General features: G+C 65.0%; 56 protein-coding genes and 2 tRNA genes (2 of these 58 cut by a window edge). 27 read left to right on the top strand and 31 right to left on the bottom strand.

All coding sequences use genetic code 11. From position 1 onward, the window contains the following. The 10 genes from M1E17_RS17315 to asd all read left to right on the top strand — a co-directional run. A protein-coding gene (locus tag M1E17_RS17315) for a hypothetical protein (protein ID WP_457963172.1) crosses the window boundary here: on the top strand, window positions 1-1,547 show its 3' portion. The gene continues 112 nt to the left of window position 1, outside the view; 1,547 of the gene's 1,659 nt are visible here — the last part of the coding sequence; its start codon lies off the left edge, out of view; it ends in the stop codon at window positions 1,545-1,547. Next, window positions 1,544-1,930: a GntR family transcriptional regulator gene (locus M1E17_RS17320; RefSeq protein WP_457963173.1), complete on the top strand. Its 387-nt coding sequence runs from the start codon at window positions 1,544-1,546 to the stop codon at window positions 1,928-1,930. Before M1E17_RS17315 ends, M1E17_RS17320 begins: the two co-directional genes overlap by 4 nt. Window positions 1,931-1,971: 41 nt before the next feature. After that, window positions 1,972-2,775 (top strand): thymidylate synthase, encoded by an 804-nt coding sequence (locus M1E17_RS17325; RefSeq protein WP_323809200.1) that lies wholly within the window; start codon window positions 1,972-1,974, stop codon window positions 2,773-2,775. Next, window positions 2,772-3,356, top strand: a complete 585-nt coding sequence (locus tag M1E17_RS17330) for a dihydrofolate reductase (protein ID WP_457963174.1) — start codon at window positions 2,772-2,774, stop codon at window positions 3,354-3,356. Before M1E17_RS17325 ends, M1E17_RS17330 begins: the two co-directional genes overlap by 4 nt. 1 nt (window position 3,357) lies before the next feature. Further along, the gene (locus M1E17_RS17335; RefSeq protein WP_457963175.1) at window positions 3,358-3,576 is read left to right on the top strand and encodes an NF038396 family protein; all 219 of its coding nucleotides are present in this window, start codon (window positions 3,358-3,360) and stop codon (window positions 3,574-3,576) included. Window positions 3,577-3,732: 156 nt separating this feature from the next. Beyond that, the gene (locus M1E17_RS17340; RefSeq protein ID WP_457963176.1) at window positions 3,733-4,740 is read left to right on the top strand and encodes a WXG100 family type VII secretion target; all 1,008 of its coding nucleotides are present in this window, start codon (window positions 3,733-3,735) and stop codon (window positions 4,738-4,740) included. A gap of 29 nt (window positions 4,741-4,769) precedes the next feature. After that, on the top strand, window positions 4,770-5,420 hold the full coding sequence (locus tag M1E17_RS17345) for a hypothetical protein (RefSeq protein ID WP_457963177.1): 651 nt from the start codon (window positions 4,770-4,772) through the stop codon (window positions 5,418-5,420). After that, a complete protein-coding gene (locus M1E17_RS17350) occupies window positions 5,410-5,901 on the top strand; it encodes a hypothetical protein (protein WP_457963178.1) in 492 nt (163 codons plus the stop codon). The genes M1E17_RS17345 and M1E17_RS17350 overlap by 11 nt, the downstream gene beginning before the upstream one ends. 69 nt (window positions 5,902-5,970) lie before the next feature. Then, window positions 5,971-6,375 (top strand): hypothetical protein, encoded by a 405-nt coding sequence (locus tag M1E17_RS17355; RefSeq protein ID WP_457963179.1) that lies wholly within the window; start codon window positions 5,971-5,973, stop codon window positions 6,373-6,375. Window positions 6,376-6,465: 90 nt separating this feature from the next. Beyond that, window positions 6,466-7,596, top strand: coding sequence for an aspartate-semialdehyde dehydrogenase (asd, locus tag M1E17_RS17360; RefSeq protein ID WP_457963180.1), 1,131 nt, complete (start codon window positions 6,466-6,468; stop codon window positions 7,594-7,596). A gap of 105 nt (window positions 7,597-7,701) precedes the next feature. On the opposite strand, the gene M1E17_RS17365 is transcribed toward asd, so the two are convergent. Beyond that, window positions 7,702-8,664: a type IV toxin-antitoxin system AbiEi family antitoxin domain-containing protein gene (locus M1E17_RS17365; protein WP_457963181.1), complete on the bottom strand. Its 963-nt coding sequence runs from the start codon at window positions 8,662-8,664 to the stop codon at window positions 7,702-7,704. A 273-nt stretch (window positions 8,665-8,937) separates the two neighbouring features. Further along, window positions 8,938-10,038 carry a winged helix DNA-binding domain-containing protein gene (locus tag M1E17_RS17370; protein ID WP_457967815.1) on the bottom strand — a complete coding sequence of 367 codons (1,101 nt, stop codon included), beginning with the start codon at window positions 10,036-10,038 and terminating at the stop codon, window positions 8,938-8,940. A gap of 146 nt (window positions 10,039-10,184) precedes the next feature. Between M1E17_RS17370 and M1E17_RS17375 the strand changes: the two genes are divergently transcribed. Next, window positions 10,185-10,685, top strand: a complete 501-nt coding sequence (locus tag M1E17_RS17375; protein ID WP_457963182.1) for a hypothetical protein — start codon at window positions 10,185-10,187, stop codon at window positions 10,683-10,685. Here the strand turns inward: M1E17_RS17375 and M1E17_RS17380 are convergent. The 8 genes from M1E17_RS17380 to M1E17_RS17415 all read right to left on the bottom strand — a co-directional run bounded on the left by M1E17_RS17380 (window position 10,666) and on the right by M1E17_RS17415 (window position 17,805). Then, window positions 10,666-11,733 (bottom strand): UDP-N-acetylmuramate dehydrogenase, encoded by a 1,068-nt coding sequence (locus tag M1E17_RS17380; protein ID WP_457963183.1) that lies wholly within the window; start codon window positions 11,731-11,733, stop codon window positions 10,666-10,668. The genes M1E17_RS17375 and M1E17_RS17380 overlap by 20 nt on opposite strands. A 44-nt stretch (window positions 11,734-11,777) precedes the next feature. Continuing rightward, window positions 11,778-12,215: a MaoC family dehydratase gene (locus M1E17_RS17385; RefSeq protein WP_457963184.1), complete on the bottom strand. Its 438-nt coding sequence runs from the start codon at window positions 12,213-12,215 to the stop codon at window positions 11,778-11,780. Window positions 12,216-12,217: 2 nt separating this feature from the next. Next, window positions 12,218-12,685, bottom strand: a complete 468-nt coding sequence (locus tag M1E17_RS17390) for an FAS1-like dehydratase domain-containing protein (RefSeq protein ID WP_457963185.1) — start codon at window positions 12,683-12,685, stop codon at window positions 12,218-12,220. A 42-nt stretch (window positions 12,686-12,727) separates the two neighbouring features. Beyond that, window positions 12,728-12,955 carry a DUF3188 domain-containing protein gene (locus M1E17_RS17395; RefSeq protein WP_457963186.1) on the bottom strand — a complete coding sequence of 76 codons (228 nt, stop codon included), beginning with the start codon at window positions 12,953-12,955 and terminating at the stop codon, window positions 12,728-12,730. A gap of 38 nt (window positions 12,956-12,993) precedes the next feature. Beyond that, window positions 12,994-13,935, bottom strand: coding sequence for a DUF2797 domain-containing protein (locus tag M1E17_RS17400; RefSeq protein ID WP_457963187.1), 942 nt, complete (start codon window positions 13,933-13,935; stop codon window positions 12,994-12,996). Between the two features lie 47 nt (window positions 13,936-13,982). Then, window positions 13,983-14,846: an HpcH/HpaI aldolase/citrate lyase family protein gene (locus M1E17_RS17405; RefSeq protein ID WP_267275927.1), complete on the bottom strand. Its 864-nt coding sequence runs from the start codon at window positions 14,844-14,846 to the stop codon at window positions 13,983-13,985. 240 nt (window positions 14,847-15,086) lie between these two features. After that, complete coding sequence (locus M1E17_RS17410; protein WP_457963188.1) at window positions 15,087-16,028, bottom strand: aldo/keto reductase; 942 nt, start codon at window positions 16,026-16,028, stop codon at window positions 15,087-15,089. A gap of 52 nt (window positions 16,029-16,080) precedes the next feature. After that, the gene (locus tag M1E17_RS17415) at window positions 16,081-17,805 is read right to left on the bottom strand and encodes a glycoside hydrolase family 13 protein (protein WP_457963189.1); all 1,725 of its coding nucleotides are present in this window, start codon (window positions 17,803-17,805) and stop codon (window positions 16,081-16,083) included. A gap of 183 nt (window positions 17,806-17,988) precedes the next feature. Between M1E17_RS17415 and M1E17_RS17420 the strand changes: the two genes are divergently transcribed. Next, window positions 17,989-19,155: an ROK family protein gene (locus M1E17_RS17420; RefSeq protein ID WP_457963190.1), complete on the top strand. Its 1,167-nt coding sequence runs from the start codon at window positions 17,989-17,991 to the stop codon at window positions 19,153-19,155. 107 nt (window positions 19,156-19,262) lie between these two features. On the opposite strand, the gene M1E17_RS17425 is transcribed toward M1E17_RS17420, so the two are convergent. From M1E17_RS17425 to M1E17_RS17435, 3 genes are all read right to left on the bottom strand, one after another. Continuing rightward, window positions 19,263-19,916 carry an SDR family oxidoreductase gene (locus tag M1E17_RS17425; RefSeq protein WP_457963191.1) on the bottom strand — a complete coding sequence of 218 codons (654 nt, stop codon included), beginning with the start codon at window positions 19,914-19,916 and terminating at the stop codon, window positions 19,263-19,265. Window positions 19,917-19,991: 75 nt separating this feature from the next. After that, entirely contained in the window at window positions 19,992-20,552 is a 561-nt protein-coding gene (locus tag M1E17_RS17430) for a dihydrofolate reductase family protein (protein WP_457963192.1), read from the bottom strand. Between the two features lie 130 nt (window positions 20,553-20,682). After that, window positions 20,683-22,005 (bottom strand): YjiH family protein, encoded by a 1,323-nt coding sequence (locus M1E17_RS17435; RefSeq protein ID WP_457963193.1) that lies wholly within the window; start codon window positions 22,003-22,005, stop codon window positions 20,683-20,685. A 122-nt stretch (window positions 22,006-22,127) separates the two neighbouring features. On the opposite strand from M1E17_RS17435, the gene M1E17_RS17440 reads away from it, so the two are divergent. Next, window positions 22,128-22,967: an IclR family transcriptional regulator gene (locus M1E17_RS17440; protein WP_457963194.1), complete on the top strand. Its 840-nt coding sequence runs from the start codon at window positions 22,128-22,130 to the stop codon at window positions 22,965-22,967. 39 nt (window positions 22,968-23,006) lie between these two features. On the opposite strand, the gene yidC is transcribed toward M1E17_RS17440, so the two are convergent. Next, window positions 23,007-23,849, bottom strand: a complete 843-nt coding sequence (yidC, locus tag M1E17_RS17445) for a membrane protein insertase YidC (RefSeq protein ID WP_457963195.1) — start codon at window positions 23,847-23,849, stop codon at window positions 23,007-23,009. A gap of 190 nt (window positions 23,850-24,039) precedes the next feature. Between yidC and M1E17_RS17450 the strand changes: the two genes are divergently transcribed. The 4 genes from M1E17_RS17450 (at window position 24,040) to M1E17_RS17465 (ending at window position 26,696) form a co-directional block, all read left to right on the top strand. Beyond that, complete coding sequence (locus M1E17_RS17450; RefSeq protein WP_457963196.1) at window positions 24,040-24,249, top strand: DUF4177 domain-containing protein; 210 nt, start codon at window positions 24,040-24,042, stop codon at window positions 24,247-24,249. A 161-nt stretch (window positions 24,250-24,410) separates the two neighbouring features. After that, entirely contained in the window at window positions 24,411-24,749 is a 339-nt protein-coding gene (locus M1E17_RS17455; RefSeq protein WP_457963197.1) for a DUF1801 domain-containing protein, read from the top strand. Window positions 24,750-24,793: 44 nt separating this feature from the next. Next, a complete protein-coding gene (locus M1E17_RS17460; RefSeq protein ID WP_457963198.1) occupies window positions 24,794-25,306 on the top strand; it encodes an N-acetyltransferase family protein in 513 nt (170 codons plus the stop codon). 160 nt (window positions 25,307-25,466) lie between these two features. Further along, window positions 25,467-26,696 (top strand): acyltransferase family protein, encoded by a 1,230-nt coding sequence (locus tag M1E17_RS17465; protein WP_457963199.1) that lies wholly within the window; start codon window positions 25,467-25,469, stop codon window positions 26,694-26,696. A 204-nt stretch (window positions 26,697-26,900) separates the two neighbouring features. Here M1E17_RS17465 and M1E17_RS17470 read toward each other — a convergent pair whose 3' ends face one another. From M1E17_RS17470 to M1E17_RS17495, 6 genes are all read right to left on the bottom strand, one after another. Further along, window positions 26,901-27,302 carry a hypothetical protein gene (locus tag M1E17_RS17470; protein WP_457963200.1) on the bottom strand — a complete coding sequence of 134 codons (402 nt, stop codon included), beginning with the start codon at window positions 27,300-27,302 and terminating at the stop codon, window positions 26,901-26,903. A gap of 591 nt (window positions 27,303-27,893) precedes the next feature. Beyond that, window positions 27,894-27,967, bottom strand: a tRNA-Met gene (locus M1E17_RS17475). 62 nt (window positions 27,968-28,029) lie between these two features. Beyond that, window positions 28,030-28,101: transfer RNA gene (locus M1E17_RS17480), tRNA-Thr, on the bottom strand. A 119-nt stretch (window positions 28,102-28,220) separates the two neighbouring features. Continuing rightward, window positions 28,221-28,811 (bottom strand): LysM peptidoglycan-binding domain-containing protein, encoded by a 591-nt coding sequence (locus tag M1E17_RS17485; protein WP_457963201.1) that lies wholly within the window; start codon window positions 28,809-28,811, stop codon window positions 28,221-28,223. A gap of 309 nt (window positions 28,812-29,120) precedes the next feature. Next, the gene (locus M1E17_RS17490; protein ID WP_457963202.1) at window positions 29,121-31,301 is read right to left on the bottom strand and encodes a DEAD/DEAH box helicase; all 2,181 of its coding nucleotides are present in this window, start codon (window positions 31,299-31,301) and stop codon (window positions 29,121-29,123) included. Between the two features lie 405 nt (window positions 31,302-31,706). Continuing rightward, window positions 31,707-32,363 (bottom strand): MOSC domain-containing protein, encoded by a 657-nt coding sequence (locus tag M1E17_RS17495; protein ID WP_457963203.1) that lies wholly within the window; start codon window positions 32,361-32,363, stop codon window positions 31,707-31,709. Window positions 32,364-32,590: 227 nt separating this feature from the next. Between M1E17_RS17495 and M1E17_RS17500 the strand changes: the two genes are divergently transcribed. From M1E17_RS17500 to M1E17_RS17515, 4 genes are read left to right on the top strand one after another with little or no spacing between them, the layout of a single operon-like run. Beyond that, entirely contained in the window at window positions 32,591-33,235 is a 645-nt protein-coding gene (locus M1E17_RS17500; protein ID WP_457963204.1) for a Tat pathway signal protein, read from the top strand. Window positions 33,236-33,237: 2 nt separating this feature from the next. Continuing rightward, entirely contained in the window at window positions 33,238-34,473 is a 1,236-nt protein-coding gene (locus tag M1E17_RS17505) for a glutathionylspermidine synthase family protein (protein WP_457963205.1), read from the top strand. 31 nt (window positions 34,474-34,504) lie between these two features. After that, window positions 34,505-36,040 carry an APC family permease gene (locus M1E17_RS17510; protein ID WP_457963206.1) on the top strand — a complete coding sequence of 512 codons (1,536 nt, stop codon included), beginning with the start codon at window positions 34,505-34,507 and terminating at the stop codon, window positions 36,038-36,040. Then, window positions 36,037-37,260 carry an acyl-CoA dehydrogenase family protein gene (locus M1E17_RS17515; RefSeq protein ID WP_457963207.1) on the top strand — a complete coding sequence of 408 codons (1,224 nt, stop codon included), beginning with the start codon at window positions 36,037-36,039 and terminating at the stop codon, window positions 37,258-37,260. Before M1E17_RS17510 ends, M1E17_RS17515 begins: the two co-directional genes overlap by 4 nt. Before the next feature lie 70 nt (window positions 37,261-37,330). On the opposite strand, the gene galE is transcribed toward M1E17_RS17515, so the two are convergent. The 7 genes from galE to M1E17_RS17550 form a co-directional block, all read right to left on the bottom strand. Further along, the gene (gene galE, locus M1E17_RS17520; RefSeq protein WP_457963208.1) at window positions 37,331-38,347 is read right to left on the bottom strand and encodes a UDP-glucose 4-epimerase GalE; all 1,017 of its coding nucleotides are present in this window, start codon (window positions 38,345-38,347) and stop codon (window positions 37,331-37,333) included. 40 nt (window positions 38,348-38,387) lie between these two features. After that, the gene (locus tag M1E17_RS17525; protein WP_457963209.1) at window positions 38,388-39,161 is read right to left on the bottom strand and encodes an SDR family oxidoreductase; all 774 of its coding nucleotides are present in this window, start codon (window positions 39,159-39,161) and stop codon (window positions 38,388-38,390) included. Window positions 39,162-39,165: 4 nt separating this feature from the next. Beyond that, window positions 39,166-40,545, bottom strand: a complete 1,380-nt coding sequence (locus M1E17_RS17530) for a glycosyltransferase 87 family protein (RefSeq protein ID WP_457963210.1) — start codon at window positions 40,543-40,545, stop codon at window positions 39,166-39,168. A gap of 174 nt (window positions 40,546-40,719) precedes the next feature. After that, window positions 40,720-42,012 (bottom strand): glycosyltransferase 87 family protein, encoded by a 1,293-nt coding sequence (locus M1E17_RS17535; RefSeq protein WP_457963211.1) that lies wholly within the window; start codon window positions 42,010-42,012, stop codon window positions 40,720-40,722. Next, the gene (locus M1E17_RS17540) at window positions 42,009-43,172 is read right to left on the bottom strand and encodes a cystathionine gamma-synthase (RefSeq protein WP_457963212.1); all 1,164 of its coding nucleotides are present in this window, start codon (window positions 43,170-43,172) and stop codon (window positions 42,009-42,011) included. The genes M1E17_RS17535 and M1E17_RS17540 overlap by 4 nt, the downstream gene beginning before the upstream one ends. An 11-nt stretch (window positions 43,173-43,183) precedes the next feature. Next, the gene (locus M1E17_RS17545; RefSeq protein ID WP_457963213.1) at window positions 43,184-44,569 is read right to left on the bottom strand and encodes a cystathionine beta-synthase; all 1,386 of its coding nucleotides are present in this window, start codon (window positions 44,567-44,569) and stop codon (window positions 43,184-43,186) included. Window positions 44,570-44,590: 21 nt separating this feature from the next. Then, complete coding sequence (locus M1E17_RS17550) at window positions 44,591-45,025, bottom strand: VOC family protein (protein WP_457963214.1); 435 nt, start codon at window positions 45,023-45,025, stop codon at window positions 44,591-44,593. Window positions 45,026-45,189: 164 nt separating this feature from the next. On the opposite strand from M1E17_RS17550, the gene M1E17_RS17555 reads away from it, so the two are divergent. The 3 genes from M1E17_RS17555 (at window position 45,190) to M1E17_RS17565 (ending at window position 48,087) form a co-directional block, all read left to right on the top strand. After that, the gene (locus M1E17_RS17555; RefSeq protein WP_457963215.1) at window positions 45,190-46,194 is read left to right on the top strand and encodes a DNA-3-methyladenine glycosylase family protein; all 1,005 of its coding nucleotides are present in this window, start codon (window positions 45,190-45,192) and stop codon (window positions 46,192-46,194) included. A gap of 118 nt (window positions 46,195-46,312) precedes the next feature. After that, on the top strand, window positions 46,313-47,281 hold the full coding sequence (locus M1E17_RS17560; RefSeq protein WP_457963216.1) for an ATP-binding cassette domain-containing protein: 969 nt from the start codon (window positions 46,313-46,315) through the stop codon (window positions 47,279-47,281). After that, entirely contained in the window at window positions 47,281-48,087 is an 807-nt protein-coding gene (locus M1E17_RS17565) for an ABC transporter permease (protein WP_457963217.1), read from the top strand. Before M1E17_RS17560 ends, M1E17_RS17565 begins: the two co-directional genes overlap by 1 nt. Window positions 48,088-48,172: 85 nt before the next feature. Here the strand turns inward: M1E17_RS17565 and M1E17_RS17570 are convergent, their stop codons facing one another. Both M1E17_RS17570 and M1E17_RS17575 read right to left on the bottom strand, forming a co-directional pair. After that, entirely contained in the window at window positions 48,173-48,874 is a 702-nt protein-coding gene (locus M1E17_RS17570; RefSeq protein ID WP_457963218.1) for a response regulator transcription factor, read from the bottom strand. Beyond that, window positions 48,867-50,912 (bottom strand): histidine kinase, encoded by a 2,046-nt coding sequence (locus tag M1E17_RS17575; protein ID WP_457963219.1) that lies wholly within the window; start codon window positions 50,910-50,912, stop codon window positions 48,867-48,869. Before M1E17_RS17575 ends, M1E17_RS17570 begins: the two co-directional genes overlap by 8 nt. Before the next feature lie 172 nt (window positions 50,913-51,084). Here M1E17_RS17575 and M1E17_RS17580 point away from each other — a divergent pair, with 172 nt between their 5' ends. Then, complete coding sequence (locus M1E17_RS17580; protein WP_457963220.1) at window positions 51,085-51,552, top strand: hypothetical protein; 468 nt, start codon at window positions 51,085-51,087, stop codon at window positions 51,550-51,552. Further along, window positions 51,536-53,083, top strand: a complete 1,548-nt coding sequence (locus M1E17_RS17585) for a multicopper oxidase family protein (protein WP_457963221.1) — start codon at window positions 51,536-51,538, stop codon at window positions 53,081-53,083. Before M1E17_RS17580 ends, M1E17_RS17585 begins: the two co-directional genes overlap by 17 nt. A gap of 90 nt (window positions 53,084-53,173) precedes the next feature. Here M1E17_RS17585 and M1E17_RS17590 read toward each other — a convergent pair whose 3' ends face one another. Further along, window positions 53,174-54,850 (bottom strand): AMP-binding protein, encoded by a 1,677-nt coding sequence (locus M1E17_RS17590; RefSeq protein WP_457963222.1) that lies wholly within the window; start codon window positions 54,848-54,850, stop codon window positions 53,174-53,176. A gap of 101 nt (window positions 54,851-54,951) precedes the next feature. Here M1E17_RS17590 and M1E17_RS17595 point away from each other — a divergent pair, with 101 nt between their 5' ends. Then, on the top strand, window positions 54,952-55,230 hold the full coding sequence (locus tag M1E17_RS17595) for a putative quinol monooxygenase (protein ID WP_457963223.1): 279 nt from the start codon (window positions 54,952-54,954) through the stop codon (window positions 55,228-55,230). Window positions 55,231-55,295: 65 nt separating this feature from the next. On the opposite strand, the gene M1E17_RS17600 is transcribed toward M1E17_RS17595, so the two are convergent. Beyond that, window positions 55,296-55,641: the 3' portion of a thioredoxin family protein gene (locus M1E17_RS17600; protein WP_457963224.1), read on the bottom strand. The gene runs 104 nt beyond the window's last position; 346 of the gene's 450 nt are visible here — the last part of the coding sequence; its start codon lies beyond the right edge, outside the window; its stop codon occupies window positions 55,296-55,298.

A 55,641-nucleotide genomic window follows, 5' to 3' on the forward strand; every position in this document is an offset into this window, starting at 1 on the left:
CGGCACCGGATGGTGGAACATCCAGGGTCACGGTGGCCCAGCATGCCCTCTGGGTGGGTGTCATCGGCTGGCTGGGCAGCTCCCTTCAGCCGGCCTCGAATGCCGGGATCCTGCCCGAGAACCCGGGTACGGCAGCACTGGCCTCCCCCGGGGCCATCCTCACCGCCCTCGCCTGGCCCATCCTGGGATGCCTCGGGGTCCATGCAATCGGACAGCTGAGCTATCCCGGGCCCCGGCGCCCCCGCAGGCTGGCTACCCTTGGCGTCCGGCGGGTCCGGGATTTCCTCCCGCGCCCCCTCGCGTGGACTGTTGCCGCCATTTTCGTGGCAGCGGCTGTGCAGATCGCCTGGACGGCCACCCTTCCGGGATTCACTCGGGTCCCCTACAACACGTTGAACGTGAACCCCCAGGATGCTGTCCAGGCAGGCGGCGACGGGCGCATTCCGGGTGTTGAACTGGCTGCGTACCTCGGTGCCGGGCTGATGGTGCTGGCCATCGGTACGGGCCTTGTCCTGATGCTCATTGCCAAGCGACGGCAGCTGGAGGCGCTGGACGCGGACGAGAATGACCTGCTGCGGACCATCGCGATGAACAGGCTGCTCCGCACGGTGGCCACGATTGCCGCGGGATTGGCCGCCATCGCCGGGAACTTCGCGGCACGGCCGGACGCTTTGGTCCCCTCAAACGGCTGGTTCAATCCCATGGGCCTGGTTTCGCTCGCAGTGCTGCTGGCCATGTGGTGGTGGGCCCCGCCCAAGCTCGCCAGTGCCCAGGTTGGCCGCAAGGGTTCCGCGCACCCCACATCGGCTGCCGGCACACAGCCAGCCACCCGGCTATCCGTCTCGCTGGGCGCCGCTCTCGGGCTCGCCCCGCTGATACCCGCCGTTGCTGGCCTCTTCTTTCCCGGAACGCTGATCTGGGGACAACCGACTGTGTTCACCGCCCTGGCGGCGGCAGCAGCACTGGCCGTCATCGCCGCCGGGGAGCTCCTGATGCACCGCAACCACGGAGCCCTATCCGCACCGAGGACGTGGCCGCGGCAGCCGGTGAGCCCGGCGCTGCTGTCCACCGCCATCGTGACCCTCACCCTTCTCACCGCCGTGGCCGCGGTTACGGCCGCCGGTGAGGCGATGCTGGCCGCACCGCCAAGCTGGACCACAACGGCACTGGCCACGGCCGCCGTCGTGATCCTTTCGGCACTCCCCCTTGCCGCCGCCCGGAAACGGCGCGGCATCGCGGCGGTTGTCCCCGGCCTGGACGCGGCGCTGCGCGCGATCACGGTGCACAGGGTGGTCCGCACCCTGGCAGCCTGCTTCGCGGTCCAGGCCGGCGTGCTGCTCATCACGGCCAGCCGGGCGTGGCCTCCGGTCCTTGGACTGCCGGAGGCTGCGTGGCCGTCCTTCTGGCAGCCCCCTGTCACCGTGGGTTCGCTGGTGGTGGCAGCAGGAGTGGTCATCGCGGTGATTCCGGTCAGAGGCTTTGCGCGCACTGCCTCCCCGCGACAGCCCCAAGCGGATCCGGCAAACCAAGCCGAAGCGCTGAAATGAACGCCGGGATCTCCATCGATTTAAGGTCAGCGACGCCGCCGTACGAGCAAATCCGTTCACAGATTGCCTCTTTGATAGCCATCGGCTCCCTCAGCCCCGGCAGCCGCCTGCCCACCGTCCGCAGCCTCGCGGCCGATCTGGGCATCGCCGCCGGCACGGTGGCCCGGGCCTATAAGGAGCTGGAGGCGTCAGGCCTTATTGAATCCCGACGCCGGTTGGGTACCGTGGTTGCGCCTGGCATCCGGGGAGGGGCCGGCGGCGCGGAAGCCGTTCCCGAATCGGTGACTGCCGCCGTCGGCCTCCTGGTCAACACCGGCCGCGATGCAGGGTTGAGTGATGAACTCCTGCTTGACCTGGTGCGTGGGAAACTCAGAAATGGCTGACCCTCCACGGAACCAGCGCCGGGGCAAAGTAGACTTTAGCCGTGAGCATCCCAACGCCTTATGAAGACCTCCTGCGAGATGTCATGGCCCATGGCACGCACAAATCCGACCGCACCGGGACCGGCACTACCAGTGTGTTTGGCCGGCAGATCCGGTTTGACCTGTCCAAAAGCTTCCCGCTGATCACTACCAAGCGCGTTCATTTCAAGTCCGTGGCGGTGGAGCTGCTGTGGTTCCTGCGCGGCGAATCGAACGTGAAATGGATGCAGGACCAGGGCGTTACCATCTGGAATGAATGGGCAGATGCCGACGGCGAGCTGGGTCCGGTTTACGGTGTGCAGTGGCGGAGCTGGCCCACCCCGGACGGTGGCCACATCGACCAAATCGCCGAGCTGGTGGAGAACCTCAGATCCAACCCGGACTCGCGGCGGCATATTGTCTCGGCCTGGAATGTCTCCGAACTCAAGGACATGGCGCTGCCGCCGTGCCACGCGTTCTTCCAGTTCTATGTGGCCAACGGCAAACTCTCCTGCCAGCTTTACCAGCGGTCCGCGGACATGTTCCTGGGCGTACCGTTCAATATCGCCTCGTACGCCCTGCTCACGTGCATGATCGCCCAGCAGGTGGGGCTGGAGCCCGGAGAGTTTGTCTGGACCGGCGGCGATGTACACATCTACGAGAACCACATGGACCAGGTCCTCAAGCAGCTGGACCGGGAGCCGTACGAGTACCCGCAGCTGGTGATCACCCGGAAGCCGGCCTCCATCTTCGACTACACCCTCGAGGACTTCGACGTGGTGGGCTACCAGCACCACCCCACTATTAAGGCTCCGATCGCCGTATGAGCACCGAAAATTCCGCAGACCCCCAAGACTTCACCCAGGAGATCGCTGACTCCGTCACCGGAGTGGGCCTGGTGTGGGCGCAAACTGCCGACGGCGTCATTGGCAAGGGCGGCGACATGCCGTGGCACCTGCCCGAGGACCTCAAACACTTCAACCGGCTGACCATGGGCCATCCCGTGATCATGGGCCGCAAGACCTGGCTGTCCTTTCAGGACAAGTACCGTCCCCTCCCCGGCCGGACCAACATCGTCATCACCCGGCAGAAAAGCTGGGCGGACTCGCCCGAGGCGGAGGGCGCCGTCGTGGTTCCGTCCTTGGATGACGCGCTGCTGGAATCCCAGTTCGTCGACGGCGGCGAGACGGTATGGATCCTGGGCGGCGGTGAGGTCTTCCGGCAGTCCACGGACCTCGCCAACGTTGCGGTGGTCACCACCATCGATGTGGAAGCCGACGGCGACACCTTCGCTCCCGAGCTGGGCGCCACCTGGGAGGCGGCCGCGGCTGTTCCGCCCGATGGCTGGCTGACGGCGGCCAACGGGACACGCTACCGATTCACCAAATGGGTACGGACAGAGGGCTGACGTGCTGAAAAAACCCGAAACCCTGTTTGTACTGGGCTACATGCTGCTGCCGCTCCTGGCCCTGCTGTCCGCCATCGTTGGCCTGACCATGATCCTGGGCGGCAACAAGATCCCCGGGATCATCGTGCTGGTGGTGGTCACCCAGGTCTTTGCCTTCGGCGCTTTCTTTGCCCTCCGGGCCCGCAAGAATGCGGTGCCGGAGGAAACCGGCCGGCGCTAGCCGCCTGCCGGATCGATTGCTGCCGGATCGCTTGCTCCCGGTCCTTGGCCGGGATGGGGAGCACACCCCATCGCAGCGGCCCGCGTGGCGTGGCTAGACTTCAGGGAGCGGCCTGACGGAGAACCAGCTGCTCAGACATGTGGGGGATGATGCCTTGTGGCAGGTAATTTGTGGGGCGCGGACGTCGCCCAGCTGCGCACGCTGGCACAGCAGTTCGGAACGGCATCCGAAAGCCTGATGCAGCAGTCGTCGTCGCTCACCGGTGTGATCAACAATGGCAGCGGGTCCTGGAAGGGTGCCGACAGTGAACGCTTCAGGTCCGAGTGGAATGGAAGCCACCGGGCACTGATCCAGCAGACGGCCCATGCGCTGAAGCAGGAATCCAAGAGACTGCTGGCGAACGCCGACGAACAGGAGAAGGCCAGCAATGCTGCGCCCGGCTCAGGCGGCGGAGGGCCTTTTGGCGGCCGCGGCCATGCAGGCCGTCCGGCCAACCCGTTCAGTCCTTGGGGCCCAGATTGGATCTCGGACGGAGATTCTCCTTTCCGCACGGGCTGGGACGCCTATAACGGCGTCCTCGGCCTGAAAACAGTTCCCTTGGGGATCCGGGATTTCCAGCAGTTCCTCGCGCGGCACGGCAGGGAAGTCGATGCTTTGCTCGCAGCCGGGCACGACTGGGCCGCAGTGAAGCGGACCTTCAATAAGGACCTCTGGGAAGCAGCGGCACGTTCAGACAGTTTGCGCGGTGCATTCTCCGGGACGGCGGACCTGCTGAGCGGCAAATTCGGTGACTTCGCCGAGATGGCCCGTGGTGCCGGGGCAGCTGACCTTGGTCCCTGGGCAAAGTTTGGCCTGAACTCGGCCGGGCATGCCATTGGCGGAATAAGTGTTGGCCTGGATGGCCTGGACACGGTCAACGCAATCCGAGACGGCGAAACCGGGGATGCCCTGAAGTCGGGCCTCAAAACTGCACTCGGTGTTGGGTCCTTCTTCCCGCCGCCCGTTGGTGTCACCTGCATGGTGATTGGCGGCGCATGGGCGGCCGTCGAACTGATCCCGGGAGCTAAGGATTCCATTGATAATGCCTTTGACGCCATCGGTGACTTCACCGAAGATGCCACAGAAAATATCGGCGAGGGCGTCAAGGACTTCTTCGGTTTCTAGCCTGTTTCCCTACTCATAGGATGATGAACATGACTGCGACAAAGACCCCGGCAGACACGTCTGTAGGATTTGGCCTGGCCGAAATGGCCTACCTAGTGCATCTGCAGGCGACGCCGGGATCCCAGGCCAGCGCTTCGTGGCTACGGCTCACCGAGGAATCTGAAAACCAGGAACTGATCGGCGCCGGCCTTTCCTCGCTCATCGCCCGAGGCCTGGCCACCGTCAATGGTTCAGATGTGGACTTCGATATGCGTGTCGATGTTGTCGCCTACACACTTGCCAACGCCCTCAGATGGACACAATTGGATCTGCTTCTGAATGCCGAACAAGGCGATTCGGTCCTGCATGCCGAGTCGGACCGGACAACGCTGATATTCCAGCCGAGAACCATGATGAGTTGGTTCGCCCTTCCCCAGGACCCAAACATCTCAGCAGCAGCCGCTGAGGCCTTCATCGTCCGGGAACATTTGGGCCAGAACACGGAAGGTGGCGTCAGGATAAGGTCCGGATTGCGCCCCGGTGCCCGGCAGTTACTCATCCGCAAAGACAATGAAGGGTGGGTCCACGCCGTAGCCGTGAATGACGTGGTGGGAGCTGAAACGTTGGCGGAGACCAACGACGACCTGGTTGCCGCGCTGAGTACGTTCAGGTCCGAAGGTGGATCTGCTGATGGCATCTGAGCCATCGGTGGAAAGCCTCATTGCCGACCGCCCCTACTACTACGCCACCGGGATGGACAGAACCGTCTACGCCTATACCCGGGACGAATGGGGCATTGGTGGATCGCAGCCGTCCGGCAATTACTCGGTCCACAGCGCAACAGGCCTGTACATCGTCACGATCCTGATGACCATCCCCGCCATATTTGCGCCCCTGCTTTTGATCGTCGCCGTAGCCAGCCTCAACCTCATTGTTGGCCTGCTCGCGCTGGTTTGCACCGCGCTCTTTACAGGGGGCTGGCTGTTCGGCATCCATAACCTCCGGAGGGAGCGGCAAGCGTCGAAGCTGCGCCGCCTCAGAGGGTTGCCGAAGCCCCGCTTCGCTCTCGACGACGACAAGGCCCGCAGCTGGTTCGAGGCCAACCCGTCCGGGATTCCGATCACCCGCGAAAACTTCCCGGACAGCACGCGGCCATTCCCCGGCGAATCCCACCCAGGCTGACCAATCACACCGCTACCCGGGGACAGGGAAGCTTCACGAGATTCCCCACCACCGCCGTAAGGAAGACAAATGGTTTACGACGCTGCCCGCTTCCAGCGGGATGATGAGACGACGGCGTGGCACCAGGCCACCGTCGCGGCCGGTGACAAGCGCAACCTGATGCGCACCAAGAAGGGTGAGCTTTACAGCTACGCCGCCGACGAAATCGGATTTGCAAGGGGATCCGGCGTGCAATTCACCACGTGGTGGGGCATGCTGATCGGCGCCTCGATGATGCTGGGCATTGGTTTGATCGTCACCTGGGGTGTGCTGATCCTGCCCGCCGTTCGGGGAGGCGAGCCCTATTGGGGTGGACTGTTCCTTGTTCTTTTTTCTGCCGGCGGGTGTTGGCTTTTTCTCCACTATGCGGTGGCCGAGTACAAGGCCCGTCAGCTGCGCCGGGCCAGAGGCGTTCCCGAGCCAGGTTCCAGATGACGGATCCGGCGGCGGTGCCGTACGGCGTCGTGCTTTTGCAGGTGACGTAACCAACTGCGGGCTGCCGGTCCGGGAGTCTAAACTGGACGAATGACTACAGCAGCTACTCCGTCCGTTGGACTGGTCGGTTGGCGTGGCATGGTCGGTTCCGTCCTGATGCAGCGTATGCAGGACGAAGGCGACTTCGCCAACATCAACCCGGTATTTTTCTCCACCTCAAACGCGGGAGGTGCCGCCCCCGTTTTTGCTGACGGGGCAGGCAAGCTCGAGGACGCGTTCGACGTCGAGACGCTGGCGAAGCTGCCGATTATTGTTACCGCCCAGGGCGGGGATTACACCAAGCGTGTCCACACCGAACTGCGCAGCCGGGGCTGGGATGGCCTCTGGATCGACGCCGCCTCCACCCTGCGCATGACCGATGACTCCATCATTGTGCTGGACCCGATCAACCGGGATGTCATCGACAAGGGCCTGGTCAACGGCACCAAGGACTTCATCGGCGGGAACTGCACCGTGTCCTGCATGCTGATGGGCCTGGGCGGGCTCTTCAAGAACAACCTTGTCGAGTGGGGCACGTCCATGACCTACCAGGCTGCCTCCGGCGGCGGCGCGCGGCACATGCGCGAGCTGCTCAGCCAGTTCGGGACTCTGAACGCAGAGGTCAGCAGTGAACTGGACGATCCGGCGTCGGCCATCCTGGACATCGACCGCAAGGTCCTGGCCCACCAGCGCACGGGCATCGACGCCAGCCAGTTCGGTGTGCCACTGGCCGGATCCCTGATCCCCTGGATCGACGCGGACCTCGGCAACGGGCAGTCCAAGGAAGAGTGGAAGGCCGGGGTGGAGACCAACAAGATCCTGGGCACCACGGATGAAAACCGGGTCATCATGGACGGACTCTGCATCCGGATCGGTGCCATGCGCTCCCACTCCCAAGCTCTTACCCTCAAGCTCCGCGAGGACCTTTCCGTGGCCGAGATCGAGAAGATCGTGGCCGAGGACAACGAGTGGGCCAAGGTCATTCCGAACTCCAAGGAAGCCTCGATGACGGGCCTGACTCCGGTTGCCGCCTCCGGCACGCTGGACATCCCGGTGGGCCGCATCCGCAAGCTTGAAATGGGCCCGGAGTACATCAGCGCCTTCACCGTAGGCGACCAGCTGCTGTGGGGCGCCGCCGAGCCGCTGCGCCGCATGCTCAACATCGCCACGGGTACGCTCTAGCTACACTGCGGGCCGCGGCTTTTGGTTTCGGCCGGCAAGAACGGCCCTGCCCCGCAGGAACGGTGCTCTCCAGCACCGCTCAAGCGGGGCAGGGCCGTTTTTGCGTCAGGCGGACAGTCTTCGTGAGCGCTGAGCCATGGCGAGCAGCCGCCGCCTCAGCTCAGCCGGACGGTCCAGGTCCTGCCATTTAAGCCGGAGGACCAGCCAGCCCTCCTCCACCAGCGCAATCTCGCGCTGGCGTTCGGCCAGAATCACTTCGTCGGTGGGTTTGTAGTCGAAGTACTTGGACCTGCCATCAAACTCGATCACAATTCTGGTCAGTGCGTCCGCAAAATCGGCGCGGAAGAGTCCGCTCCCTGTGGCAATCTCCACCTGCGGGACGAAGCTGTGCATCCCCAGGGAGTGAAGCAGCAGCCGGGTCCTGGTTTCCCCCGCTGATTCAGACCGCCCGTCCAAGGCGTCAAGCAGGTTGAGCGCACGCCGTCCGCCCCGCTTCACTGGGCTTTGGGCCAGGAGTTCGCGCATGCTGTCGAGGCCGGCGCCTTTTCTCAGCGCATGGTCTCCGATCACTGCTGCCTGTTCCAGCGTGAGGATCCGGGCGCAGTCCACGACAGTCCTCTCAAGACTGGTCACCTTGAACAAACGGCCGTCCCCGGTCCGCAACGAGGCGAGGTCCCCGACGTCGAATTCCATCCTGTGCGTCCTGACGTCGCTCCCGGCGCTTTTGGACGAGTTCGCGTGCCCAGTGGTGACGTGAACCTGGGGACCCACGCCCCATACCTGACACCCGTACAGTCTTGCGGCACTCACATGACTGTAGCGCGAGAGGCCGCCGGTTGATTCGTAGTGCGCCTGGATGCGCAGCACATCCCGTGTCCACGGCTTGCTTTCAGCCCAATGCCCGGCCCTCACGTAGGCGCCGCGCCTGAGCCTCAGAAGCACCCCACTCCGGACTGCCGCCGTCAACACCCGTTCCTCTAAACCTGCCGTGGCCAACTGCCGTGTCGAGGCAACGCGAAAAGCGGGCCAGCGGGCATCCACCAGGTCAAGTATCTTGTCAGAGTTCATTATCAGAGCCTGAGTGCGGGGCGGCGGCCCTGGCTACAGGCCGCTGAGCTATGTGGACAAGCCTTCTCCCTGGTGGCTCAGCGTTGGAGCGGTCCGGCCCCGCTCAAACGGCGTGGGCCCGCAGCGCTTTTGCGGGGCAGAGCCGCTCGTGGGAGCAAGGCGGCTCGTGGCGTGCGGCTCTGGGCAGGAGCGGTCCGGCCCCGCTCAAGCGGCGTTGGCCCGCAGCGCTTTTGCGGGGCAGGGCCGCTCGTGCTGGGCGTTGGGAACCAGGGCTCAGCTCGCTAGGAACGACAGGTACCTCTCCGATGCCTCGGCTAAGGCGGCCTGCGCCCCGGAGCCGAGTGGTTTGGTCTCGTCGAACAGTTCGGGCACGACGGCGCCGGTCGCCCCTTTGCCCTCACGCGCCCACGTGCCAACCACCTCTCCCCCTGCGACGACGGTCTTTTTGAAGACACCGTTGCCTCCCGGGACGATCTTGCCGGCGTGCTCAGGAGCCAGGACCAGGCTCCGGTCCTGGTAGCCAAGCAGGAACTCATCAAAGCCCGGAAGGAGCAGCACCGAGCGCTGGCCGGGAACACCGGCGTCGAGCAACGACGCGGTCTCCGGCGAGAGCCAACAGCTGGTGCCGCCGTATTCCAGCTCCAGCAGGCTCCCACGGACTGCCTCAAACACGGCCCGGACCTCCGTCAGGGGAATCTGTGTCCACCAGGAGAAATCGCGCAACGTGGCCGGGCCGTGGCTGGTGAAGTATCTCAGCATGAACTCAGCGATGGCCTCCTGCCGCTCCAGGCTCCGCGAAACCGGGATCCAGTCGTCGAAGGCCACCAGCAACTGCTGATTGCCTGCAAGCGGCCCCTGCACCAGCCATGCGTGGCGGCAAAGGGTTCCCAAAATATGGACTCCCCGCTGCCCCTTAGTGGGCTGCCCGGCTGCATCAAACACCGCGAACAGCTCGTTCCGGCTGACGGGTCCGCCGCCGGCAATACGCTCCAAGGCTATGTCGCGGCATTTCTCGATGTCCGCGCGAGTGATGTCCAGTTCCCGATGCCGTGCTGAGATGCTCTTGTTGAGACGGTCGGCAGTGACTTCCAGCATCCACCGCAGATCCTCGGGAGCCACAAAATGCAGGGTTCCGCGCATGGGCCAGGACCGGACCACGCTGCCGCCATCAATCGCCGCCCTTACATCCGTCAGCCCGGCGCCGGGGACCCTCACTCCCACGGCCCACATGGCCGCCTGCAGGTCCTGTGCCTGGCTTGCCGTCATCCAGCGAACGGCCTCAGCAACCGAGCCGAATCCTTCGCCCTGCAATCCCTGCGAGGCCAGCCGCAGCCTTCCCATGATCTTGGGCGTAATCCTGTTTCCTGCCGTCATCCCCATGCCCTCATCCTAGGGCTGCCAAAGCAGGCACCGCATCCGGTGGCTGCCAAAGCAGGCACCGCATCCGGCAATGAGGCTGCACGATGCTGGGTGCGCCGACACTGGTCTGGCACTCCCACGGCTGCCTATAGGCTAAGACCATGACTTTGGGGAGTTTGTGGCACTTGTTCGCGCGCGAAACAAAACTGTGGATGACGGGCGGATCGGTGTCGGTCCTGGCGGGTGTAGTGCTGGGACTGCTCGCCATACCTGCCTTCCAGGCATCGCGAACACCCGAACTCGGTCTGCAGCTCCCGTCCCTGGTGCTGAGCCTCGGCGGAGGGTACGCCGTGGTGTTTCCCGGCCTCAGGGTGGCCCGCACCAAGGTCAGCATCTACCGCGGCTGGCGGCAGCACCCAGCCAGCGCCAAAGCCCTCTGGATTCTTTCCTACGCCGTGGGCATCATCGGCCTGGTGACCTGCATCCTGGCAGGCGGGATCAGTCCGTCCCTGCCCGGGCTCCTGGTATGGGTCTTTATGGGTCCGTACCTCGCGCTCTCCGGCTGGGCCTCGGCTTTGCTCGGAATGGCGGCGAACGTCCGGCTCATGACTGGCACCGTGGACGCAGGGGATCCAGCTCCCGCTAGAGGTCCAGCCCAATAAGCAGCGGTTCCGGATGCAGTTCGATGCCAAAACGTTCTACGACGCCGGCACGCACCTCGCGCGCGATGGCCACCATATCTTTGGCTTGCGCCGAGCCACGGTTGGTGATGGCCAGTGTGTGCTTGGTGGAGAGCGACGCCCGGCCGCCGGAGACGCTTCCTTCCTCCAAGCCATACCCCTTGCCGAAGCCTGCCTGATCAATCAGCCAGGCCGCGGACAGCTTCACCAGGCCGTCACGGCCCGCGGGGTACTGCGGGGCAGAATCCGGGAGGACGGCAGTCTCGGCCGCAGGAACGACGGGGTTGGTGAAAAACGAACCGGTGGAGTAGGTGTCCCGGTCCGCGGGGTCCAGCACCATTCCCTTGGACGCCCGCAGCCGCAGCACCTCGCGGCGGACGTCGTTGGAATAGGCCCGTTTTCCGGGCTCCACACCCAGGGAGCGGGCCAGCTCGGCATAGCGGATGGGGGCGCTCATCCGTCCGAGGGGTAGTTGGAACTCCACAGTAAGCACCACGTAACGGGGCGAACCGTTCACGGTAGTCTGCTTCAGGATGGAATCCCGGTAGCCGAACTTCAGTTCCGAGTTGGTGAACGTCCGGACGGCATTCTTGGTCCGGTCCCAGGTCCGCACCGCGGCGATGGTCTGGGAAACATCAGAGCCATAGGCGCCCACGTTCTGGACGGGCGTGGCGCCACTGGCACCAGGAATCCCCGAAAGTGCCTCAATGCCTGACCAGGCGTGAAGCACCGCATGCTCCACCAGGGCGTCCCAGTTGTGTCCTGCCTGGACCACCACGGAGACCCCGCCGCAGGAGTCCTCGGCATTGACGGTGAACCCCTCGGAAGCGATCCTAAGGACCGTCCCGGGGAATCCGTCGTCGGAAATCAGGAGGTTGGAGCCGCCGCCGATGAGCAGCAGCTGCTCGCCCTGTTCATCAGCCGAGCTGACAGCTTCGATGATCTCAGCCTCGGTCCTGGCCTCGATGAACTTGCCTGCCGGGCCTCCGACGGCAGCGGTGGTCAATTCTGAAAGCAGTGTCTGGGTCACCTGTCCACCCTAGCTCAGCGGAACGTCGCCGAACTTTGCCCGGTTCAGCTCAGCCTCACGATGGCCTGGGCCTTCATCAGCACTTTCTGGCCGGCAGAGACCACGGTGAGGTCCACGCGGGCGGTGCCGGCATCGGCGTCGAGCTTTCCAATGGCGCCGCTGACCTCAATAGTGGCCCCCGGCTCCGCCGCGCCGGTTGTGTCCGCTACCGGGACCGGTTTGGTGAAACGCGTCTGGAAATCGACGACGGCGGCAGGGTCCCCTGCCCAGTCGGTCACCAACTGCACGGCCGCCCCCATGGTGAACATGCCATGGGCGATGACGCCGGGGAGTCCCACGCTGGTGGCGAAGGCCTCGTTCCAGTGGATGGGGTTGAAGTCGCCGGAGGCACCAGCGTACTTGACCAGGTCAGTGCGGGTGACTTCGATGGTGCGGTTGCCGATCTCCTGGCCGGCACTGAGTTCGTGGAAACTGGGGCTCATGGTTACTGTCCCTCTCCGCGGACCAGAATGGACGATGTGGCAGTAGCAACGCTCTCGCGGGCGTCACCGTTTGAGGCTGTGAGGGCGAAAATCTCCGAGCGGGTGGTAATCATGGCCCCGCCTCCCATAGCGCGGACGCCGTCAACGTGCAGCTCGGCCACCAGCCGGTCGCCGGCGAGGATAGGGCGGTGATGTGTGAAGCGCTGGTCCGCATGGACCACACGGGAAAAGTCGATGCCGGACTCCGGATCCTCGATCAGCTGTGCGTCGGCGCGCTGGGCGACGATGATCGCGAACGTCGGCGGAGCCACCAGGTCGCTGTGCCCCAGGGCTTTGGCGGCTTCGACATCAAAGTGGGCTGGGTGGGTGGCCTTAACCGCGCGTGCGAACTCGCGGATTTTCTCGCGGCCGACGTCGTATACCTCTGCGGCAGGGTAGCTGCGGCCCTGCAGGTCCGGATTGATAGTCATGGATTCAAGCCTATCGTTCCGCCGCCCGGCGGCCGGCAAAAGCTACTTGCGGCGAAGGGTCTTGCGGATTTCACGCGAGCGGTATCCGACGCCCACCAGGTGCAGGACCAGGCCCAGCCCTATCACCGGAAGCGATGCCGTCACCAGCCCAGGGTTTTCGGAGCTGTTGCCCGCGATGTTGAGGATAAGTCCGACGGCGAGGAGGCCAATGGCCGTTATCACCAGGGCTTTGTAGGACGTGGGCGACGTGGCCCAGAATTCTTTCAGCACCGTGCCAGTCTACCGACCGGCGGGGAACCAGGAATGCTTTAGAACAGGGCTTCCTGCACGGCAGGCACTTCGGAGGCAAAGTCACCCAGGACAATCGTCCGTGCGCTGAGCTGGGCAAGGTTGACCACAAACTGGGCGTCCGTGCCCTGGAGCGAGGCCAGCGCTTGGGGACCGCAGAGCGCCGCCACGCGGAACCCGTGCTGCCCGGAGTCCAGGGGGTGGGGGTACGCGTGCCGGGCTGCCGGGCCGCACAGCACTGCGGCCTGGGCAGGCCGGACCCACAGCTCGTCCACCACCTCAAAACCGTCGACGGCGGCCTGCGACAGCGCCGCCCGTACACCTGCCGCGGCGCCCTGGTTGATCGAGTCCACTCTGGCTGCCGGAAGCGGCTCCGCCAGGGCTTCGGCCTTGGCGGCCGACCGGACCTGCTGGGCCAGCCCGGTTTCCCTGGTGACCATGTCCTCCAGGATCCGCACCACACTGCCGTCCTGTGCCCTGGCCACATACCTGGCCACCACGGCTCCCTGTTCGGCCAGCCGGTTCCACTTCCGGAGGTTGGACGCAGTGCCCACCTTGCTCGCGCCGCCGGCGAACGTGGCCACATACAGCCAGTGTTGCTGCATCAGGTAGGTTCGCAGCCCCTCGGGGACGCGCCCGCCGCGGTGGAAATCGTGGATAAGCCGGGAATCATCCAGCACAAAACAGCGCTCACATTGCTTTCCCCTGGTTGCCGGAGCCTGGGCCGGGCAGAGGACGTGCCGGCGGTCCGATGCCGAAAAAACCTTGTGGTGCCCGAGGCAGAACCTGCTGCCGGACGCCAGCCGGAACCCGAGCGGCGTACCAGGCTGGAGGCTGACCGCCTGCATGGTCCCGGAGGGTGACTGCAAGCGCAAAACCGGGCTGCCGCCGTCGTGCCCGGGGGCAGCAGCGGGGGGCCCATCCCAAAAGACCCCGTGGACCAGATAGCGGGGATCTGTCACGGGGTCCTCTGTACGTCTCGTCGAAAAGTGCGTCCGGCCGGCAGTTGCTACAGGGCGGGCTGCACGCCGAACGCCACGGCGAGCTTCATGATCTTCTCCGCGCGGCCCAGGCGGGGAAGGTCGGAGCCGTCGCGGATGACGCGGCCGTTGGCTTCGAAGTCGGCCATGAAGTCCGTGGCCCAGGCAACGTCGGACGGCGTTGGGCTGATGACCTCGTTGATGATTGCCGTCTGGTCGATCGCCAGGCAGAGCTTGCCGGTCATGCCCATCATGACTGTGATGGCGGTCTGCTCGCGCAGGATGGGGTGGTTGGTGCCGACGGTGGGGCCGTCGATGGGTCCCGGCAGGTTGCCGACCCGGCTGGCTACCACCAGCTTGGCCCGCGGGTATGCCATGGCTTCGGCGGTTGCGGCCATGCCGGTGTCGCGGCGGAAGTCACCGGAGCCGAAGGCGAGACGGAATGCACCCTGGGCCTTGGCGATGTTGTTGGCTTCCTCGATGCCCACGGCTGATTCCACCAGGGCAATCACGGGGGTCTTGCCGTCCATGCGGTGGTAGCTCTCGGTCACCTGATCAGCGGACTCGGTCTTGGCGAGCATCACGCCGAGAAGACCGGGAGTTCCCCGCAGTCCGGCGAGGTCATCGGCCCAGAACCGGCTGGTGGCGTCGTTGATCCGGACCCAGGCCTTGCCGCCGGCAGAAAGCCAATCCACAACATTGCCGCGGGCGTGGTCCTTCTGCGACGGGTCCACGGCGTCTTCGATGTCGAGGATGATCGAGTCTGCCCGGGAAACGGCGGACTGGTCAAAAAGCTCTGTTTTCATCGCGTTAACCAGAAGCCATGAGCGGGCTATCTCTGCGGGGATGTGGCGCTCAGGCCGTAAGATCTCGGTGGCGGTGGTAGACGTCATGTATCTACCGTATCTGCCCGGAGCCTACCAGCGCGAAGCAATATGGGCTTGCGGAAAGACCAATACGAACAAAACCGGCTCAAGCGTGTCCGGCGGCCCGCCCAGCACCGTAGGATTCCGGGTCCTGCCTGGCTCCCCTGCCTGGCTCCCTGAAAGTACGTAGCAGCAAGTGCCGTTCTGAGTTCTGAAAACGACACTTGCTGCTACGCAGTTGGGAGTGGGCGGTGGGAGTGGGCGGGGTCAGGGGAGCTTGCTGCCCCGCGCTGCGATCCACAGCCCGTACCACTCCGCGCGGGTCATGGCCGAAGCCACCCGGCCGGCATCGGCACAGGCCCTGATCCTGGCGGGGTTGACCGATCCGATGACCGGCGCGATCCCGGCAGGATGCTTCATCAGCCAGCCCAGCAGGACCGCCTCCCCCGACGTGCTGTACCGCCCGGCCAGCTCCGCCACCAGCCCAGCGGCGGCAGTCTCAGCCGCCGTCGGGCTTTCCGGTCCGCCGCCGGTGTAGAGCCCGCGGGCCAGCGCGCCATACGCCTGCAGGGTCACACCGTTCCGGCTGCAGTACTCCACCGTTCCCTCGGGAAAGCCGTGATCCAGCGACTCCTGATGGTTCGCCAGCACCTGGCTCTCCAGCCAGGCCCGCTTCAGCAGGCTCATTTCGAGCTGGTTGGCCACCACGGGCACCTCGAGCCGGTCCTGCAGCGCCTCGATCTGGGATCCGGACATGTTGGACACGCCGAGCGCACGCACCTTGCCGTCGGCCAGCAACTGCCCGACGGCGGACGCCACCTCCGCCGGGTCCGTCAGCGGGTCCGGGCGGTGCAGCAGGAGCACATCAACATAGTCGGTGCGCAACCGCTTCAGGCTGCCGTCCACCCGCTCGATGATGGACTCCCGGCTGAGGTCATAGTGGGTGTCGAGCCCACGCTCATTGAGCCGGATCCCGCATTTGGTCTGCAGCCGGATGCGTTCGCGCAGGCCCGGCGTTGCCGCCAGCACCTCACCGAACACAGCCTCCGACTTCCCGCTGCGGTAGATGTCGGCGTGATCGAACAGCGTGATCCCTGCATCCAGCGCGGCTTCGACGGCGGCATCCGCCTCCTCCACGTGGCCGGTACCGTGCGGCTCGTCGGTCCAGCTGCCGCCCAGGCCCATGCAGCCGTAAATGAGTTCCTGCATCAGGCCGGACCCTCCGTTCCGGGACGCTCCGGCCTGAGCCCTGACTCGGGCATCAGCGAAGCCATGCGGTGCTGTTCGCCCCCAGCTTGCCCGCTTCCAGCGGCGCGCTGGTCACCAGCACGGTACCGGCAGGAAGATCGACGGCGGTGTCCCCGAAGTTGGTGACGGACTGCCAGCCGCCAGGGCGGCTGAAGTGCAAGACCTCCGGATTGCCCGTCTCGATCCATTCCAGCTGCTCCTCCGCCTGGAGTTCGCGGCGCAGCTTCAGCGCGGAACGGTACAGCTCAAGGGTGGAGCCTGGGGTGCCTTCCTGCGCCTCGACAGCGTACTTGCTGAACCACGCCGGCTGCGGCAGGTGGGCCACGCCGTCGCCAAAGCCGAAGGAGCTTCCTTCAGCCTTCCACGGCAGCGGAACACGGCAGCCGTCCCGTCCGATGTCCACGCCCTTGTTGCGGAAGAAGGTAGGGTCCTGGCGCTGGGACTCCGGAATCTCGGCAACCTCCTGCAGGCCCAGTTCCTCACCCTGGTACAGGTACGCGGATCCCGGGACCGCGAGCATCAGCAGGGTGGCCGCCCGGGCACGGCGCTCGCCGAGCTCCATGTCCAGTTCCTCCCGGGGACCGCCGGCCAGGAGCCATGACTTCCCGTCCTGGCCCTTGGCGTGCTTTCCCTTGGCTCCCTTGTCCGCGGAGAACCGGGGCAGGCCGTAGCGGGTGGCGTGCCGGACGACGTCGTGGTTGGAGAAGACCCACGTGGACGATGCTCCGGTGGCGGCAGCCTCGGCCAGGTTGCGGGTGATGATTTCGCGGAAATCCTCAGCGTCAAAGTCGGCCTGCAGAAGGTCGAAGTTGAAGGCCTGTCCCAGGCCCGCGGGGCTGGCGTAGCGGGGACGACGGGTTGCGTGCACCCAGGCCTCGGCCACGGCAGTGCGCGGCGGGTTGTACTCGTTGAAGACTTCGCGCCACTCCGTGTAGATCTCGTGGACGTCGTCGCGGTCCCAGAACGGGTGTGAGCCGTCGGCGAACCCGTCGGTACCGGTGTTTGCCGCGGTCAGCTCCACCTTGGACAGCAGCGGCTCGGTGAGGTCTTTCGTGAGGGCATGGGCCACGTCCACGCGGAAGCCGTCCACACCGCGGTCCGACCAAAAGCGCAGGGTCTTGAGGAAGTCGTCCCGGATCTCCCGGTTGGCCCAGTTCAGGTCCGGCTGCTCCTTGGCGAAGATGTGCATGTACCACTGGCCGGGGGTGCCGTCCGGCTCGGTGATGCGCTCCCAGGCAGGACCGCCGAAGACGGAGTCCCAGTCCGACGGCGGGAACTCGCCGTCCGGGCCCTTTCCGTCGCGGAAGATGTAGCGGTCACGGGCTGCGGAACCCTTGGGCGAGGCCAGGGCTTCCTTGAACCACTCGTGCCTGTTCGAGGAATGGTTGGGGACGATGTCGGCAATCAGTTTGATGCCGGCGGCGTGAAGTGCAGCGGCCATCTCGTCGAAGTCGGCGAGGGTGCCAAGCTTGGGGTCAACCTCGCGGTAATCGTCCACGTCGTAGCCGCCGTCGGCCAGGGCGGACGGGTAGAACGGGCTCAGCCAGACGGCGTCGATTCCCAGCGATTTCAGGTACGGGACCTTGGCTGTAATGCCTTTGATATCCCCCAGGCCGTCGCCGTTTGAGTCGGCGAAGCTGCGCGGATAGATCTGGTAGACAGAGGCCTGGCGCCACCAGTTCGGGTCGGCGAGGCGGTCAGAATCGGACACGGTTGCCAGAGTGGCAGTGGTGGACAAGGGGTGATCCTTAAGTCTTGGGCTGGTCGGTTGGACGGTCCGAGTGGCTGATCTTTTGCGTGCTGCACCGCGGGGACCAAGGGAATGCCAGTGGCCGGCACCCCTTATTCAGAGAATTTAGATAGAATCTAAATATACTCACCAAATAATTATGGGACCGGACTATCTGGAGGTCAAGGACGCATGAAGGAAGCTGGCGCCGCTACCCCGCAACTGCTGCGACGGGTCAATGCCAACGCCGTCCTGGCCTTCCTCCGAAGCACGGAGGTGGCCACCGGAACTGACCTGATGGCATCGACCGGACTGACCCGGGCCTCCGTCATAGCCGTGTGTGAGGACCTGCTCCGGCGCGGCTGGATCACCGAAACCGGAGTCTCCCGCGAAGCCTCTTCCCAGAAGGGCCGTCCTGCCCGGCGGTTCGAACTGAACCCGCGGGCCGGCTTTGTCCTGGGAATCGATATCGGCGCCGGCACCACCACCGCTGCCGTGGCCGATTTGCGCGGAACCATTGTGGGGAAAGCGAGCCGGAGCTTCCGCAGCGCCGCGATTCCGGCCGACGAGCGGATCAACGTTGTTGACCAGGCCTGCCGTGCCGCGCTGCAGGATGCCGGCACCACGCCGGGAACAGTGCTGGCCGTGACAGCGGGACTTGCCGCCCCTGTGGACCGCGAAGGCAATGTCCTGGTGACCCAGCATTTCTGGCGGCTGTTCGACGTCGGCCTTCGGTCTGCGCTCAAGGAACTGCACGGGTGGACCGTGCTCCTGGAGAACGACGCCAACCTGGCGGCCCTCGGCGAGCGCTGGCGCGGCTCCGGCGTGGGAGTTGATGACCTGGTGGTCCTCCTCGCCAGCGAGCGGATGGGCGCCGGAATCATCGAATCAGGCCGGCTGCTGCACGGCCACTGCGGAGCCGCCGGCGAAATGGGCTACCTCGACACGGTTGACGGCGTGGGAAGTTCAGCCGGTATTGCACTGCTGGCACGGGAATGGTTCGCGGAGCACCAGGGCACTCCTGCACTGGAGGCGCGGGAGGTCTTCGCGGCCGCCGCGGCCGGCGAAGATGCCGCCCTGGCGGTCCTGGACAGACTCTCGGAACGGCTGGCCCGGATCATCGCCACGGTTGCCATCCTGGTCAACCCGGAACAGGTGGTGATCGGGGGCGCCGTGGCAGAATCGGCCGGGGCGCTGCTCCCCCGGGTCGAAGCCTTGCTGCCGCGCTTCACGGCCACGGTCCCGCGGGTCACGGCGTCGCCCCTGGGGGACTCGATCGTGACCATGGGCGCCGTGCGTTGCGCCCTGGACTACGTGGAGGCCAACGCCCTGGACCTGGAACTCGCGGCGCCTGCCTGAGCCGCCTGCCTGAGCACTGGTGGCCCATACCCCCAGAGCACAACTCCAGCAGCGCGAACGGACACTTGAGGCCCCCATTGGAGGCCTCAAGTGTCCGTTCGCGCTGGCTAGCTCGGCTGGAGGGCGGCGGCCACCGGCAGGGTTCCGTCCCGGAACTCGATAGTCCGGCCCGCGGTGTCCGGCAGGTCCAGCACTGCCGCCGCCACGATTGCCGTATTGCCACGGGAGGTTTCCCGGCTCCCCCGCCCTGATGGGTCGACGTCGATCCGGCCGGTCCCCGGCTTATCCGTCAGCGAGCCGGGGCCCAGGATGGTCCACGCCAACTGCGTGCCGCGCAGGTACTCATCGGCCGCGGCCTTGGCCTCGGCGTAGGGGTGGAAGCTGTTATCGGCCGGGACGCCGTGGTCCGGGCCTGCCCCCAGATAGGACACCATGACGTACCGCCCGACGCCGGCCTCCGCCGCCGCATCCATCGAGCGGATCGCGGCGTCCCGGTCCACGGCATAGGTGCGTTCGGGGTTCCCTCCCCCCGCGCCGGCGGACCAGACCACGGCGTCGTGGTTCCGGAGCGCCTCGGCGATTTCCGCCGTCGTCGCGTTTTCAACATCCAGTACCGACGGCGTTGCGCCCGTTGCCGCCACATCGGCGGCATGGTCCGGGTTGCGGATGAAGGACGTCACGCTGTGGCCTTCATCGGTGAGGAGGGTTGACAGAAGAAGGGCCACTTTTCCGTGGCCGCCGATGATTGCGATCCGGGTCATGGACCCATTCTGCCCCTCGTGTCCAGCGGCGGGGGCATCGCCGCGGCGGGCTGGGACGGACACAGCCTTCCGGCGTCACGGGAGGGTGCGGTACCGGAGGTAGACCACGCCGTTGCCGAACCTGCGCTCTTCGAGGAGCTCCAGCCTGAGGGCCAGGCCGTCGGGCAGGTATTTCTTGCCGCCGCCCACCACCACGGGACTGACAAGGAGCCGGCATTCGTCAACGAGCCCGGCGGACAGTGCCGAGGCGGCAAGGTTGGCCCCGCCCACGCCGATCTCGCGGCTGCTGGTCTCCTTGAGCTGCCGGATGTGGTCCGGGTTGAAGACGGGCTCAATCCTGGTGCGGGCGGTGGAGGCGCTGGCGAGGGTGGTGGAATAGACGATCTTGTCCGCCGCCTGCCAGATGCGGGCATAGTCCTGGATAACGTCCGGCTCGTCGCCGTTGCTGCCGAGGGTGTCCCACACGGACATGACTTCATACATGCGGCGTCCCAGAAGGTAGGTGCCCACCTCGCGCTCCAACTCATTGACGAACGCGTGGACCTCTTCGTCCGGTTCACTCCAGCTGAAGTTGCCCTCGCGGTCCGCGGTGTATCCGTCCAGCGAGGTGATGCCTGTGTAGGTCAGCATTGCCATGCGGAGGCCTCCGGCTATTCGAGTGGTGAGCCCATTCTGCCCCCGCGAACGGCGGCTGGGTAGGTCCTGCGATCCGCCTCGCTTTCAGAGGATCGCAGGACCATGGCCGCCGGACGCCAGGCAGGAGCAACTAGGCAGGGAACAGGAGGAAGGCGATCGGGGTCACCAGGATCAGGGTCAGGACCACGCGCTGGAACCAGATGACCACCATCTTCCACAAAGGAATCGGGATGTCAGTTGCCATGATGCAGGGCACCAGAGCCGAGAAGAAGATGATGCCGGAGACAGACACGACGCCGACCACAAATTTGACTACGGGGACGGAATCCACTGCGAGGAGTGCCGGCAGGAACATCTCTGCAATGCCTACCGCACTGGCCTTGGCCACGAGCATGGGTTCGGGAAGCTGCAGCGCCCAAGTGAAGGGATAAAAGAGGTAACCCAGCCAGTCGAAAACCGGCGTATACGTTGCGAGTACAAGGCCCAGCAGACCGATTGAGAGGATGGACGGCAGGATGGCCATGGCCATCAGCACGCCGTCCCGGACGTTGGTCCAGATATTGACGGCAAGTGAAGGGGCGGACGCCACCGTCTCACGTGCTTCGCGCCAGGCCACGGAAAAGCGGCGGCCAGTGACGACTTCCTCCGGCTGCGGCGTGGCCTCAGGGTGGTATTCGTCAGGGATGCTGTTGAGCGGCCAGATTCTGACGGTAATGGCTGTGACGAGAAAAGTGACAAGGAAAGTGACCCAGAAATACGCGGTCCACTGGCCCATCAGGTCCAGGGTCTTGGCCACGATAACCATAAAGGTGGCGGATACGGTGGAGAATCCGGTGGCGATGATGGCTGACTCACGGGCGGTGTATTTGCCCTCCTTGTAGACCCGGTTGGTGATGAGCAGGCCAAGGGAATAGCTGCCCACGAAGGAGGCGACGGCGTCGATCGCGGAGCGTCCCGGGGTGCGCCAGATGGGGCGCATGACCCGCTGGACCATTACTCCGATGAACTCCAGGAGGCCGTAGCTGACCAGCAGCGCCAGGAAAACTGCTCCGATGGGGACGAGCAGGCCCACCGGGATGACGAGCTTCTCGAAGAGGAAAGGCCCCATGCCCGGCTCGAACAGCCATGCGGGACCCACCCGGAACACCATCATGAACCCGACAACCATGCCCACCACTTTGAGCATCGAGAAAACGATCTCGACAGCGGACTTCTTCCAATTGCCTGTGGCGAACGGATACACGGCTCCCGCCACGATGACAGCGAGTGCGTAGTAGGGCAGAACCGGGCCGATGCCCGCCTGCAGGAAGGTAACGATATGGTCCAGCATGATGGTGTTCCTGCCGGCGATCGTCAGCGGAACGAAGAACATGAACGCCCCTATTCCGCTGTACACAAACAGTTTCCACATTTGGCGCGGTGCGGTGCGCTGTGCTTCCGAGGTGATGGCCATCGGTTTGTCTCCTGATATCTTCGCCGCTCTCCGTTGTGGACGCGGCCGGTTCTTTGACTAGATCCATCGCACCGCGAACTGGCAGGAAGGACAATGGAATTGCGGAGGATGCAGTCTCACATATGAGATTCAACTCACAGGAGGCGATGATGGGCAGCGAAACTGACAGTTCCCTGCGTTCCCTCCGCATCCTGAGTTACCTTGCCACGCAGGCGACCCCTGTTCCTGCTGCCCGGATCGCCGAGGCCGTAGGCGCCCCCAGATCCTCAACGTTCCGGTTGCTCCGGGGAATGCAGTCGCTGGGATATGTCACCCACATACCGGAGGAGCAGGCATACGCGCTGGGAATCGCCGCCTTGGAGATCGGCCAGGCGTTTGGCATCCAGGCGCCTTTGGCACGGTACGGTCGCCCGGTACTGGAGCGGTTGGTCCTCAAACTCGGCGAAACCGCCCATCTGGCGGTCCTCCACGGTCACGAAACGCTCTACATCCATGAGCAGACCGCCCCCATGCGGGCACCGCTCGTGACCGCCAAGGACGTGCGCCTCCCCGCCCATCTGACGGCGTCCGGGAGGGTGATTCTTGCGGGTCTAAGGGATGAGCAACTGCGGGCTCTCTTCCCGCCGAACTTCGCATTCGTCCGAAGGACCGGCCGGGGACCGGACACGTACGCCGAGCTGATGCGGCAGCTGGACGTTGCACGGCGGCAGGGCTTTGCCCGCGAGTTCAGCGAAGTGACAGAAGGCCTGACTTCCATTGCCAAGCCGGTCCGGGACAGGAGCGGCAGGACTGTTGCCTCCATCGCCGTGACAGTCGCCTACAGTACCCAGGCCCCTGTTGCTCCCCCGGCTAATGCCCTCCCCGCGGCGTCGACCATGCAGGACACCATCCTGGCGGCTCTTGAACGGGCTACGAGGGAACTTAGCCGCAGGCTTGGCTGGGATCCGCAGCAGTCGGGGTGAAGCCGCCCTGGCATTCCGGGGGAGACCTCCCAGCCGCGCCTAGGCGCCGCCACCCCGCCCCTCGGCTGAGTCGTGACCTGGCGCCGGCCTTCTCATGACAAAGAACTGCTGCACCATGGTCCAGAGGTTGGTGGTGGTCCAGTAGATCAGCACTCCGATGGGGAAGATGATGCCGCCCACGCCGAACACCACCGGGAGGGCGTACAGCATCATCTTCTGCTGTCGCACGAACGGGTTTTCCGGGGCAGTTTCCGGCGCCGCCGAGGAGACGTTCCTGGCCATGATCTGCTTCTGGGTGATGAACTGCGCAACGGACATGGCAAGGATCATCAGGATGGCCAGCACCGCGACCGCGATGGGATCACCGCCGAGGTGGAGCAGGGACGCGGAGAGCGGGGCGCCGAAGATGCTGGACTGATCGAACTGCACTACCTGCTCGTGGCTCATCGCGCCGATACCCTGCCCCTCGCTGGCGCTGGTGCCGATGCCCGCGAGGACCTGGAACAGCGCAAAGAAGAATGGCATCTGGATCAGGATCGGAAGGCAGGCCGAGAACGGGTTGGTGCCATGTTTCCTGTACAGCGCCATCTGCTCCTGCACCATGGCCTGGCGGGAGAGCTGGTCGGTCTTGCCTTTGTACTTTTCCTGGAGCTTCTGCAGGTCCGGCTGCAGCAGTTGCATCCGGCGCTGGGCGTTGATCTGCTTCATGAAAACCGGAATCAGCGCGGCCCGGATCACAAGCACCAGCCCGATGATGGACAGCGTCCAGGTCCAGCCGGACGCTTCAGGCATGCCGATGGAACTCAGGCCTCCATGAAAACCGACCATGATGACGGACACAAGCCACTTGAACGGATACATGATTGTTTCAAATAGGTCCACCGAAATCCCCGTTTGTCAGATGCGGCAAAGCTACGGCGAAAGCGGGAACTTGTCACGCTTTCATATCCATGGGGAGGCACGGTGGGGCGCCGGCAGCGTTCCGACTGGCCGTCGCTCGCCTCCGGAGGGGCGCCCTGCGGCATCGAGTAGCATTGCTCCCAATTAGCCAGCAACGGAAGGAAGTCGTGCCATGAAGTATGTCGTCCTGCAGGTGATCCTCAAAGAGAAACTGTGGGGAACCGGTTCAGGCAACCTGACCGCCCTGGAGAAGGCCATCAACGATCAGGCCGCGAGGGGCTACCGGCTCCACACCATAACCACCGCGAGCAGCGGGAGCAAGGGAATGATGGGCGGCGGAGACCGCATCCAGGCAACGCTGGTGTTCGAGAGCCTCGTATAACGCGTATCGCGAATAGAGCTGCCTCGACTGCCTCGACTACCTCGTCCCCGGCGGCGTAGGCTTGGCGCCGTCGCCGGCTGCACACGTCCTCTGTGGTCCGCGGTCGCATCAAGCCGGCTACAACAATTGCCCGACGACAATTTGAAGGAGGCTTGAACACCATGTTCACGAAGAAGGGTGACGCGGCCGTTCTCTCCAAACTCAGCGAAGCCCCCGCCCAGTACAGGGAGATCGGGGAAGGCCTGCATCGCATCATCCGTGAGAGCGCGCCCTCGTTGGAGCCGATCGTCCGCTGGGGACTCCCGTTTTATGTGAAGGACGGCAAGGACGTCTGCTACATCAAACCGGATAAGGACTTCATCGCGTTCGGCTTCGGCGAAGTTGTCAACCCCGCACGTGAAGAGGGCGCCCATATGCACCCGGTCGCGTGGATCATCACCTCGCTGGATGCAGCGACGGAGGCCAGGATTCGCGCGTTGGTCGAGAAAGCAGTTGCCTGACACGGTCCCTCAGAAGATGCAGCCACCCGCAGTACCGTTGAGCAATGACCATCAACTTTGACGTGCGCCGCGCTGAGCCGGCGGACGCACCAGGCATGGCGAGAGTTCACGTGGACACCTGGCGCGAGACCTACCGTGGACTGATGAGCGATGCTGTGCTTGACGATCCCACGCTCCTGAGCTGGCGCCAGAAATTCTGGACCGCGGCCCTGACCGATCCGAAGTACAGCCAGAACACCGTGGCCGTCGCTTCGCACGAAGGGATGCTGATCGGCATTGCAATGTCTGGCCCCTCCCTTGATGGCGCGAAAGAGCCGCGGCAGTTGTATCTCCTTTACGCCTACACGGAGTTCCACGGTTCCGGGGTGGGTGCGGCGCTCCTCAATGCAGTCCTCAACCCCACCGCGCCTGCTGCGCTCTGGGTCGCGGAGCCTAACCCGCGGGCCCAGGCCTTCTACCAAAAGAACGGCTTCGTCACCGACGGGGCGGTGAAAACCGAAGACGGTGTGCTGTCCGTTCGAATGGTCCGAAGACCCCAAGCCGTAAACCACAGCTAACGTCAGCTGCCGTGACAGGAGCCAAATCAGGTAGTCCCCATCCAAAAATTCGAGTACTCGGAACCGGTGCCTCCGGACGCAGCCGCTGATAGCGTCGGGTACGGGTTGACGGTGGCGCCCGGTGTCTGGGGGCTGCAGGCAACAGCAAAGGGACCAGGTGATGGAGAAACCGAGAGTCAGCACAAATCCCGCACCTCCGGCGGCCACCCCTGGACGCGTTGCAGGACCTGGACGTGTTGCCGGACCCAGCCATGTCACCACAGACCATGCCGCCCCAGGCCATCCCCAGCCCGAGGCTTCGGGGCGAGACCGGTATTTGGACCTGCTGCGGGCGATCGCCCTGGTCCGGATAATGGCTTATCATACCTTCACCGGTGTAGCCTGGCTGACTCTGATCTTCCCTTCCATGGGCGTCATGTTCGCCCTCGCAGGATCCCTCATGGCGCGGTCCCTCGAGCGGCCTGCCTTCGGTGTTCTGAAAAACCGGGCACGCCGCCTGTTGCTGCCTCTGTGGATTTACAGCGCCACAGTTCTGCTGCTGCTGCTCTGGCAGGGCTGGAGTCCAGACCAGGACGAGGGCCGCTCCTGGCCCGAAATCATTTTCTGGTTCATCCCGCTCGGCGACGCGCCGTACCCAGGCAGCAGTGGTTCCGACGAAGGCCTGGATGACACCTTCTGGGCTCACGAGGCCGGAGTCATCCTCTGGTACATCCGCGCCTACTTCTGGTTCATGCTTTTGTCTCCCCTGCTGCTCGCGGCGTTCCGCCGGCTGCCATGGGTTACGCTGGCGGCGCCCCTCGGGATCCTGGTGCCCATCGTCTTCGGTTGGGTGACGCTTCCGGCCTGGGCGGAGAGCGGCGTCAGCGACTTCGCCACCTACGGCTCCTGCTGGGTTCTCGGCTTCGCCCGCTACTCCGGCATGCTGCGCAGGATCCCGCGATGGGTCGTTTTCTCAGCCGGGCCGGCGATGATGGCCCTCGGCCTCCTCTGGGCCGCACCCCACCTTGAGGAGGAGGCCTGGGACCTGAACAACATTTGGGGGGCAAATGGCCTGTATGCCCTCGGCTTCTGCGCGATGCTCCTGCGGATCTCGCCATCCTGGAAGTCGATGCCCCGGCCGATCAGGCTCCTCGACCGGCCAGTCACGCTCATCAACAACAGGGCAGTCACCGTCTACCTCTGGCATACCCTGCTGCTGTCGGCCATGTACGTCATCGTCGACACGCTCTACGCCAACAGCCAGATTGGCGACGCCATACCCTGGCTGCTGGAAAGCGAGTGGACCCTGTTCGCCGGCATCTGGCTGCTCCTTGCCGTCGTGTTCCTCATGATCGGCTGGATCGAGGACGTGGCCGCCAGGCGGGCTCCGCGGCTCTGGCCGGACAAATAGCGCAAGAGCCACCATTCAACAGCCATCCCTCAGGGACCGTTGGCGTTGAAGGATCTCACCGGGCTGCCGATGACGAACCCGATCAGTCAAGAGCGCCACTACGGCTTCCAGGTGCGCCGACTGCTGGGCTACTTTCGTGCATTCTGAAGTCGCCGCGTCGTCACATGAAATCCCTCCACTTCGGTGGGCGGGCGCTCTTCGGGTTTAACTGGCCGGTTTGGCTTCTTCCTCTTCGCCCGTCGCCGACGGCTGGACTGTTACGCGCCTGAACTGCGGGGGAAGTTCCGCGTCCGTGGAGGCGAGAATGATCGTCGCCCGCTCGCCTACGTTCGACTGATTGATGTTCGCATTCTTGAGCGCGACGCCTTCACGCTCAAGATCATCCCCTGTCGCCTCGTCCAGGACCTCGCCACGACTGTTCTTCCACAACAGGTCGGATCCATAACTGGGCGCCCAGACGTCGAGGGCGTCCGTGACACTGCTGAAGGTGTACTGGCGGCCTTCCTTGTTCAAAGCGGACACCATGAACATGTCAATGGCGGACGTTCCCTTTCGGTTGTCCACGTCGGCCACGAGGTAGGAGACGGGCGCCCCGCCGGCCTTCACTCGGTAAGCCTCGATCGCAGCCACTGCAGGATCTGAAGCGGGGGTTGGGAGTGTAAATGCGATTTCTGCTCCGGACGCTGTCGTGAGTTTGAACGGACCCGCGGGTGAGGGAGTAGTCGAGGGCAACGGCGGTATATCGGTCGGTTCTAAATGCGGAGACGACGACGCGCACCCGACAATGGCTAGGAGCGCAATAACGGGCAACATGGCGGTAAAACGATTCATGGTTCCCCCTAAGATTTCGAGCAAGCCGTAGGGGCGTCATTCTATCGAGGGTAGCGCTAGGTTAGGCACCTGGGACTTCTTGAGAAGCGCACCAAGTTCAACCAGGACGGCTCCACCTACGAGCAAGCCAACCTGCACCCGGAGCTGGCCGCTGGGAGTGTCCGCAGTTTCACCTCGGGCACCGAGCCGCAGGTCGTCGCTTAAGTCCCGCTGGCGGGCGGCGGGACCGTCGAGGTCCACGGCTACGCCACGCACTACAACCGCGAGTGGGTCATTGTCGTCTGGCTAAAGGAATGGCTACAGTGGCCCGTTTTCCGATTGAAGCCAGATACAAGAAAATCCCCACCGTAGCGGGGATCTTCACTGTAGCGGTGGGGAGGCTCGATCTCCCGACCTCACGATTATGAGTCGTGCGCTCTAACCAACTGAGCTACACCGCCACGAATGAGAAAAACCTGTGTCAAGCCGGTCAAAAACCGCCTTGACACAGGCCCTCATTCAGAGCCCCCCACCGGAATCGATCCGGTGACCTCGTTCTTACCAAGAACGCGCTCTACCACTGAGCTAGGGGGGCAACGAGTAAATACTCTACCGGAAGATTTCACCACCAACAAATCGGCATTGTGCCCGGTCAGGGGGTGCCGAAACAGTTGCGTCGGCACCCTTTTTGTGGCCTGAACTTCGGGATGGAATCTAGGGCAGCCTTAGCACCTGTCCGGGGTAGATATGGTCCGGATTCGGGACCGTGTCCGTGTTGGCGGCGATCAGCTCATCCACGTCCACGCCGTACTGCCTGGCGATGCCGTGCAGGGTATCTCCGGGCTCTACCACCACCTCGGAGACGCCTGTTGCCTCGTCCAGGCCAACAGGCTCAGTCAGCACCGGTTCGGCCAGAACCGGCTCAGCCAACTCGGGTTCGGCCACCGGTTCCACGACGGCTTCGGCAACCGGGGGCACATCCATGGGCTGGGAGTCAGGCTGCCGGTTCGCCACGGCGTCAGCAGCGGCCTGGGCCGCGGCTGCCTGCTGGGCGGCAGCTGATTCATCGGCCGCCTGCCGCTGCTCAGCTACATGGGCTGCAGCGTCCTGCTGGGGCACAGTTTCAGTCACCGACGTCTCTGCTGGCGCCTCGGCAGCCGTCTCAACTGGACCAGCCCCCGTCCCTTCAGCGCTGTTGGCAGTGCCTGTGACATTGGCCTCAGCCTCTGGAACGGCCTGAGGCTGGCTCTCCGCTTCCTTATCCCCCAAGCCCAGGTTCTTCTTCAGGTCATCCAGAAATCCCATTGGTGGTGCCTTCCTTGTGGTCTGCCCCCTGTCGGAGACGACAAGCCGCAACTGGCCGTTGGTAGCCCTTCGATCGTAGGGCGGAATTCCGGTTCCTCCTAGCACCGTGCTCCCCGAAAGCTTTAAGGCCCGACGGCGGGACCTGCCTGCGGAGGCGAGGCACCCGCCGCTGCAGCGGGCAGCGGCGGCGCCCCGCCGTCGTGCGTAAAGGCCGTCGTGCGTAAACGCCGTCGGGCCTCCCGCCGTCATGCTTAAACGCCGATGGGCCGGCTCGAAAGCCGGCCCATCAGGTGTCAGACTAGCTGACGATTACCACTTGCCCTTGCGGTTGAAGTCGCGCTGTCCGCCTTCGTTGCCGTGGCGGGGCTTGCGTGAACCGTCACCGTGGCCGCCGAAGCGGGAATCGCTGGCCTGGCCGCGGGTGGCTCCGCTGTCGGCGCCAACGCTGCGCTCCGAACGCTCGCTGTAGGAACGTCCGCCGCGGTCAGCAGCACCGCCTTCGGACTTGCGGAATTCCTTCTTGAATCCTCCGCTGCCCTTGAAGTTGCCGCCGCGGTCGCCGCCGCCTGAGTAACCGCCGCGATCGCCGCCACGGTTGCCCTGGTAGCCGCCACGCTCGCCGCCGCCGGAGGGCTTGCGGCCGTTGTCCAGCTCAAGGTGGATCAGCTCGCCGCCGATCCGGGTGCGGGAGAGGGCGCGCAGCTGCTCGGGGCTCAGGTCTGCCGGAAGCTCCACCAGGGAGTGGTCCGAGCGGATGTCGATGCCGCCGATCTGGGCCGAGGAAATGCCGCCTTCGTTGGCAATGGCGCCAACGATGGAGCCCGGCATAACGCGTTGGCGGCGTCCGACGGCGATCCGGTAGGTAGCGTTGCCCTCGGTGAGGGTGCGTGTGGGGCCACGTGAGCCGAAGCCGTCCTTGGCGCGTTCGCGCTTCTGGAACTCGGGAGCAGCAGGCAGTTCCTTGACCAGGAGCGGCTGTCCGCCCTGTGCCATCACTGCAAGTGCTGCAGCGATCTCGGCGGCAGGAACGTTGTGCTCTTCCTCGTAGGAGGCGATGAGGTCGCGGAAGGCCGAGACGTCTTCAGACGCCAGGGTCTCCGTGATCTTCTCTGCGAACTTGCCCAGGCGCAGCGTGTTCACCGTCTCGGCAGTGGGCAGGTGCATCTGCTCCACAGGCTGGCGGGTGGCCTTTTCGATGGAACGCAGCAGGTACTTTTCCCGAGGGGTCATGAACAGGACGGCGTCGCCGCTGCGGCCTGCACGGCCGGTCCGGCCGATGCGGTGGACGTAGGACTCGGTGTCATGCGGGATGTCGTAGTTGATCACGTGGCTGATGCGCTCAACGTCAAGGCCACGGGCCGCGACGTCGGTGGCCACCAGGATGTCGATGCGGCCTTCCTTCAGGGCGTCGACGGTGCGTTCGCGCTGCTGCTGCGGGATGTCGCCGTTGATGGCGGCAGCCTGGAAGCCGCGTGACTTCAGCTTGTCGGCGAGGTCCTCGGTAGCCATTTTGGTGCGCACGAAGGCGATAACGCCGTCGAACTCTTCAACCTCAAGGATGCGGGTCAGCGCGTCGAGCTTGTGCGGGCCCATGACCTGCAGGTACCGCTGGCGGGTGTTGGCGCCGGTGGTGGTTTTGGACTTGACGGAGATCTCGGCCGGGTTGTTCAGGTACTGCTTGGACATGCGGCGGATCTGGCTCGGCATGGTGGCAGAGAACAGGGCAACCTGGCGGTCCGACGGGGTCTGCTGGAAGATCTGCTCCACGTCTTCAGCGAAGCCCATGCGAAGCATTTCGTCGGCCTCATCCAGCACCAGGTACTGGAGCTCGGACAGGTCCAGGGAACCCTTGGCGATGTGGTCGATCACACGGCCGGGGGTGCCCACAACAACCTGGGCGCCGCGGCGCAGGCCGGCCAGCTGGGGACCGTAGGCGGAGCCGCCGTAAACCGGGAGGACGGTGAAGTCATCGATGTGCTTGGCGTAGGACGTGAAGGCCTCAGCGACCTGGAGGGCAAGCTCGCGGGTGGGAGCGAGGACCAGCGCCTGCGTCTTGCGGGAGGGACCGTTGAGGTCGTGGAGCTCAGCCAGGCGGGACAGTGCCGGTACTGCGAATGCTGCAGTCTTACCGGTGCCCGTCTGGGCAAGACCCACGACATCGCGGCCTTCGAGCAGCAGCGGGATGGTTGCTGCCTGGATGGGGGAAGGCTTTTCATAGCCGACGTCCTGCAGGGCGGCGAGGACGCGGGGGTCGATCCCGAGATCCACAAAGCGGATGCCCTCAGCTTCGGTATCTGCCTCGCCGCGGCTGTTGTCAGCCTTGGCAGCCTCTTCAGATTTGGGAGTCTCTTCAGCGGCGGGGGTCTCTTCGCCGGCGGGAGCCTCGGGGGCTGCCTCAGCGGCGGGAGCTTCTTCGGCGGCCGGAGCTGCCGTCTCGGCGTCGATTACGATGTTCTCGGTATCGAAAGGGTCGTTCTGATTTTCGGGCATAGGGAAATTTCCTCATCCATACGGGGCCAGGCGGCACTACCCGAGGTGAGCGGAGCCGCAGTACGTGTGCCGTGGATGCCGGGCATACGTTGACCGGCCGGTCACTTAGAAGCCCGGCGCTTTCGCAATCCCGTGGCAGGGCTTCCCGCTGCATCTCTTGGCTGCTATCCCAGCAGTCTGTACAGCGTTTTCTTTAGCCGGCTCTCCCTATGAAAATGCCCGCAATCACATTGTCGGGCCCCAACACTTACCAGTCCTGCCTCAAAAATTGGGCAAGAATAAGGGATTTCCGGAGTGGGGGATGTTTCAAGTGTAAGGCACGGACTGTCCTGCGCGTAATTGAGCGCCCGACGGCGGCAGTGACCTTGCGCACATAAGCGGCGGCTTCGGTGGTGCCCGAGGCAGCTAACTGCCGATACGGCGCAGCAGCGCCTCAAACTTCTGGTTGAACTCGGGCTGCTGGAGGCGGATCTCCCCGTCGGCGTCGGCATCCCGCAGGGCTTCCATCGACTCGAGGTCGGGCTCGCTGAACCATTTGCCCACCGTGATGCCGTGCTTGGGCACGTACAGCCGATGGATATGGTCACCGGCCTGGATAATGCCGGTGCGGATCACCCGGAGGTACGCGCCCACGCGCCCTTCCTCCGTGAAACGCCGGGTAAAAGCGGGCTCCCCTATCCGCCGTTGGAAGGTTGCGCAGGGTGTGCGCGGGGACGTCACCTCCACCTCCACGTCGAGGCCTATCTTCCAGCGTTCGCCGATCACGGCACCGGTGGCATCGATGCCGGCGACCCGGAGGTTTTCGCCAAAGGAACCTGGTGGGAAGTCGCGTTGGAGCTCCCCCTCCCAGTAGTCCGCATCTGCCTGGGAGTAGGCGTAAATCGCCTGATCCACTCCGCCGTGATGCACCCGGTTGGCCTGAATGTCACCCTGGAGGCCCAGCTTGTGGACCCTGACCGGCCCCTCAACAGGACGCTTGTCGATGGCGGTCACCCCCACGCTGGACGTATCCGGAAGCAGCTGGTGGACACAGCAGACGGCAAGCACAGAGGCGGTTTCCATGGCTCCAGTGTAAGTTCCCCCGGTGCGTCTGCAGCGTGATGCGCAGAGAGGCATATCTTCGCGGGTTTCTGCTCGCAGCAGGCCCGGGCAGCGGCTACGCTGATTTGAGGACTGAGATTCCGGCGCGGAGCCGCGCCAGGCAGATCAAACCCGCAGCACTAAGCACTTTCAACACCAAACATGGACTACCGAGGGGGGACGCCGTGGACCCGGGCAAGGATTCCGAAATGGATCGGGAACACGATCCAAAAAAGGACGGGACCGGCAGCCGCCAGGACGCCACCGGAGAAGGCCGGCACCCCGCTGCAGCAAGCGGAGATGCGTCTGCCCCCGCGCCGGATGCGCCCAAGCCGCCGCCATGGCAGGTACCCAAGCCCGAACTGCGCCCCGAACTCCTGAATGAACCGCCGGCCGTGGTGGACCCGTTCGCGCTGGACCGCGAGCGCCAGCTCCAGGAGGCGGCCGCACACAGGAAGCGTTCCCAGCGGCGCACCGTGGTGGTGGGCCTCGGCGTCACCGCACTCCTCGCGGGCACCCTCACCGCTGTGGTGGCCAGCAACCAGGACGAGCCCGACTACGCGCAGGTCTGTTTTAACGACGAAACCGGCGAGCGCGTGGAAGACGCCAACTGCAACAGTTCGGCGGGGAGGGGCGGCGGGCTCTATGCCTGGTACTTCTTCTCCCGCGGCGCCTATGTCCCGCCGGTGGGGCAGAACCGGTCCACCGCCCCAAATTTCACCCGGACTATACCCAGCGATGCCAAAGCATCCACCGGCTACAGCACCCAGGGCGGCACAGTCAGCCGCGGCGGTTTCGGCACCAGCGCCAAAAGCGGGACCAGCGGTGGCGGCGGCAAGGTCTCCGGAGGTTAGGCGTGAAGCGGTTGTTATCGGAGCCCAGGCCTGACTGGAAGCAGAAGATCGAAGAGCAGGGCCTGGTGTTCTCCACCACCACCATGCCCGATGGCCGGAAGATCGAATACTGGCATGAGGCCGCCCACTACGAGTTCACCATGGACGAGGTGGAGGCCCTTGAGGTTACCGCCGAGGACATGCACAAGATGTGCCTGGAAGCGGCAAAATTCCTTGCCACAGGGGCCATGGGAACAATCGGCATTGGGGCCCAGGCCCTGGAACTGGCTGCGGACTCCCTCCAGGCCAGCGACCTTGACGTCTACGGCCGGTTCGACTTCATCTACGACGGGCAGGGCGGCCCTGCCAAGATGCTGGAGTACAACGCGGACACGCCCACCGGACTGATCGAGGCCGCCGTGGCACAGTGGTTCTGGCTGCAGGACGTCTTCCCCGGCAAGGACCAGTGGAACGGCATCCATGAGGCCCTGATCAGGCAATGGAAGAAATTCCAGTACCGCACCGGCATGAGCACGCTGCACATTGCCCACTCCGAGGCCGAGGAGTCCGGCGAAGACTGGATGACCGCGGCCTACATGCGGGACGTTGCCAGCCAGGCCGGCTGGACCACCATCGGCATCAACATGTCGGATATCGGCTGGGACCCCAACCTGAACCGGTTTGTGGACCTGGACAATTTCATGATCAGCACCATCTTCAAGCTGTACCCATGGGAGCTGATGATGAAGGAACCGTTCGGGCCCCGGCTCCTGGAACGCGCGCACAATCCCCGCTGGGTGGAGCCCGCCTGGAAAATGCTGCTCTCCAACAAGGCCCTCCTCGCCGCCCTGTGGCATCTGTACCCCAACCATCCCAACCTGCTGCCGGCCTACCTGAACGAACCGGGTCCGCTGAAGGAATGGGTGGCCAAGCCGCTGCATGGCCGCGAAGGCGACAACATCAGAATCAATGCGCAGGGCATCAACCTGGAACAGCCCGGCGGCTACGGCAGGGAAGGCTGGTGCTACCAGCAATTCCATCCGCTGCCCGATTTCGACGGCAACCACCCGGTACTGGGACTCTGGGTGGTGGACGGCGAATCCGTGGGCTGCGGCATCCGGGAGTCGGACGGCCCCATCACCGACTACTTCTGCCGTTTTGTGCCCAACACCATTGACGCCCCTGCTCCGCTTTCAGTCCAGGCCCAATCCAGCACATCCAGCACCTCCACATTCAACAAGGCAGGTATTGCCCTATGAGCCCCCTGACCCTCCTCCGCGTGACATCCCCATGAGCACAGAGACGACGACGGCGGGAAGTCCCGGAGGACCGTCCGGCGGCGCTGTTCCGGCGAAAGGCCTTCGCGCCGGAATCCTGGACCTCGGCGATTCGGTCATGCTGGGCCTGGCCTCCACCGCCCCGGTGTATTCGCTGGCCGCGACCCTTGGCCTGATCGTGGCGGTGAACGGCAATTACACGCCCCTGATTCTGGTGCTGGGATTCATTCCCGTGCTGTTCATCGCGTATGCGTTCCGGGAGCTCAACAGTGCCATGCCGGACTGCGGCACCACGTTCATCTGGGCCCGGCGCGCGTTTGGTCCGTGGGCCGGCTGGCTGGGCGGATGGGGTGTTGCGCTCGCCGGCGTTGTGGTGCTTGCCAACCTTGCCCAGGTGGCAGGACAGTACTTATGGCTCCTGGTGGGCGACGGCTCTTTGGCAGAGAACACTCTCCTGGTCACCGCCACCGGCGTGGCGTTCATCGCGCTGATGACGCTGGTGAACTACCGCGGGATCAGGCTGGGTGAGCACGTCCAGCGGGTCCTGACATACATCCAGTACATCTCGCTGGGGATTTTTGCGCTTGCATTGATTATCAGGATTGCCAGCGGCGCACCGGAGGGCCAGGCGTTTGATCTTGAATGGTTCAACCCCGTTGGAGCCTTTGCCGATCCGAGCGCGGTGGTGCACGGCGCCCTGCTGGCCCTGTTCATCTACTGGGGCTGGGACACCTGCCTGGCAGTCAACGAGGAGACTGAGAACCCCGCCAAAACGCCGGGCCGGGGCGCCGTCATCTCCGCGTTTGTCCTGCTGGCCATCTATGTCTCCGTGGCGCTCCTGGTCATGATGTATGCCACCGTGGGCACAGAAGGGATCGGCCTGGGCAACAGCGAGAACCAGGACGACGTCTTCGTGGCCATGAAGGACGTTGTGCTGGGCCCCTGGGGCTGGCTGATCGTGGTGGCCGTGCTGGCATCGGTGCTGTCCTCCACCCAGACCACCATCCTTCCCACCGCCCGGGGCACGCTGTCCATGGGCGTCCACGGCGCGCTTCCCGCCAGGTTCGGCAAGGTGCACCCCCGCAACCAGACACCGGGATTTTCCACCCAGGTGATGGGTGCCGCGGCGATCGGCTATTACGTGGCCATGAGTTTCCTGAGCGAGAACCTGCTCTCGGATTCCATCAGCTCCATCAGCCTGTTCATCGCGTTCTACTTCTCCCTGACCGGCTTCGCCTGCGTCTGGTATTTCCGCCGCACGCTGCGTGAATCGGCCCGCAATCTGTGGTTCCGGGGAATCCTCCCCCTGCTCGGTGCCGTGATGCTGACCGCCGCGTTCTTCATTTCCGCCGTGGAGATGTGGGATCCGGCCTATGGTGACACCCAGATCTTCGGCATCGGCGGGGCCTTTGTCAGCGGTGTAATCCTGCTGTCCCTGGGCGTGGTGCTTGCCGTTGTCTGCCGCTTCCTGCCTTCAACCCGTGCATACTTCACGGCGCCGGGAACCAACCGGGCCAGCAGTGCCGCCAGCCGCACAACGCGCCTATGAGCAGCGCTGCCGTTCCCGGCCCATCAGAGGTTCCCGGCATACCGCAGGTTCCGGATCCCTCTGACATCCTTGCCCTCGACTCCCTCCTTAGCCCCGACGAGCTGGCCTTGCGGGAACGGATCCGGGATTTCACGGAACAGCGGATCAAACCGGACATCGCCCGCTGGTACGACGACGCCGTGTTTCCGCTGGAGCTTGCCCCGGAACTTGGCGAGCTCGGGGTTCTGGGGATGCACCTTGAGGGGTACGGCTGCCCTGGCCGGTCCGCCGTCGAATACGGCCTGGCCGCAATGGAACTGGAGGCCGGTGATTCCGGCATCCGAACTTTCGTCTCGGTACAGGGATCGCTGGCCATGACGGCCATCCACAAATGGGGTTCCGAGGAACAGAGGCAGGAGTGGCTTCCCCGGATGGCCGCCGGCGAACTGATTGGGTGCTTCGCCCTGACCGAGCCATCCGCCGGTTCCGATCCATCCTCAATGACCACGGTGGCCCGCAGGGAGGGGACCGGAGACGGTGCGGGCTGGGTCCTGGACGGCGCCAAGCGGTGGATCGGGCTCGCGTCGGTGGCCGGCGTGATGGTGGTCTGGGCCATGACCGACGACGGCATCCGCGGCTTCCTGGTGCCGGCCGGGACAGCGGGAGTCACGGCCACGCCTATCGGGCGGAAGTTGTCGATGCGTGCGTCCATCCAGTGCGATGTGCTGTTCGACGGCGTCAGGCTGGGCCCGGAGGCCCTGCTTCCGGGTGCCCGCGGTCTGCGCGGCCCCTTCACCTGCCTGAATGAGGCGCGGTACGGCATCGCCTGGGGTGCCATGGGCGCTGCGCGCGATTCGTATGAGGCGGCCCTGAAGTACTCACAGGACCGGCTCCAGTTCGGCAAGCCGCTGGCCGGCTACCAGCTGACGCAGGAAAAGCTGGTGAACATGCTGGTGGAGATACAGAAAGGCACCATGCTGGCCATCCACCTGGGCCGCCTCAAGGACGCCGGGACGCTCCGTCCGGAGCAAATTTCACTGGGCAAGCTGAATAACGTCCGTGAGGCGATCGCCATCGCACGGGAGGCCCGCACAATCCTGGGCGGAAATGGCATCACCCTGGACTATTCGCCGCTGCGGCACGCCGCCAATCTGGAGTCGGTGCGCACGTACGAAGGCACCGACGAGGTCCATACGCTGGTGCTGGGCCAGCACATCACCGGGCTCGGCGCGTTCCGCTGACCCGGGCCGCTAACCCTGGCCTCTGACCCTTGCCGCTGACCCTGGCTGCTTACCCTTGCCGCTGGGCAGGTCAGGCGTTCGCATATCCAAGGGGATTGCTCCGCTGCCACCGCCAATGGTCCTCGCACATTTTCGCCAGGTCACGTGTAGCGGACCAGCCCAGGTCTGCCCGCGCAGCCGAGGGATCGGCATAACTGACGGCAGCGTCCCCTGGTCTCCGTGATACAAACTCGTGGGGAATGGGAAAGCCTGCGGCCTCCCCAAACGCCCTGATCACCTCAAGCACCGACCAGCCCTTGCCCGTCCCCAGGTTCCACCGGAAAACCCCCGCCTTCTCCTGCAGGAATTCCAGGGCAGCCAAGTGGCCTTCGGCGAGATCCATCACATGAATGTAGTCCCGGATACCGGTGCCGTCAGGCGTTGGATAGTCGTTTCCGTAAACCGAGACCTTCTCGCGGCGTCCCACCGCCACCTGCGCAACAAATGGCAAAAGGTTATTCGGCGTCCCTTGGGGATCCTCACCAATCCGGCCGGATTCGTGCGCCCCGGCGGGATTGAAGTAGCGGAGCAACGCGAACCGCCAGCGCGGGTCGGCGGCAGCCACGTCAGAGAGGATGTCCTCAATCTGTTCCTTGGTCCTGCCATAGGGATTCCCGGCATTCAAAGGCACGTTTTCCCGCAACGGGACGTCTTCGGAATCGCCGTAGACAGTGGCAGAGGAACTGAACACGAGCGTGAACACCCCTGCCTGGCCCATGCTGTGCAACAGATTCAATGTACCGGCCACGTTGTTCTGGTAGTACATCAGCGGTTTCTCTACCGACTCCCCCACTGCCTTGAGACCAGCGAAATGGATCACGGCGTTGAAGCTGAACTCTGCCAGCACGGCGTCGAGTGCGTCCCGGTCCAGCAAGTCAGCTCTTCGAAACTGGACCGGCTTGCCTGAGATCTCCTCGACCCGCCGCAGGGCCTCCGGATTTGAGTTGCTCAGATTGTCCAGGACAACCACCTCATGCCCCTTCTCCACAAGAGACAGCGTGGTGTGCGACCCGATGTACCCGGCGCCGCCGGTAACCAGAACCTTCATGGGGATCAGTCTAGGGTCTCGGGGAAACGCCGCACAGGACCTAGGCCGAGAAGCCGCCGTCGGACTTGATCAGCTGGCCAGACACCCAACGGCCTGCCGGTGACAGCAGGAAGGCCACCGTGCCGGCGACGTCGGCGGGGGTTCCGAGGCGTCCGCCCGGCTGCCGGCGTGTCCCCATTTCCCGGGTCTGGTGATCCATCCAGCCGGTGTCGATCGGTCCCGGGTTGAGAACATTGGCAGAGATCCCCAAGGGGCCCAGCTCCCGGGCAGCTGCAATGACAATTCGGTCCAGTGCGCCTTTTGATGCGCCGTACGGAAGGTTGAACGCTGTGTGGTCACTGGTCAGCGCAACGATCGCGCCGCCGTCGGCCGTTGCCTGCCGGGCGAACGCGGCAATAAGCTGCCAGCTGGCCCTCGTATTCACGGCAAAATGACGGTCAAAGGCCTCCAGCGTGGTGTCCAGGATGCCGGAATCGACTGATTCGGCATGGCTGAGCACCATGGCATGCAACGGCCCCGCCTGCTCATTTGCGGCCGCGATTAGCCGGTCAGCAGCGGCGGGATCCTCGAGGTCAGCAGGCAGCGCCACAACGCGCGCACCGATGGCTTCCAGTTCTGCCGTCAGGCGCCCAACGTCGTCGGGCTGGATTCCCCACGGCATCCGGGCATCGTATTCCTGCCAGTAGTTCAGGACGAGGTCCCAGCCTTCGGCGGCCAACTGGCGGGCAATTCCGGCTCCGATGCCGGCGAGCCTGCCGACGCCCGTAATCAGGACAGTCTTGCGGGCGGTTACTTCGGCAGGTGTGGATCCCATGGACTCAGCCTAGTAGCGGCTGGGGGCGGGCTCCCTCAGCGGACGTTGGCGTGGCGGTTGAAGCGGATGTGGAAGCGGACGTTGAAGCTGGAGTTGGAGCAGCGGAGTGAGGCCCGGCAACGACAGGCTCGTTCCTGGCCAGCGCTCCCCGGCGCAATGCCGCCAGCCAGCACAGCAGGATGGCCGCCGCGCAGAACACTCCGGCGCTGGACGCCATGATCCACAACCCGGGCGTCTGGATGTCCAGGTTTTTGGCGCCAAATGCCAGCCCGATGGACTTCGGCGAGAAGCAGAATGCCAGGACCGAGAGGGCAAACACCGCGGTCATCACCCCACGCAGCAGCCGGTGCCGGTCCGGGATGTCACGCAGTGTCCAGGCAAAGGCAGGCAGTACAGCGGCAACCCAGACCCAATGGTGGGACCAGGACACGGGGCTGATCAGGAGCATGGCCAGGGCCGTGGCGGACATTGCCACTACCCGGGCCCCTTGGTCGCTGGCCAGCTTCACCACAGCTGCAGCCAACGCCACCGCCAGCAGGCTCAGGAGGATCCACGGCACGGTCACCCCGGAGGCAGGGACGCCGAAGTGCAGGAGCGCACCCTTGATGGACAAATTGTCCACATAGCCCGCTCCGCCTATACGGGACGTGTCAGGGAGAATCTCCAACCAGAACTGCAGGGACTCGGCTGGCCTGAGCAGGAACCCCAGCAGCACGGTGGAGGCAAACCCGGCGCCCATATTCATCAGCCCGCGCCAGTCCTTCCGGACCAGGAAGTAGAGGCCAAATACCAGGGGCGTGAGCTTGATGCCGGCGGCGACGCCCACCAGGAAACCCGTGCCCGGGATGCCCCGGCGCCAGCGCTGGTTCCGGGACAGCAGATCCGCCGCCATCAGTCCCATCAGCAAAATGTTGATCTGCCCGAAGGCGAGGGTCTCCCGCCAGGGACCCAGGGTCAGCATGGCAAAGAGTGAAGCTGCAGCGATCCAGCGGCTCCGCGGAGTCTGAAACGCAGTCCGCCAGCTGGACTGGGAGTTCCAGTAGCGGACAGCCAGGGCTGACAGCCAGACGGCCACGGCCACGCCTGCAGCGTTAAACAGTTGGAGGGCTAACGGTTGCGGGAGCAGCGCCAGGAGTCCGAAGAGCAGTGCCGCGAAGGGCGGATAGGTGAACGGCAGGGCTGGCCCGCCCGCCCACTCAACGGTGGGACTGTAGAGGTGCGAGACGTTCCAGCCGGCGTCGTTCAGGATTTTTCCGCCGTGCCAGTAGACGCTGAAGTCCAGGCCTTCCTTGTTCCAGCCGTTCAGCAGGAACCATACCGGGACGGCCACGGCCAGGGCGGGGAGCCACAGGGCAAGCCTCTTCCACAGGCGGAGAACGGACATTGCGCCCGGGCTCGCGCTGGGACTGCTGCTGATGGCCGATAAATCCGCGTCGCGCTGTGCCATCCGTTGTCCCCCAAGTTTGCTCCGACTCAGTACATACTACATATGCAAAGGGCTTCGTTCCGGCCATGACACGTCAGCAACACTGTTGGCAAGTCACATGCGGTGGACGCGTCACTTCAACGGAGCTGCCACTCGCCGCAGTGCCGTCCGGGACGGCCGGTAAGCAACGGCCCAGTACACCAGCAGAGCCACGCCGCACAGAACTCCGAGGCTGGTGACCATCAGCTGCCACTGGGTCTGGGGGTCCTTGCCCCATTCCTGCGCGCCCGCCATCATGGCCAGGTACTTGGGCGTGAGATAGAAGGCCACCGCCGTGACGGCCACAATGATCCAGCCCGCCAACCTCGTTTTCCCGCGGCGGGAGGGCACCCGGTGCATCGCGAAGGCCATGGAGGGCAGCGCCACCGCCATCCACACCCAGTGGTGTGACCAGGAGACGGGGCTGATCAGGAGCATCAGCACCGCGGTGGCTGAGACGGCCACGAAGTTTTCCTCGGCGGCCACCGTCCACTTGATCACCAGCGCCGCCACCCCAGCCAGTGCCAGGGACAACACCAGCCAGAGCACGCTGGTGACGGCCGAATCCGGCAGTCCGACATGGAGGAGAAGCCCCTTGACGGACAAATTGTCCAGGTATGCGGGACCGCCAATCCGCCCGGTGTCGGGAAGGATCTTGGTCCAGAAGGTCAGTGAGGCGTTCGGGAGTACAGCCCACGCCAGCGCGATGGAGCCAAAGAACCCCGCCGCCATCCAGCCCAGCGCCCTGAAGTCCCGCCTGACCAGGAAATACAGCCCAAACGCCAGCGGTGTGAGCTTGATACCTGCCGCGATGCCGATCAACAGCCCCGCCGGCCAGCGGATCTCGCCCGCCCGGTCCTTCCCGTACAGCGCGAAATCGGCAAGGATCAGGCCCATCAGGATGATGTTGATCTGGCCGAAATCGAACGTGTCCCGCCACGGCCCCAGCAGCAGGATTGCCGCTGTCCCTGCGAGCGCAATAGCCCGGAACCGCAAGTCGGCGAAGGACTGCCGCCAACTGCGGAAACCGAAGTAGTGCCGCGCCAGCCAGGCGGCCACTACGGCAGCCCCCACCAGCGCCGTCGTAATAAAGATCAGGCTGCTGGTGCCGATGGGCAGGAGCGCCAGGCCGGCGAACAGCAGTGCCGCGAACGGCGGGTAGGTGAACGGCAGGCCGTCGCGCGGCGCGTAGAGCTCGTTGACGCCTGACTCCCCCGTCTGGAGTACCCGGCTGCCGCCGTAGTAGTAGACCTCGAAGTCGTTCATCAGCGGGATGTAGGAGGAGTACAGCACCACAAGGGCAATGACGACGGCGGCCGCACCGGCCGCCGTCGTGATCCAACCCTGCGTGGCCCGGGCCGCCACCGCTGTGGAAGATGCCGTCACGGGATGAAGGTGAAGGCTTGCTCGAGATCCGCGATGAGATCCTCCACATCCTCGATGCCGCAGGAGAGCCGGAGCAGGTTCACGGGCACCGCCAGCTCCGTGCCCTTGACCGAGGCATGCGTCATCTCGGAGGGGTAGTTCATCAGTGATTCAATGCCGCCCAGGGACTCCGCCAGCGTAAACACCGAGGTGGATTCAGCAACCTTGCGGGCCGCCGCCTCGCCGCCCTTGAACTGTACGGAAACCATGCCGCCGAACTTCTTCATCTGCTTCCGGGCCAGCTCGTGGCCTGGGTGGTCCGGCAGGCCCGGATAGAGGACAGCCTCCACCTCGGGGCGCTCCAGCAGCCACTCCGCCACGGCCTGCGCGTTCTCGCAGTGCCTGTCCATGCGCACGCCCAGGGTCTTCAGGCCACGGGTGGTCAGGAAGGCATCCATCGGCCCGGACACCGCACCCACGGCGAACTGCACAAACCCGATCTTTTCGGCGAGCCCGGCGTCGTTGACCACCAGCGCACCGCCTATAACGTCCGAGTGGCCGCCGATGTACTTGGTGGTGGAGTGGACCACCACATCGGCACCGAAGGCGAGGGGGTTCTGCAGGTATGGGGACGCGAAGGTGTTGTCCACCACCAGGAGGGCACCGGCGTCGTGCGCCACGGCGGCCAGGGCCGCCATGTCGGTGATTTTCATCAGCGGGTTGGAAGGGGTCTCCACCCACAGGAAGCGGGTTTTGTTGGCAGCCACTGTTTCGCGCACAGCGTCCAGGTCCGACATGTCCACCGGGGTGTTTCCGATGCCCCATTCGCCCAGGATCCCGTTGATGAGCCGGTACGTGCCGCCGTAGGCATCGTTGCCGAGCACGATGTGGTCCCCGGGACGGGTGAGCGCACGAATGAGGGAATCCTCAGCGGCCAGGCCGGAGCTGAACGAGAACGCATGGCTGCCGCCTTCCAGCGCGGCGAGCTGCTCCTGCAGGGAATCACGCGTGGGGTTAGTGCCGCGGCCATACTCGTAACCGTCGCGGAGGCCGCCGATGCCGTCCTGGGCGTAGGTGGAACTGAAGTGCAGCGGCGGGACAACGGCGCCGGTGCGGGGCTCGAAGGCCTGGCCGGCATGGACGGCGCGGGTGTTGAAGCCTTGGTTTTCGGGGACAGACATGGTGCTCCTTTTCAGTTGCTGAGGTACGCGAGGAGGTCGTGGCGGGTGAGGATGCCCACCGGGGCGCCGACGAATGTCACCATCACGGTGTCCACATCGGAGAGCAGTTCCCGGGCCGCGGAAATGGTTTCCAGCGAGCCGATCACCGGCAGCTTCGGACCCATGTGCTCGGAGATCTTGTCCGTCAGTTTCGCCTCGCCGCGGAAAAGCTTGGCCGTCAGCGTCCGTTCGTCCACCGCGCCCAGGACCTCGCCCATCACCACGGGAGGCTCCTGGGAGAGCACCGGGATGTGGCTGACGCCGAACTCGTTCATGATGGTGATGACATCACGGACTGTCTCGTTCGGGTGGATGTGCACCAGATCGGGAAGTTCGCCTGTCTTGAACTTGATCACCTCGCCCACCGAGGATTCCTCGCCGCCGGAGAGGAATCCGTAGGAGCGCATCCACTGGTCATTGAAGATCTTGGCCAGGTAGCCGCGCCCGGAGTCGGGCAGGATAACCACCACCACCGCACTTTCGGGAAGGTCGCGGGCGGTCTGCAGCGCGGCCACGACGGCCATGCCTGACGAGCCGCCCACCAGCAGCCCTTCCTCCCGGGCCAGCCGGCGGGTCATGGCGAAGGAATCCCCGTCACTGACAGCGATGACGGTGTCCGGGACGGACTTGTCGTAGTTCGCCGGCCACATGTCCTCGCCCACGCCCTCGACGAAGTAGGGCCGGCCGGTGCCGCCTGAGTAGACAGAGCCCGCGGGATCGGCCCCGATGATCCGGACCCGGCCGCTGTCGGCCTCCGGACGGTTCGCGGAAACTTCCTTGAGGTAGCGGCCGGTGCCGGTGATGGTTCCGCCGGTGCCGGCACCGATCACGCAGTGGGTGACCCGGCCGTCGGTATCGCGCCAGATCTCGGGTCCGGTGGACTCGTAATGGCTGCCTGGGGCGGCAGGGTTGGAGAACTGGTCCGGTTTGTAGGCGCCAGGGGTCTCCGCGACGATCCGGTCCGACACGCTGTAGTAGCTCTGCGGGCTGTCAGGAGCGACGGCAGTGGGCGTCACCACCACCTCGGCACCGTACGCCTGGAGGACGGCGCGCTTGTCCTCCCCCACTTTGTCAGGCACCACAAAGATGCACTTGTACCCCTTTTGCTGGGCAACAAGGGCAAGCCCGACGCCGGTGTTGCCCGACGTCGGTTCCACAATGGTTCCGCCCGGCAGGAGCTTGCCTTCCCGTTCGGCTTCCTCGATCATCTTGGCGGCGATCCGGTCCTTGATGGATCCGCCGGGGTTCAGGTACTCCAGCTTGACCAGAACGGTGGCCTTAATGCCGTCTGTCACATGGTTGAGCTTGATGAGCGGGGTATTGCCGATGAGGTCCAGAATGGACTGGGCGTACTTCATAGGTACAAAGTTACCGTCTCCTCAGCCGGCGGCGCCCTCCACGTCTCCCTGGGCCGCGCCCTGGCCATCGCCCTGATCTGCGGGGAGGTTCTCCCAGAGCCCCATGATGTTGCCCTCGCTGTCCTTGAAGTAGGCAAAGTAGCCCATGCCCGGAACGGTGTCCTTGGGCATCACCACCGATCCGCCGAGCTGCTCCACCGTCTTCAGCGTGGCATTGATGTCCTCCACGTCCACCGTGATGACAGGGGTTTTCAGGTCGCCTTCCCTGGCCATGAGCCCGCCGTTGATGGCTCCGGGCTCGTTGGGCCGGCCGGTTTCATCGGTGGGCGTGGTGGAGACGATGTTGTAGTTCAGTTCCGGCATGGGGTCGATCTTCCAGCCGAAGGCCTGTGTATAGAAGTTCCTGGCCCGCTCCTGGTCGTCCGCGGGGATTTCGAAATGCACCACTCCACCCATTGCGATCACCTGACTGTTCGAAGGGAAAGCGCGGCCCACCCGCGCCACACTGGGGATTCTAGTCCCCTGCGGGGTGGGCGTTAAAGGGGTAATTAAATGCCTGCTGAAAGCGGATTAGGGGGACGTCCGGAGCTGTTGTCGGCCCGGCGTGGGACGATGTTGGCATGACCATCGCTGACGCACCTGCCCGGCTGGCCGCTGCGTCGGACGCCTCGCTGCGGTGGCATCCCGGCAGGCCCTACAGCCTGGACCAGACGCTCGGCATCCTGCCCAGGGGCAACGGGGACCCGTCCTACTCTTCCCGGCCGGATGGGCTGTGGACCGCATTTACGACGCCGGACGGGCCGGTTACCCTGCGCCTCACCGGTGCACGCGGCCAGGACGGCCTGACGCCCGCTGCCGCTGCAGAATGCCATGTCGATGTCCAGGCGTGGGGCCCTGGCTCCGCTGCGGCGCTGGAGGCAGTGCCGCGCCTGCTGGGCGACGCTGATGACTGGCGGGCGTTCGACGAGCCGCTTTTCCACGCCACGCTCCCCCGAATGGTCCGGGACGCCCGGCGCCGGAACCCCCTGGTCCGATTGCCCTCCACCGGCCGCATCATCGACTCCCTGGTGCCCACCATCCTTGAGCAGAAGGTCACCGTCATCGAGGCCCGGCGCGGCTACCGCTACCTCATGTACCGCTTCGGCTCACCCGCCCCGGTGGCAGGACCGGCTTCTCCGGCCGGGCTCCTGGTCCAGCCCACCCCGGGCCAGTGGCTGCGGATCCCGTCCTGGGAGTGGCACCAGGCAGGCGTTGGCCCGCAGCGTTCGGCAACCGTCATGCGGGCGCTGCGTTCCGCCGTCGCGCTTGAACGGCTTGCCGTGCTGCCTGCGGCGGAAGCTGCGGCCAAAATGCAGACCATCCCCGGCATTGGCGTGTGGACCGCTGCGGAAGTGGTGCAGCGGACGCATGGCTGCCCGGATTCCATCGCCGTGGGTGACTACCACCTGGCGGCGTACGTGGGCGCGGCGCTGACCGGGCGGCGGACCGATGACGCAGGCATGCTGGCCCTGCTGGAACCGTGGAAAGGGCACCGGCAGCGCGTGGTCCGCATGCTGGGGCTGAGCGGCTTCCGCAAACCCACATTCGGCCCGCGCATGACCATCCAGGACCACCGCCGGCACTGAGTCGGACTGCCGGTCGCAGGCACTGCAAACCTGTGGACGGCCCGCGGCGGATGGGTATAGCGTGGCGCCATGGAGCCCGCACCAGAGCCCCGGAATGCCGAATTCTCTGGAGTCTGCCATGATCCACACTGACAAACTGACCAAGACCTTCACCGTCAAGAAGGAAACGGTAGAAGCCGTCAGGGGCGTGGACATTGATGTCGCCCCGGGTGAACTGGTGGCTTTCCTCGGCCCGAACGGTGCTGGCAAGTCCACCACGCTCAGGATGCTGACAACCCTGCTGAGGCCCACCTCGGGAACGGCAACCGTTGCGGGCGTGGACGTTTTGGCCGACCCTGCCGGCGTACGGGCCCGGATCGGCTACATCGGCCAGGGCAACGGCGGCGGCCACAGCTTCCGGGTCATCGACGAACTGGTGATGCAGGGCCGCTTCTACGGCATGAACACCACGGACGCCACCAACCGGGCGCAGGAACTCCTGAAGTCCCTGGACCTCACCGACCTGGCGAAGCGCACCGTCATCAAGCTGTCGGGTGGCCAGCGGCGGAGAATGGATGTGGCGCTGGGGCTGATGCATTCGCCGCGGCTGCTGTTCCTCGACGAACCCTCCACCGGCATGGACCCGCAGAACCGGGCCAACCTGTGGGAGCACATCATGCGGATGCGCGCGGAGCACGGGACCACCATCGTCCTGACCACGCATTACATGGACGAGGCGGATCTGATGTCAGAACGCGTGATCGTGATCGACCACGGCCAGATCATCGCCGACGATACCCCGGCCCGGCTCAAGGCCAACCTGGCCGGTGACCTGCTGGCTGTGGAGGTGGCGGCGGACTCGGCCCCCGGCGTGCGCGGGCTGCTGGGGCGCGCCGCCGCGGGCGGTGAGGTCAAGGAAAACACGTACGACGGCGTGGTCCGCTTCCGTCTCCGGCTCACCGAAGGCGCCCGGCTGGCACCCGTGCTGCTTCAGGAGATGAACGACGCCGGCGCTCCCGCCCAGTCCTTGGAGCTGAAGCCTCCCACTTTGGACGACGTATTCCTGGAGCTGACCGGCCGCAACCTGCGGGAAGGAGCGAACCGCTGATGACTGTCCAGGCAAGCCAGGACTTCGTGGAAAAACCGGGCCTCCTCCAGGTCCTGCGCGACACGAAGTATGTGTTCTGGCGGGAGATGCTGCTGCCGCTGCGGGACCCGTTCTCGCTGATCTTTTCCCTGATCCAGCCGCTCGTGTTCCTGGGTCTCTTCGGCCCGCTGCTCGGCGCGGCAGTGGGAGCGCCGGCCTTTGGCGGCCAGTCCACGCTCCAGTGGTTCCTGCCAGGGGTGGTGGTGATGATCGCCCTGTTCGGAACATCAATGACAGGTTCCAACCTGCAATACGAGCTCATGACCGGTTCCTACGAGCGGATCCTGGCCACGCCGCTGTCCCGTTCTTCCCTGATGATCGGGCGGGCCCTGAAGGAGTGGGCACCCCTGGTGGTGCAGGGTTTGCTGATTGCCCTCGTGTGCATTCCGTTCGGTTTTGTTTTCTACCCGGTGCACGTGCTGCTGGGCCTGATCATCCTGGGGATCTTCGGGATTGGGCTCGGTGCGCTCTCGTATGCTCTGGCGCTCGTGTCGCAGAGTAAGGAGTGGATCTTCTGGGCTGTGCAACAGACGTTGCTTTTTCCGCTGATGATCCTGTCCGGAATCATGCTGCCCATCGAAGCGGGCCCGGAGTGGATGAAAACGGCCAGCCTCTTCAACCCCCTAACCTACCTGGTCAACGCCGAGCGGCAACTTTTCGCCGGCACCGCCGGAACCGACACCCTCCTGGGCCTGCTGGCCGCATTGGCGACGGCCGCCGTCGGGCTGGTGGTGGGCGTCCGGACAATCGGCCGGAACATCAAGTGAGCCGGAACGTCAGCTGAGAGTGCGGGGCCTCAACTGTACGTTCGCGCAATGTGGGCCCGGCGGCGCGAACGTACAGTTCAGGCCCCTACGGGTGGCCCTTGGCGACCGCCTCGGTGCCGTCGTTCTGCAGGAATGCGAGCACAGCCGCAACCCGCCGGTGCACGCCCGTCGCGGGGATGTGCAGCTTGGTGAAGATGGCGTTGACATGTTTCTCCACGGTGGAGGACGACAGGTAGAGCGCCTGCTCGATGCCGGCGTTTGTCCTTCCCCGGGCCATCTCCCGCAGCACGTCCAGCTCACGGGGCGACAAGTCGGAGAGCGGGCTGGCCGGGCCTGTGCTGCGCCGGCGCACCAGGGTGTCCACGATCTCCGGGTCGATCACAGAACCGCCAACATGCACTTCACGGATCGCATGCACGAGGTCCTCAAGGTCGCCAATACGGTCCTTCAGCAGGTAGCCGAGGCCCGCCGAGCCGTCCGCGAACAGCGCCAGCGCATAGCTCTGGTCGGCGTGCTGTGACAGCACCACCACTCCGGTATCCGGATGTGAAGCACGGATGGCGCGCGCAGCCTCGATTCCCTCCATATGATGGCCAGGCGGCATCCGGATGTCGGTGAGCACCCCATCCGGAGAGAAACGGCGTACAGCATCAAGCAACTCGATGGCATTGCCGGTAGAGGCGACGACGTCAATTTCACCTGAGTCCTCCAGCAAACGGCGAAGCCCCTCGCGTACAAGGTAGTTGTCTTCCGCGATCACAACCCTGAGCACGCCTGACTCATTCATGGCCCGTCCCCTTCCGCTCGACCGGGAGCTGGACCAGCACTGTGGTCCCGGAAGGCTCGTTGCCGAAGACGTCCACGGTACCCCGCAATGCCGCCACGCGGTCCCGGATGTTCGCCAGGCCGCCGCGCGGGCGGGGCACGAGGGTGCCGATGCCGCAGCCGTCGTCGCTGATGGCGATGCGCAGGCTGCCGTTGTTGCGTGCCAGCTCGACAGAGGCGTGCGCTGCACCGGCATGCTTCGCGGTGTTTGCCAGCGCCTCCCGCACCACGTAGTACGCCGTTGTCTCCACGTCCTCGGGGAACCGTTCGGCCCGTATTGCCTCTTCAGCTTTCATTTTCAGCGGGATCGGGAACCTTGACACGCTTGACTCGATGGCCGCTACCAGGCCGTTGTCGCTCAGCACGGGCGGGTGGATGCCGTGTGCGAGCTCCCGAAGGTCGGTCAGTGTCTCCCGGGCCTGGTCCTGCAACTCGGCGAGTTCGTCCGTGGTGAGCTCGCCCCGGTGCAGCCGGTTGCGTGCCAGGCGCAGGCCGGCGATTTGGGCCACCACGTTCTGTTGGATCCCATCGTGCAGATCCCGCTCCAGGCGCTTGCGTTCGTCGTCCTGCGCGGCGACAAGACGCTCCCGGGACTCGGTGAGATCGTCCAGCTGCTGGGCCAGCTGGGCGCTGAGGCGCACGTTGGCGACAGCGGCCGCGGCCTGGCCGGCCACCGTGCGGAGCAACGCATTCTCGGCTTCGCTGTAATCCCCCCGCCGGCGCGGGCCCACCTCAATGCGGCCGAGCTTCTCATCCGCCCGGTCCAGGTCGCAGGACGCGGCGGCCTCTCCTTTGACGTCCCCCGCCACACCGGTGGGTGATGCAGCAAGCGTGCCGTCGGGTCCGGCCAGGAAGATCCTTACCCAGGTGGCATCGAGGCCATCCCGGACGGCTGTTGCCAGCCGGGTGAGCAGATCGCCCGGCTCGACGGACTGCTCCAATCGGGAGCCCAGCTCGCTGAGCAGCGACAGCTGGCGGTCACGGTCTCCGAAAACAGTGCGGTGGATCCACCGCTGCAGCCACTCCCGCACGGGCAGCAGGCAGACGGCGAGCAACGTGGTCAGGAGGACTGCGCCGACGATGGGCAGCCGGTCGGCGAGGAGCACGGCAGGCGTGGCCACTCCGATCCCGTAAAGCACGGTGATCAGCAGGCTGGATGAGCGTGCAACAAACCGTGCACGGTCACCCGGGGCAATATCGAAGGCGCCATAGCGGAAGATTCCGTGGATAGCCGCCAGGGGCATCGCGATGAGCGAGGCGAAGACGACGACGGAGGTGATCCACATCGGCGGCGTGAGGGTCCACAGGACGAAGCCGACCAGTGACACGGTGACCACCCAGGTCATGACCCGCATGCGTGCACGTACCTCCGCAGCGCCGAAGATCGCTCGGGAGTAGAGCACGCCGAGCCCGAGCACAACGCTGGGCCACGGCTGGTAGATGAGGTAATGCACCGCCGGGGCAGCCCATTCGAGCCAGGGCACCGCATACGGATTCGGAAGGGCCTCGCCGCTGACGCCGATGTATGGCTGCATAAGGACATGGGAGGTCGTGAGCAGGGTCAGCGGGCCCACTGCCACAGGCACCCAGATCAGGGCGACGGCGATCCGTTGCCATCTCCGCTCCAGGGTTCCGGTGGGGTAGGTGGCGAACATGGCCAGGAAGGCCGCGGTGGATACAGCATCCGCGGTCAGGCCGATCATGTTGAAGAGCGGGAACCACGGCTCCTGGATCAACCCGACGTTGGTAAGGACTAAGGTTTCGTACGCCGAGCCTACCGCCATGGACGTGGCTGCCACCGCGATGAAGACAGCGGACCGGGCGGACGAAACGGTGAGCAGCCACAAGCCGAACACGAGCGTCGGCAGCACGCCGAGCAAAGGCCAGCCAAGGTGGTGGTCCCCGGCGGAGTGGACGAATCCGCGGACTATGACGACGTAGAGCAGCGACGCCACCCCGATTGGAGCCAGCGCTGCGAGCAATCCCCATCTCCGGAGCACAGTCCTATGATCCGCCTCCGCCGCGGTTCTTGGGAGGGGGTCCTCCCTACACGTCATGGAGGCTAGCCCCTATGCACGCTGTGGCCATCCGCGTTCTGCCCACGCCCGCGGGCTCCTAACGTGGGGTCAGGTGGGGACCGCGGAACTGAAACCACACTCAATGGAGGACAACATGCGCAGGATCTACTCGGTCATCGCCTGGATCATCGCCGGGGCAGTCGTCGTGCAAGCCGCTTCGATCGCCTTTGCCATGGGAGGGATGGCGCACTTCATCCAGGAAGGAGGCGTCATCGACAAGGCCCTTGTCGAGAGCCGCCAGGCGACGTTCACCGGTGACCTTGGATTCCCGATCCACGGCATCGTCGGCGGGATGGTCATTCCGGTCGCTGCCCTCCTGCTGCTCATCGTCGCGTTCTTCGTTAAGGCGCGGGGTGCCCGCATGTGGGCAGCCATCGTGCTCGCAGTGGTGGCGCTGCAGATCACCCTCGGGTACTCCATTAGCGACATGCCCTACCTCGGCCTGATCCATGGTGCGAACGCGTTGGCCGTGCTGCTCACCGCCACCTACGCGGCCTTGCGGATCAGAAGGGGCAACGTCATCGGTGCCGAGGCACCGGCGTCCAATGCCGTCGCGACGTGACCGCTACCGCCGGGTCGCCGTCGGCCTTGGAGTGACCCTCGCGGTTGGCCTCGGCGCGCTCGGCTGGAGCTCAACGTTGCTTGGCGAATACTCGGTCATGGATATGGGAGGCAAGGACATGGCAGGCGGGCAAGCCGGCCATGTCCATGGCTCCGCAGCCGGGGCTGCTCCCGACGACGGCGCCGTCAGCGTGAGCGAGCTGATCGCCGACGCGCTTCGGCCCCCTGATGTGCGCTTCGAACTCGTCGCGCGCCGGCAGACGGTCGATCTGCCCGGAGGGCGGGCCGTCGAGGGCTACACCGTGAACGGCACATCTCCGGGTCCAACCATTCGCGCGCGGCAGGGCGACCTCGTTGAGGTGGTCTTCCTGAACGAGTCAGTCGCCGCCGGAGCCACCCTGCATTGGCATGGCATCGACGTGCCGAACGAGGCTGACGGGGTTGCGGGCATCACCCAGGATGCGGTTCCGCCCGGCGGCCGTTATGTCTACCGGTTTATTGCGGCCGACGCCGGCACGTACTGGTATCACTCGCATCAGGTCTCGCATGAGCAGGTGGAGCGCGGGCTGCTGGGTGCGGTGGTCATTGATCCTGCTGTACCAGCGGCTGCTGTGCCAGCGGCCGGTTCACCAGTGGCTGGGCAGCCTGCGGGCGGGCCACCGCCGGCCGGCATCACAACAGACGTCGTCGCCCTGCTGCATGTCTACGGCGGCCAGCACACACTGAACGGGCGGGTACAGGACGAACACGTGGCGGCCCAACCTGGCACCCCAGCGCGGGTCCGCATCATCAACACTGACCAGGGCACCGCCGCCGTCTGGTCAGCCGCTCCTTTCCGGGTGGTTGCGACCGACGGGCAAGAGGTAAATGCCCCCGGCGCCGTGGAAGGAAAATCGGTGCTCATTCCGGCGGGCGGCCGGCTGGATGTCATTTTGGAGGCGCCTGCGCACGGCTCGGTGCGCCTCCATGTCGGCGGAGCCCGCAGCATCTCCATCGGTGATCCGGCGGCGGCAGCGCCGTCAGTACGGCAGCCCGCCGAGACACTCGACCTGCTGGCGTACGGGGAACCTGCCGCGCTTGAATTCGACCCGGGGTTGCCGGATCAAAGGTTCGACTACGTCATCGGACGCCGGCCGGGCCTCATCGACGGGCGCCCCGGCAACTTCTGGACGATCAATGGCCGGCTCTTCCCGGACGTACCGATGTTCCACGTGAACAAGGACGACGTGGTGGTGATGCGCATCGTGAACGAGACGGGTGAAGTGCATCCGATGCACCTGCATGGCCACCACGTCCTGGTGCTCTCGCGCGACGGTGAGCCGGCGTCGGGGAGCCCGTGGCGGGTCGACTCGCTCGACGTCCACCCGGGAGAGTCGTACGAGATCGCCTTCGTCGCCGACAACCCGGGCATCTGGAGCGGCCATTGCCATACGCTCCCGCACGCCGTCGACGGCCTCGTGGCGCACATCATGTACAACGGAGTCTCGACGCCATTCACCATCAACGGCGCCGCAGGCAACCATCCCGAGTGAGACAGGGCAAGTGAAACAGGGCCACAAGTGTCCGTTCGCGCCCAGGGCCGGTGCCCAGGAAGCGCGAACGGACACTTGAGGCCCCAAACTTTAGAGGCCCAGCCGGGCTACCGCTTCCTCACGCATTTCCACCTTGCGGATCTTGCCGGACACCGTCATGGGGAAGCTCTCCCGCACGTCGACGTAGCGCGGGATCTTGTAATGGGCCAGGCGTCCCCGGCAGAATTCCGCAACAGCCGGGGCGTCCAGCGGATCAGCGCCCGGTTTGAGGATAATGCAGGCCATCAGCTCCTCGCCGTACTTGGGGTCCGGGACGCCGATGACCTGCACGTCCTGGATGGACGGGTGCGTGTAGAGGAACTCCTCGATTTCGCGCGGGTAGATGTTCTCGCCGCCGCGGATCACCATGTCCTTGATCCGGCCCTCAATCACCACGTAGCCGTCGTCGTCCATCTTGGCGAGGTCGCCGGTATGCATCCAGCCGTCAGCGTCGATGGCTTCGGCCGTTTTGTCCGGCTCATTCCAGTAGCCCTTCATCACGGCGTAGCCACGCGTGCACAATTCGCCAACCTGGCCACGCTCCAGCACCTCGCCCGTTGCCGGGTCCACAATCTTGCTTTCCAGCCCCGGCATGGTCCGGCCGACAGTCTGGGTGCGATGGTCCAGGGTGTCCCCCATGCGGGTCATGGTGGACACCGGCGACGTTTCGGTCATGCCGTAGCAGATGGCCACATCCACCATGTTCATCTCCGTGATGACCCGCTTCATCACCTCGACGGGGCACGGCGAGCCGGCCATCACACCGGTACGGAGGGTGGACAGGTCGTAGGACGCGAAGTCAGGCAGGGCCAGTTCGGCGATGAACATCGTGGGCACGCCGTACAGGGATGTCCCGCCGAAGTCCTGAACTGCTTCCAGGGCGGCGGCCGGGTTGAAGCCCCGGCCGGGGATGATGGTGGCGGCACCATGGCTGAGCGCGTTCAGATTGCCGATCACCATGCCGAAGCAGTGATAGAACGGCACCGGGATCACCACCCGGCTGCGCTCCGTGTAACCCAGCAGCTCCCCGATGGCGTAGCCGTTGTTGAGGATGTTGTGGTGCGTCAGCATGGCACCCTTGGGAAAACCTGTGGTCCCCGAGGTGTACTGAAGATTGACCGGATCGTGCCGGTCCAGTTCAGCCATGCGCGCCTTCAGTCCGGAATGCCCGACGTCGTCAGCCCGCTTGAGCAGCTCGGCGTACGTCAGCTCTGCGTCGCTTTGGGGGACGCCGGCGTCGAGCCCTTCCATACCCAAGTCCGGAAGGAACACCAGCTCCCGCAGCTCCAGGCAGGCAGCGAGCGCCCCGCGTGCCATCCCCACGTAATCGCTGCTGCGGTCAGAGGGAGCCGTGACCAGCATGCGCATGCCGTTCTGCCTGAGCACGAATTCCAGTTCGTGGCTGCGGTACGCGGGATTGACGTTGACCAGGATTGCCCCCGCCTTGGCGGTGGCGTACTGCAGGAGCGTCCATTCGGCGCAGTTCGGGCTCCAGATGCCCACCCGGTCCCCCCGGGCAACGCCCAGGGCGAGGAGCCCGCGCGCAAGCCTGTCGACGTCGTCGTTCATCTTTGTATAACTCCAGCGGCGGGCGTCAGCGCCCGGAACCGGTGCGGCCTCAATCAGCGCATCGTGGAACGGAAACCTGGCCACCACGCTTTCAAAGTTTTGGCCGATGGTCTCCCCGAGCAGCGGGACGTCAGCGTCCCCGGCTGTGTATGCGCGCATGATGGCACGCTACCAAGTGGCCTCCGGCAATGAAAGCAAGCGGGAGGTGTCCTGGCGTCGGCCGTCCGGCTGCGGGCCCCACGGCCGGTATTGTGAAATCCATGAGTGCACCCATTGACCTGCAGGCAACGTTCATCCCTAACGAAGGCGAGTTTTTCCGTGTGAAGCTCGCGCTTGAAATCGCCATCGACGAAGTGGTGAATGAGCCCGGCTGCATCCGCTACGAATTGACGGAGGCCAGCGAAGAGAAGTTGGTCGTGACGGAGCGCTGGGCGTCCGAGGAGGATCTCGAAAAGCATTCCAAGGGCACTGCCGTCCAGGACCTGAACGAGTCCTTGAGCGCCCTGCTGGCCGAACCCGTCAAGCTCGAGCGCCTGTAGTCCACGTTAAATCGAAAGCAGGGCCCTCTCGCTGAGAGGACCCTGCTTCGAAGTTTAAGGAGGGATCAGGCGCCGGGGATTTGTGAGCCGTCCTGCGGACCCGGGGTGCCGGCGTTCCCTGCGTTTGTGCCCGTGCTTGCTGCGGCCTCGGCTTCCGCCCGCGAGCGCGCCACATGGGCATGCACTTCCTCCATGTCCAGTGCCTTCACGGCGTCAACCACCTGTTCCAGCTGCTGGGCGTTCAGGGCGCCGGGCTGGGAGAACACCAGCACCTTTTCACGGAAAGCCATCAGCGTGGGGATGGACGTAATCCCGGCCTCGGCGGCGAGCTGCTGCTCGGCTTCGGTGTCCACCTTCGTGAACAGGACGTCGGAGTGCTTCTCGGAAACAGCACTGTAGGTGGGCCCAAAC

It is taken from the genome of Arthrobacter sp. D1-29 (genome assembly GCF_054130585.1).

What these genes read in the sequence shown, in the direction of transcription:
- M1E17_RS17530 (WP_457963210.1), bottom strand. Translation starts at nt 40,545, where the DNA reads ATGTCCGTTCTCCGCCTGTGGAAGAGGCTTGCCCTGTGGCTCCCCGCC.
- M1E17_RS17425 (WP_457963191.1), bottom strand. Translation starts at nt 19,916, where the DNA reads ATGACCCGGATCGCAATCATCGGCGGCCACGGAAAAGTGGCCCTTCTT.
- M1E17_RS17565 (WP_457963217.1), top strand. Translation starts at nt 47,281, where the DNA reads ATGACTGTCCAGGCAAGCCAGGACTTCGTGGAAAAACCGGGCCTCCTC.
- asd (WP_457963180.1), top strand. Translation starts at nt 6,466, where the DNA reads ATGACTACAGCAGCTACTCCGTCCGTTGGACTGGTCGGTTGGCGTGGC.
- M1E17_RS17345 (WP_457963177.1), top strand. Translation starts at nt 4,770, where the DNA reads ATGACTGCGACAAAGACCCCGGCAGACACGTCTGTAGGATTTGGCCTG.
- M1E17_RS17430 (WP_457963192.1), bottom strand. Translation starts at nt 20,552, where the DNA reads ATGGCAATGCTGACCTACACAGGCATCACCTCGCTGGACGGATACACC.
- M1E17_RS17370 (WP_457967815.1), bottom strand. Translation starts at nt 10,038, where the DNA reads ATGACGGCAGGAAACAGGATTACGCCCAAGATCATGGGAAGGCTGCGG.
- M1E17_RS17440 (WP_457963194.1), top strand. Translation starts at nt 22,128, where the DNA reads ATGAGATTCAACTCACAGGAGGCGATGATGGGCAGCGAAACTGACAGT.
- M1E17_RS17390 (WP_457963185.1), bottom strand. Translation starts at nt 12,685, where the DNA reads ATGACTATCAATCCGGACCTGCAGGGCCGCAGCTACCCTGCCGCAGAG.
- M1E17_RS17435 (WP_457963193.1), bottom strand. Translation starts at nt 22,005, where the DNA reads ATGGCCATCACCTCGGAAGCACAGCGCACCGCACCGCGCCAAATGTGG.
- M1E17_RS17550 (WP_457963214.1), bottom strand. Translation starts at nt 45,025, where the DNA reads ATGGGTGGAGTGGTGCATTTCGAAATCCCCGCGGACGACCAGGAGCGG.
- M1E17_RS17350 (WP_457963178.1), top strand. Translation starts at nt 5,410, where the DNA reads ATGGCATCTGAGCCATCGGTGGAAAGCCTCATTGCCGACCGCCCCTAC.
- M1E17_RS17320 (WP_457963173.1), top strand. Translation starts at nt 1,544, where the DNA reads ATGAACGCCGGGATCTCCATCGATTTAAGGTCAGCGACGCCGCCGTAC.
- galE (WP_457963208.1), bottom strand. Translation starts at nt 38,347, where the DNA reads ATGAAGGTTCTGGTTACCGGCGGCGCCGGGTACATCGGGTCGCACACC.
- M1E17_RS17555 (WP_457963215.1), top strand. Translation starts at nt 45,190, where the DNA reads ATGACCATCGCTGACGCACCTGCCCGGCTGGCCGCTGCGTCGGACGCC.
- M1E17_RS17540 (WP_457963212.1), bottom strand. Translation starts at nt 43,172, where the DNA reads ATGTCTGTCCCCGAAAACCAAGGCTTCAACACCCGCGCCGTCCATGCC.
- M1E17_RS17490 (WP_457963202.1), bottom strand. Translation starts at nt 31,301, where the DNA reads ATGCCCGAAAATCAGAACGACCCTTTCGATACCGAGAACATCGTAATC.
- M1E17_RS17580 (WP_457963220.1), top strand. Translation starts at nt 51,085, where the DNA reads ATGCGCAGGATCTACTCGGTCATCGCCTGGATCATCGCCGGGGCAGTC.
- M1E17_RS17355 (WP_457963179.1), top strand. Translation starts at nt 5,971, where the DNA reads ATGGTTTACGACGCTGCCCGCTTCCAGCGGGATGATGAGACGACGGCG.
- M1E17_RS17405 (WP_267275927.1), bottom strand. Translation starts at nt 14,846, where the DNA reads ATGACGTCTACCACCGCCACCGAGATCTTACGGCCTGAGCGCCACATC.
- M1E17_RS17410 (WP_457963188.1), bottom strand. Translation starts at nt 16,028, where the DNA reads ATGCAGGAACTCATTTACGGCTGCATGGGCCTGGGCGGCAGCTGGACC.
- M1E17_RS17495 (WP_457963203.1), bottom strand. Translation starts at nt 32,363, where the DNA reads ATGGAAACCGCCTCTGTGCTTGCCGTCTGCTGTGTCCACCAGCTGCTT.
- M1E17_RS17385 (WP_457963184.1), bottom strand. Translation starts at nt 12,215, where the DNA reads ATGAGCCCCAGTTTCCACGAACTCAGTGCCGGCCAGGAGATCGGCAAC.
- M1E17_RS17595 (WP_457963223.1), top strand. Translation starts at nt 54,952, where the DNA reads ATGAGTGCACCCATTGACCTGCAGGCAACGTTCATCCCTAACGAAGGC.
- M1E17_RS17570 (WP_457963218.1), bottom strand. Translation starts at nt 48,874, where the DNA reads ATGAATGAGTCAGGCGTGCTCAGGGTTGTGATCGCGGAAGACAACTAC.
- M1E17_RS17545 (WP_457963213.1), bottom strand. Translation starts at nt 44,569, where the DNA reads ATGAAGTACGCCCAGTCCATTCTGGACCTCATCGGCAATACCCCGCTC.
- M1E17_RS17460 (WP_457963198.1), top strand. Translation starts at nt 24,794, where the DNA reads ATGACCATCAACTTTGACGTGCGCCGCGCTGAGCCGGCGGACGCACCA.
- M1E17_RS17375 (WP_457963182.1), top strand. Translation starts at nt 10,185, where the DNA reads ATGACTTTGGGGAGTTTGTGGCACTTGTTCGCGCGCGAAACAAAACTG.
- M1E17_RS17590 (WP_457963222.1), bottom strand. Translation starts at nt 54,850, where the DNA reads ATGCGCGCATACACAGCCGGGGACGCTGACGTCCCGCTGCTCGGGGAG.
- M1E17_RS17560 (WP_457963216.1), top strand. Translation starts at nt 46,313, where the DNA reads ATGATCCACACTGACAAACTGACCAAGACCTTCACCGTCAAGAAGGAA.
- M1E17_RS17510 (WP_457963206.1), top strand. Translation starts at nt 34,505, where the DNA reads ATGAGCACAGAGACGACGACGGCGGGAAGTCCCGGAGGACCGTCCGGC.
- M1E17_RS17450 (WP_457963196.1), top strand. Translation starts at nt 24,040, where the DNA reads ATGAAGTATGTCGTCCTGCAGGTGATCCTCAAAGAGAAACTGTGGGGA.
- M1E17_RS17365 (WP_457963181.1), bottom strand. Translation starts at nt 8,664, where the DNA reads ATGAACTCTGACAAGATACTTGACCTGGTGGATGCCCGCTGGCCCGCT.
- M1E17_RS17525 (WP_457963209.1), bottom strand. Translation starts at nt 39,161, where the DNA reads ATGGGATCCACACCTGCCGAAGTAACCGCCCGCAAGACTGTCCTGATT.
- M1E17_RS17485 (WP_457963201.1), bottom strand. Translation starts at nt 28,811, where the DNA reads ATGGGATTTCTGGATGACCTGAAGAAGAACCTGGGCTTGGGGGATAAG.
- M1E17_RS17585 (WP_457963221.1), top strand. Translation starts at nt 51,536, where the DNA reads ATGCCGTCGCGACGTGACCGCTACCGCCGGGTCGCCGTCGGCCTTGGA.
- M1E17_RS17500 (WP_457963204.1), top strand. Translation starts at nt 32,591, where the DNA reads ATGGATCGGGAACACGATCCAAAAAAGGACGGGACCGGCAGCCGCCAG.
- M1E17_RS17515 (WP_457963207.1), top strand. Translation starts at nt 36,037, where the DNA reads ATGAGCAGCGCTGCCGTTCCCGGCCCATCAGAGGTTCCCGGCATACCG.
- M1E17_RS17330 (WP_457963174.1), top strand. Translation starts at nt 2,772, where the DNA reads ATGAGCACCGAAAATTCCGCAGACCCCCAAGACTTCACCCAGGAGATC.
- M1E17_RS17465 (WP_457963199.1), top strand. Translation starts at nt 25,467, where the DNA reads ATGGAGAAACCGAGAGTCAGCACAAATCCCGCACCTCCGGCGGCCACC.
- M1E17_RS17455 (WP_457963197.1), top strand. Translation starts at nt 24,411, where the DNA reads ATGTTCACGAAGAAGGGTGACGCGGCCGTTCTCTCCAAACTCAGCGAA.
- M1E17_RS17420 (WP_457963190.1), top strand. Translation starts at nt 17,989, where the DNA reads ATGAAGGAAGCTGGCGCCGCTACCCCGCAACTGCTGCGACGGGTCAAT.